The following is a 44,982-nucleotide window of genomic DNA, read 5'->3' on the forward strand; positions in this document are numbered from 1 at the left end:
TAGAACCGGTCATCCTTAGTCATGGCGACCCCTCCTGAGTGGTTTGAGCACCCATAGGATGGGGTCGTCCTACGTCCTGGCGCTACCTCCCAGGTGTCGCCTGATCTTGTGAGCCGTTCACTCTAGATCGGCGGGTCGACGGTGCTCCAGTAGCGCCCACCGTCAACTGTTCGGTAGAGGTGCACCTGGGATCCGTTCGGGTACGCGCCGGCGGGAGTGCGACCGGCGCACCAGGCTGTGCTGGCGGTCACCGGGGTCACGTCCAGGCAGGAAGCGCCGGGCGGCATGTTCCGCCGGTTCCAGGTGCGGCCCGAGTCGGCTGTTGTGTACATATCAGGGCCCACCGTCAGCCAGGCGTGGCGGGCGTCGCTGAAGCGCGGCGGGTACCAGTTCGCTGCGTCCGGGCTCTGGATCTCCGGCGTCTGCACCGATGGCTGCCACATCCCTCCGCCCCCGGTCGAGGCGGCAACCCAGATCTCGACGCCGTGAGGCACCTGCCCGCTGGGGGTGGCGCCTTCAAAGATCAGCGCCGCCCAGCCGCCCGGCGAGACAACGGCCTGGACGAGAACCACGCTGCCGCCGGCCGGAAGCTCCAGGCTGTCTACCTGCCAGGAGTCTCCGCCATCATGGCTGGCGTAGAGCTGGGCGCCGACCTGGACCCAGCCGTCCTGAGCGCTGGCGAAAACGGGCGGTCGGGAAGCTGGTCCCGGCAGGCCGTTCAACGCTGCATTCGGGAATCGCTGCCAGTGCTGGCCGAGGTCGGCTGTGCGATACAGCTCGAAGGTTGGAACACCGGCCGGGGAGGCCTGCGTCGCCCACTGAGTAAGCCAGGCATGCAGGGCGTCGCTGAACTCGACGCCCGCGTGCTCACCAAGCTGGGCAGAGGGACCGGCCGCCAGGAGCGGCCGCCATCTTCCGTCTGCAGGACGCGTACTCCCCCGGCTTCTCCGTAGATGGGGAGCACACCGCGGCGGCTGTCGAAGAACCTGAGCCCCGCGGCATGGCCATTGGAAACCAGGAAGTTTCTCTGCCAGTGCCGCCCGGCATCTTGCGTGTGGAAGAGAGTGCTCTGGTTCTGACCGTCGTTGTAGACAAGCCAACCTTCAGCGCCCGAGAGCCACTGCATGTCGGCCGGCAGGTTGAAGTGGCCGCCCGGGGTTGGCGCGGGCGTCTCCGCGGGCGCTCTGGCGAAGGGTCGTAAGTACACGATGCCGCCCACCAGCGCCAGCGCTAGACCGATGGCGATCAGGCCGAGTGCGCGGCGGGTGCGTCCCCGAGAGACGCCCTCGAAGTCGTCCACGGCGCCCAAGATGCTAACCCAGGGGCGCGCGACATGGCGCCGTTAGATTCCCGCGAACCCTCGGTGTGCGTCAGCCACTGGAAATGGCTGCCCGGGTGCCCTCGACCAGGCGGCGCCAGTCCAGAGCTTCAAGTGCCTCCATAGTCTTTCCGATCGCGTTGGGATCGATGAAGGTGGCGGTGCCGATCTGCACTGCCTGGCAGCCGGCGTAGAGAAATTCAAGCGCGTCCTCGGCGCCGCCTATGCCGCCGATGCCGATCACCGGAATCGCCACCGACTGCGCCGCTTGGTGGGCGAGGTGCACGGCGATCGGGCGGATGGCCGGGCCCGAGAGGCCGCCGGTGCCGAAGGCCAGGCGCGGCCGGCCGGTGCCGAGGTCGAAGGACATGCCCACCAAGGTGTTGATGGCGCAGAGCGCGTCCGCACCGGCGCTCTCGCAGGCGCGGGCCACCTCCGCGAGATCGGAGACGGCGGGAGTGAGCTTGACCCAGACCGGCAGCCGCGTCGAACGCCGAACAGCCGCGGTGACCGCGGCCGCTTGCGCCGGGTCCTTGCCGAAGAACATGCCTCCCTCGCGCACGTTGGGGCAGCTGATGTTGATCTCCAAGCCGCTCACTCCAGGCACTCCGTCCAGCCGCGCCGCCAGCTCGGCGTACTCGTCGACCGACTCACCGTTGATGTTGACCAGCACCGGGAAATCCCACTCCGCCCAGAGCGGGCAGTAATCGCGGATGAGCGCCTCCACGCCAGGTCCCTGCAGGCCTATCGCGTTCAGCATCCCGCTCGGCGTCTCCACGATCCGCGGCGGTGGGGTCCCCGGCCGCGGCTGCAGGAAGATCCCCTTCGACACCATGCCGCCCAGCCGGGGACGATCGCAGAGCGGAACCTCGGTGCCATAGCCGAACGTGCCGCTCGCCGCCAGCACCGGCGAGCGCAGCTCGACCCCGCCCACCCTGAGTCCGCTCACGCGCCCAAACCGTAGTGCAGGTGCTGCGGGAGCACGTCCCAACGGATGTCGTTCGCTTGGTACACCGGGCCTTCTTTACAGGCGCGATCGTAGACGCCGCTCGTCCGCGGGACGGCGCAGCCCAGGCAGACGCCCGTTCCGCAGCCCATGTAGGTCTCGATCGCAACCTGGGCGCGCGGAAAGCGTGCGGCCAGCGCCGCCAGCATGCGGTTGGGACCGCAGGCCACCACCTGCCCAATCCCTTCGGGTATTGCCGCCAGCACAGAGCCGTGGTAGCCAATGGAGCCGTCGTCTGTGGCCCAGTGCACCCGTCTGCCCTCCCATTCCGAGCAGAGCTCGGCTGCCGTGCGGGCGCCATGAACCCAGTGCACCTGCAGACCTAGGGCGGCCGCTGCCCGAGCGGCCAGCGGCATCGGCGCCACTCCCAGGCCGCCCGAGACAAGCGCCACCGAACCTGCTGCCTGGTCCAGCTGGAAGCCACTACCGAGCGGCCCCAGCAGGGAGACGCTCTCACCCAGGGCCAGGGCGGCCAGCCCGGCGGTCCCCGCCCCCACCGGCTTCAGCAGCACCTCCACCACCCCAGAGGTGGCGCGATAGACGGAGAACGGTCGGCGCAGCAGCGGGCCGGGCCGGAGCAGCAGGTTCACGAACTGGCCGGCACGAGCTGTTGCGGCCACCTCCGGCGCACTGAAGGAGAGCACCCACATACCGCTGGCGACCTCCCGCCGCGCGATCAGCGGCGCCTGCAGCTCGAACATCGCGCCTGAAACGGTCAGGCGGCGCCCGTTCGCCACTCGTCGATCGTCCGCACCTCCAGCTGGCCGGCGGCATGGAGCGAGGACTCCACCAGCGCCACCGCGGTGTCCAGCGAGGTCAGGCAGGGGATCCGGCGCTCGACCGCCGCCCGGCGGATCTCAAAGCCGTCGCGCAGCACCGGCAGGCCCGGCCGCTCCTGCTCGACGACGCCGGTCATGGTGTTGATCACCAGTTCGACTCCTGCCTGGATCGCCTCCACCACGTTCTGGCCGGGATCGCCGAGCTTGCTGACCACCCGGGCCGAAAAACCGGCCGCCTGCAGCGCCGCGGCGGTGCCCGGCGTGGCCAGGATCTCCATGCCGATCCGGGCCAGGCCAGCCGCGATCGCAAACATCTCAGGCTTGTCCTGATCCGCAATGGTCAGCAGCGCGCGGCCGCCCGACTTCAGTGACATGCCGGCGGCCAGGAACGCCTTGCGCAGAGCAGCCGAAAGCGTCCTGTCCACGCCCATCGCCTCACCCGTCGACTTCATCTCGGGGCCGAGGTAGGAGTCCACCGCCGCCAGCTTGGACATCGAGAACACAGGCGCTTTCACTGCCACCAGCGGGGTGGGTGGCACCAGGCCTGTCGTGCAGCCGAGATCGCTGAGCTTCTCACCCAGCATCACGCGCGTCGCCAGCTTCACCATCGGCACGCCAGTCACCTTGGAGAGCATCGGCACGGTCCGCGAGGCGCGCGGGTTGACCTCCAGCACGTAGACGCGGCCCCGGTGAACCACGTACTGGACGTTGACAAGACCGCGCAGGTTGAGCCGTCGCGCGATGCGCACCGTGTAGTCCACCACCTGCGCTCGCGCTTCGGTTTCCAGGCCGGGCGCCGGATAGACGGCGAAGGAGTCGCCAGAGTGGACGCCCGCCCGCTCGACGTGCTCCATCACGCCAGCGATGACCACCGTCTCGCCGTCCGAGATGGCGTCCACCTCGACTTCGCTGCCGATCAGGTATTTGTCCACGAGAACGGTTCCCCGCGGCAGGGCCTGGCGCGCCCACTCCATGTAGCGGCGCAGCTCGACAGGGTCGCGGACGATCTCCATCGCCCGGCCGCCGAGGACGTAGGAAGGCCTGACGAGGACCGGATAGCCGACCCCCTCGGCGATCTCCAGCGCCCGCTCGACATCAGTCGTCGTGTCGCCGATCGGCTGGGGGACTCCTATGGCCTCCAGCTCGGCCGCAAAACGCCGGCGATCCTCGGCCAGGTCGATGGCATCGACGGAGGAGCCGAGCACGCGGATACCTGCCGAGCTGAGCGGTTCTGCCAGGTTGATGGCGGTCTGACCGCCGAACTGGACCATCGCGCCCTCGATGCGCTCGGCCTCGGCGATCGCTCGAGTCGCCTCCAGATCGAGAGGCTCGAAGTAGAGGCGGTGCGAGGTGTCGAAGTCGGTCGACACGGTCTCCGGGTTGGAGTTCGCCATGATCGCTCGCACGCCCGCCTCGCGGAGCGCCCAGGCGGCGTGAACCGACGAGTAGTCGAACTCGATGCCCTGCCCGATCCGGATCGGTCCGGAGCCCAGCACCAGCGCGGCCCGGCCGTTCTCCGCCTCCGCCTCGTTCTCCTCCTCGTGGCAGGAGTAGTAGTAGGGCGTTGCCGCCTCGAACTCGGCAGCGCAGGTGTCGACCAGCTTGTAGGTGACCGGCCGGCCGGCGGGAGCTTCCAGGGCGACCTCGGCCATCCGTTCCACAAACCACAAGTCCATGCCGCTGCGCCGTGCCAGCTCGGCCGGTTCGGCGCCCTGGCGGAGAGCATGCAGGAGCGCGAACAGGCGGCGGTCGTTGGGCAGGTCGATCAGAGCCGGGTCGGCCAGCACTTCGTCAGAAGGCCAGCGCTGCTCCAAGGAGCGGAGCGCCTTGCGCAGTGCGCCGGCAAACGTGCGCTCGATCGCCATGCATTCTCCTGTCGAGGCCATCTGGGTGCCCAGCCGCCGGTCGGCCCCGGGGAACTTGTCGAAGGGCCAGCGCGGCACCTTGATCACAACGTAGTCAAGCGCGGGCTCGAAGGCGGCGTAGGTGCGCCCTGTCACCTGGTTCAGGATCTCGTCCAACCGCCCGCCGACAGCAATCTTGGCGGCGACTCGAGCGATGGGGTAGCCGGTCGCCTTGGAGGCCAGCGCAGAGGAGCGAGAAACGCGGGGGTTGACCTCGATCACGTAGTAGCGGCTGGAGTCCGGGTCCAGCGCGTACTGCACGTTGCAGCCACCCTCCAGGCCCAGCGCGCGAATGATGCGCAGGGAAGCCGAGCGGAGCATCTGGTGGTCGCGATCGGACAGTGTTTGGGCGGGAGCGACGACTATGGAGTCGCCGGTATGGACGCCCATCGGATCCAGGTTCTCCATGTTGCAGATGGTGATACAGGTCCCCGCCGAGTCCCGCATCACCTCGTACTCCAGCTCCTTCCAACCCCAGAGTGACCGCTCGACCAGCACCTGATGGATCGGCGACGCCGCCAATCCACCCTTCACCACCCGCTCGAACTCGCCGGCGGAGGTGACGAAGCCGCCGCCCGTGCCGCCCAGGGTGTAGGCGGGCCGGATCACCAGCGGCAGCCCGATCTCGTCTGCGAAGGCGCGCGCCTGCTCAAAGGTCTCGCAGACGCTTGAAGGAGGGACCGGCTCGCCCAGCTCCAGCAGCATCTGCTTGAACGCCTCCCGGTCCTCAGCGCGGCGGATGACGTCGGCGTCGGCGCCCAGGAAACGCACACCGTAACGGGCCAGTACGCCCGCCTGGTGCAGCTCCATGGCGAGGTTCAAGCCGGTCTGCCCGCCCAGCGTGGGCAGCACAGCGTCCGGCAGCTCCCTGGCGATCACGCGCTCCACCGATTCGACTGTGAGCGGCTCGATGTAGACGCGGTCCGCCACGCCTTCGTCGGTCATGATGGTGGCCGGGTTGGAGTTGACCAGGACTGTCTGGACGCCTTCCTCGCGCAGCGCCTTGCAGGCCTGCGTGCCTGCATAGTCGAACTCGGCCGCTTGGCCGATCACTATGGGACCTGAGCCGATGATGAGCACCTTGCGGGGCTTCGCGGACCGCTCGCGAGGGCCGGCGGCAACGGGTTCCGGTCCGCCCGCCTTGCACATCTGCACGAAGCGATCGAAAAGGTAGTGGTTGTCAGTCGGCCCTGGGCAGCCCTCCGGGTGATACTGCACACTCATCACGGGCAGCGTCGGGTGCGCCAGGCCCTCCACCGAGCCGTCGTTCAGGTTCACGTGGCTGATCCGAAACTTGCCTTCCGGGAGGCTGCCGGCATCCACCTGGAACTCGTGGTTCTGACTTGTGATGTGCACCTCGCCCGTGCGCGTGTCGCGGACCGGATGGTTGGCCCCGTGGTGGCCGAAGGGCAGCCGGGAGGTCGTGGCTCCGATCGCGCGGCCGAGGATCTGGTGGCCGAGGCAGATGCCGAACAGCGGCAGACGCGCCGCCAACGCGTCTCGGCAGAGCTTGACAGGCCCGTCCAGCACCGCTGGATCACCGGGACCGTTGGTCAGCAGCAGGCCGTCAGGCCTGAGCGCTTCGACCTCCTGCCAGGCCGCCGAGTGGGGCAGCACGACCACCCGGCAGCCCCGCTCGCGCAGGCTGCGCAGGATGCCTGACTTGACTCCGTAATCCACGACAGCGATGGTGAGCCCGCGACCGTCCGCGTAGCTCTGCCGGCGCAGCTCGGGCGGAAGCGGCTCGAACCACTCGATCTGAGCCGAGCGGGAGACCTCGGCGACCAGGTCTTGGTCGGCCAGGTGCGTCACCCGGCCGGCCAGCCGGCCGAGCTCCGCGAGGCGCTGGTCGGTGGGCTGCTCGGCCTCGTGGCTCAGGACCGCCCGCAGCGTGCCCTGCCGGCGGAGGTGCCGGGTGAGGGCGCGGGTGTCGATTCCGCAGATGCCGGGGATGCCCTGCGCCTTCAGATAGCTGTCGAGTGACGCGCCAGCCGAGTGGTGGCTGGGCCGGGGGCTCACCCAGCGAGCGATGAAGCCCCGAGCCCACGCTCGCTCTGACTCCTGATCGGCTGGGCGAGTGCCATAGTTGCCCTGCAGCGGGTAGGTCATGCAGAGCATCTGGCCCGCGTAGGAGGGATCGCTCAGAACCTCCTGATAACCGGTCATCGCGGTGTTGAAGACCACTTCGCCCTGGCCCAAGACGTCGGCGCCCAGAGCCCTGCCCGTGAAAGTTCGGCCGTCCTCCAGGACGAGTGCCGCGTATTCAAGTCTCGCCGGCGCCACCACCGGCTCCAGCTCAGCCCGCAAGTATCACCGCCGCATCGACACCCTGGCTCTCGAGCAGGCAGACCTGGACCCGCTCCGAATCCGCTGTGGGAACGTTCTTGCCTACATAGTCGGCGCGGATCGGCAGCTCGCGGTGACCGCGGTCCACCAGCACGGCCAGCTGGACTGCGCTCGGCCGCCCGAACTGGAGCAGTGCGTCCAGCGCCGCCCGCGCTGTGCGGCCGTGATAGAGCACGTCGTCGACGAGGACCACTATCCGGCCGTTCAGGTCGGGCACCTTACTCATTCCCCTTTCGCCGCGGGGCCGGAGATGCAGATCGTCCCGATGCTCGCTCACATCAAGCCGCCCCACCGGCACCCAGGTACCCTCCAGCTCGGCCAGCTTTAGGGCCAGGCGCTGGGCCAGGACGTCGCCCTGGGACAGGATGCCGACCAGCGTCACACCCGCCACCCCCCGGTTGCGCTCGATGATCTCATGGGCGATGCGGGAGAGGCTGCGCCGGATGGCGTCGGCGTCCATGACAGTAGCCTTCACGGCGCTGCGCTGAGTGATCGTCACGAGAGCACCATGTCCAGCAGCGCCATCCGGATGTGCATGCCGTTGCGCGCCTGCCGGAAGTAGGCAGCCCGCGGATCCGAGTCGACCTCCGGGTCCAGCTCGTCCACGCGCGGCAGGGGGTGCATGACCACAGCGTCGGGTCGCAGCCGGCGCATCGTCGCCAGGTCGATCACGTACCTGCCTTTCACAGCCCGATACGACTCCTCGTCGCTGAAGCGCTCCTTCTGGATGCGGGTCTGATAGACGACGTCGACCTGGGGCAGCACCGCGTCCAGGTCCGCCACCTCCCGCCACCGCACTCCGTGACGATCCAGGTGCGCCTTGATGTCGTCGCGCATCGCCACCTGGGGCGGGGCGACGAAGGTCAGCTCCACCTCCCGGTACTTGGCCAGCAGGTAGGCGAGGGAGCGGACCGTGCGGCCGTTGGCCAGGTCGCCCACCATGGCCACCTTCACGCCGTCGAGCCGGCCCACCTCGTCCTTGATCGTGTAGACGTCGAGCAGCGCCTGGGTGGGATGCTGGCCGCGGCCGTCGCCCGCGCTGATGATGGGCACGTCGCTCACCGCTGCCGCTCGCTCCGCGGCGCCTTCGGCGGGGTGCCGCAGGACTATCACGTCGGCGTAGCCGTTGACTATACGAATGGTGTCCTCCAGCGTCTCCCCCTTGGCAGCGCTGGAGAAGGCCAGAGCGTTGTCGGTGCCCATCGTTTGACCGCCCAGTCGCAGCATGGCCGCCTCGAAGGAGAGCCGGGTCCGGGTGGAGGGTTCGTAGAAGAGGGCGGCCATCACCCTGCCCTGCAGGCGACCCGCGGCGCGATGGGGGCTGGCCCGCATCTCATCGGCGCGCTGGAAGATCTCGTCCAGGAGCTGCCGGGAAAGCTGTTGGGACTGCACGAGGTGGCGCAGGCGCGCCCTGGTGCGCAGGCTCACGACCATGAAAAAACCTCCTTACAGGCCTCTCGGGACCAGACTTAAAGGAACTGCAGTCAGTCTAGCAGGAGCAGGTACCTTGGTCGACCAGGTTTGACTGGATAATTCGGAGCATGCACACCAGCGACTTGGTGGTGGAAACGGCTGCCCTTACCAAGCGCTATCGCGGCGGCAAGCTGGCCGTCGACTCACTGGATCTCAAAGTCCGCCGGGGCGAGATCTACGGCCTGGTCGGGCCCAACGGAGCTGGCAAGACCACCACGCTCCGCATGCTGGTGGGCCTGATCCGACCAACCTCCGGCAGTGCGCTTGTCGCCGGCCACAGGCCGGGCGCTCCGGCCGGCCTGCGCAAAATCGGAGCGGTGATCGAAAACCCTGCCTTTTACACTTATCTGTCAGGCCGCGACAACCTGAGGGTGGTCGCCCACTATGGCGACATCGCGGAGCGGGCTGTGGAGACGGCGTTGGAAGAGGTGGACCTGCTGCCCGCCGCCAAAGGTCGTTATGGCTCCTATTCGCTGGGCATGAAGCAGCGCCTCGGCGTGGCCGCCGCGCTGATCAAGGAACCTGAGCTCCTAATCCTGGACGAGCCCACCAACGGACTTGATCCGCAGGGCATGGTCGAGATGCGAGGACTGATCAAGTCGCTGGGCACGGCCGGTCACACGGTGCTCGTCTGCAGCCACCTCCTGAGCGAGATGCAGCTGATCTGCCACCGCTTCGGCGTGATCCAGAACGGCCGTCTCATCGCGGAGGACGACTTGGCGGACGCCCGGCAGGCGGGTCTGCTGATCCGAGGCAACCCCGCTGGAAGGGTGAGGGTGGCCTTGGAGCGAGTGGCAGGCGCCAAGGCGATAGCGGTGCGTGATGGTGCCTTCATGGTCAATGCCGATCACGTCCAAGCGGCCGAGATCCACCGTGCCCTGGTCCGGGCGGGCGTCGAGATCACCGAGCTGCGGCCGGCCGAGCGGTCGCTGGAGGAGGTCTTCCTGGAGATAACCGAGGGCCGCCAGTGATCGGACCGGTCAGGGGAGAGTGGCTGAAGGCGTGGCGCAGCCCCTATCTCTGGACGGTGGGGCTGCTGATGGTGCTGGTGCTGCTGGCCCGCGGTTACGGGCTTGACTGGTTCCTCATGTCGCAATCGCCGGCCACACTCTCCCCTGCGAACATCGCGAGCTACAAGCAGGCCCTGGCGCCTGCCGCCTTCGCGCAGCAGGCGCTGGGCAACCCCGGCGGGGTCATCTGGGCGCTCGAGTTCGTGGTTGGAGTCCTGATCTTTGGGAGCGAGTACGGCTGGCGGACGCTGGCCGCGATGTTGATGGTCGGTCCCAGCCGGGCAACTGTATTCGGGGCCAAGACTGTGGTGCTGGCGGGGATTGTCGTCCTGCTGGTGCTGCTCCGTTTCGTGACGGCCCTCGCCAGCAGCCTCATCTCGGCTGTCACGCTGGATCTTCCCTTCCGCCTTCCGTCAGCCGGGGACGTGGCTACCGCCTTTGCGGCGGCCTGCCTCATCGCCATCACCTACGCGTCCTTCGGAGCGCTCCTGTCACTCATCTTCAGGCGTGCTTCAATCGCCTACGCCGTGGGCCTCACCTACCTCTTCGTTTTCGAGGATCGCGCGTTCGGCGTGATCGCCAAATCGAGCGCGCAGTCGCTGCGCGATCTGCCCACGGGCTTTCCCGGTCCCAACTCGGTGGCGCTGGTCCACAACCTGGGCGGCGGCACCGGTTCGGCGGTGGCGGCCAGCACTGGCAGCGGCCAGGCGGCACTGGTGCTGGCGGTTTACTGCCTGGCGGCGCTCGGCGTCGGCTGCGCCATCCTGGTTAGGCGCGACGAGACCTGATGCCAAGGCGGCCGACGTCCGTCGAGGGCTGGAGGCAGGTTCTGGCTTAGCCGGTGACCGTCCTGTCCTGGTCGGAAAGCGGCGGGACTGACGACTGCGGAAGCGGTCGGTAGTCGCCGCAGATGGGTGCGTCGCTGGCGGTGTGGTAGTTCCAGCGCCGGCACCAGGTGAAGCCGTCGAACTGGCGGCAGGAGCCACAGGTCACCCGGGGATTGGAGCGCTCAAGCTTCCGCATGAGCTGATCCGGCCGCTCGCCCGGAAAGCTCTGGACCAGGTCGCGCCGGGCAGGTTGGCTCAGGGACGTGGATCGCCCGGCGCCACCGGGCCGCGCCCCCCCAGCCGCCCCTGCGCGTCCTGCAGGTCGCGACGAAGGCTCTCGTTCTCGGAACGAAGTTGGGCAAGGCTCGCCTCATGCTCGCTGATCTTGTGGGTGAGGCTGCGCCGGCGGATGCTGTGGCGTGCGTTCGCGTAGAGCATGTAGAGCAGCAGCAGGAGGGCCATGGCGCCTCCGGCGATTACGGGCGGCTGCCAGGCAGGCACGCTCGTGAGCTGGAACGTCAGAAAGCTCACGTTCTCCGTGTTGCCGTTCTGGGCGGCATAGACGACGAGCGCGGCAACCAGGAGCACCAGCAGGACGAGGAAAAGAATCAAGGTGGGCTAAGTCTAGACGCCAGGCGGCGACCTTGTCACTCTCATCCGCCTCTCGCCTCTGGCCGTCGTCGCCTCGTGCCGGCTCACGGCCGTTGTCCGCGTGCTGTCACCTGCATCGAGGCGCGCTAATGCCGGAAGTGGCGTTCCCCGGTGAAGACCATCGCCAGCCCGGCTGCGTCGGCCGCAGCTATCACCTCGCTGTCGCGCTTGGAGCCGCCCGGCTGGATCACGGCCGTCACGCCGGCTTCGATGCCGACCTGAAGGCCGTCGGCGAAGGGAAAGTACGCATCTGACGCAAGCACCGAGCCGCGCGCCCGTTCACCGGCGCGCTGAACGGCCAGCCGGGACGCTTCGACCCGGCTCATCTGACCGGCACCAACACCCACCGCCGCCCGGTCGCGCGCCAGAACTATGGCGTTGGACCTGACATGCTTGACCACCAGCCAGGCGAACTCAAGCTCGGCCCACTCGCCGGCGGTGGGTTGACGCTGCGTCGCCAGCTGACAGGCGTTGCGGTCGAAACCACGCCGATCCCAGTCCTGCACCAGCAATCCGCCGGGCACCGACCTGACCGCAAGGTCGGGCGACCGGCTTGGCTGCACCTCCAGGATGCGCAGGTTCTCCTTGGCCGAGAGCACCGCCAGTGCCTTCGTGTCAACCGAAGGCGCCACCACCACCTCCAGGAAGATGCCCGCCATCTCCCCTGCCGTGCTGCTGTCCAGCTCCCGGTTGACAGCCACCACGCCGCCGTAGGCGGAGGTGGTGTCGCAGTTATAGGCCGCCCGGTAAGCGTCGGCCAGCTGCTCGGCTGCGGCCACGCCGCAAGGATTCGTGTGCTTGATGATGGCGGCGGCCGGCTGCGAGAGGTCTCGGGCGAGCTCGAAGGCCGCCGCGGCGTCCTGAATGTTGTTGTAGCTGAGCTCCGCCCCGTGCAGCTGGCGGACAGAGCCGAGGCCGTCGGTACCTGCGCCCGAGCGATAGAACGCCGCTCTCTGATGCGGGTTCTCGCCGTAGCGCAGCGTCCGGACCAGACTGCCCGAAAAGCTGATCTGCGCAGGAAAGCCGCCCTCACCCTCCTCCAGCCAGGCGGCGATCTGAGCGTCGTAGGCAGCTGTGTGGGAGAACGCCTCCGCCGCCAGCCGGCGGCGCAGCTCGGGGCTCACGCCGTCGGGGCTGGCCAGCGCGCTCAGCACCTCGCTGTAGCGCTCGGGTCGCACAACCACCACCACAGCTGAGTGGTTCTTGGCCGCCGAGCGGATCATGGCCGGGCCGCCGATATCGATCTGTTCCAGAATCTCGTCGAACCCTGCCCCGGGGCGAGCGCGCGTCTCGGCAAACGGATAGAGGTTGACACAGAGCAGGTCGATCGTCTGAAGACCGTGTTGGTTCAGCGTCTCCAGGTGCTGGCTCACGTCACGGCGGGCCAGCAGACCGGCGTGAACAGCCGGGTGGAGGGTCTTCACCCTGCCATCCAGGATCTCGGGGAAATCGGTCAGCTTCGAGACCGATTGGGCGTCGATAGCGGCCTCCTCCAGCATCCGTTGGGTCCCGCCTGTGGAGTAGACGTCGTAGCCGAGCCGAACCAGTCCCCGGGCGAAGGCAGGCAGACCTGACTTGTCGGTGACCGAGAGAAGGGCTCGCTTAGACAACCGTCGTCTCCTTCACCGGCCGGGGTGATCCGCCGAGCCGGGCCCAGAGCAGGTCGATGGCCTGGGGCAGGATCCTGTGCTCCTCTGCCTGAATTCGCTGATGCAGGCGTTGAGCGTCATCGTCAGGCAGCACTGGCACTGCCGCCTGCAGCAGGATCGGCCCGGCGTCCACCGCGTCCGTGACCAGATGAACCGTGCAGCCGGTGACCTTGACGCCATGCTCCAGCGCGCGCTCCACGGCGTCCATGCCGCCACCGAAGCTGGGCAGCAGCGAGGGATGGATGTTGAGCATCCGGCCGGCGAAAGCCTTTGTCATCGGCTCGCCGAGAATGCGGTCGTAGCCGGCGTTGACGACAATGTCCACGCCGACCTCCAGCAGCCAGCCGCTCAGGGCCTCATCGCGGGCCAGCGACGAAGGAAAACGCCTCTGGGAGAACTCGCCGAGTTGAAGACCCTGCTGGCGGGCGAAGGCGGCGGCCCCGCAGCCGGGCCGGTTGGTGGCGACAGCGGTGATCCGATAGCCGCGCGAAAAGAGGTTGCGGAGGTTGGAGCCCTTGCCCGAGCTCAAGACGCCCAGCCTGGGTCCTGTCAAGCCAGGGTCCCCACCAATCTCAGACGCTGCTCGTCGGTCTGCTCGACCACCCGCCCGACCACGGGATAGCCCGGAATCGGGTCGGCGTTCACCAGCACCATGCCGAGACCGAGATTGAAAGTGGACAGCATCTCGGCGGGCGCTATCTGGCCCCGGCGCTGGATGGCTGCAAACAGCGGCGGCCTCTCCCAACTGCTGAGGTCCAGCTCCGCCGCCAGGCCGGCCGGCAGCGCGCGCGGCACATTGTCCAGCAGCCCGCCGCCAGTGATATGGGCAGCTGTCTTCCAGGGCAGCGTCCGCATCTCCTTCAGATAGGAGCGATGCGGCGCCAGCAGCTCCTCGCCCAGAGGCCTCGTGAAGCCGGGCAGAACCGTCTCCAGCGGCAGATCCTGGAAGATGCGGCGGACGAGCGAGAAGCCGTTGGTGTGCAGGCCGCTGGAGGGCAGGCCGACCAGGACGTCGCCCGCTTGGACCTGCTCTCGGGCGCTGCCTTCGCCGACGTGTCCGACTATGAAGCCGGCCAGGTCGTAGTCGCCCAGCGCATAGACGCCTGGCATCTCGGCGGTTTCGCCGCCCAGCAGGGCCAGATCGTTCTCCCGGCAGGCCTGGGTGACGCCGGTCAGCACCTGCTCGAAGACGTCGTCCTCCAGCCGGCCGCTGGCGAAATAGTCCAGGAAGAACAGGGGGGTGGCACCGACTGTGAGGATGTCGTTGACACAGTGGTTGACCAGGTCCTGACCTATGCCCGCGTGGCGGCCGTAGGCAATGGCCACCTTGATCTTGGTCCCTACCCCATCCGCTGAGGCCGCCAGACAGCCACCGCTGGGAAGCTTGTAAAGGCCGGCGAACTGACCCACCCCTGCCACGACGCCTTCGGTTTGGGTGGCGTCGATGAGCGGCTTCATCCGCGCCAGCAGTCGTCCGTAGGCGGCGATGTCCACCCCTGCTTCGGCGTAGGTGCGGGGGAGCGCCTCGAACTCTTGGAGCTCGGGCATCAGCGTCAGCTTGCCGGCTGGGCGGCGAGCGGCGCCTCGAAGGCCATCTTGTCCATCTCCAGCTGCTGTGGCACAGGCACCGGATAAGCGCCGTCGAAGCAGGCTCGGCAGAACTGGTCGAGCGTGCCGGCGCCTACCGCGCGCATGAGACCCGGAATGGAGATGTAGGCCAGGGAGTCGGCGCCGATGAAGCTCCGTATCTCTTCAACCGAGCGGCCGGAGGCGACCAGCTGCTTGGTGGAGCCGATGTCGACGCCCATGAAGCAGGGAAACCGCATGGGCGGGCTGGAGATGCGCAGGTGCACCTCCTTGGCGCCCGCTTTTTTCAGCACCTCGATGATCCGGCGGGAAGTGGTTCCCCGCACTATCGAGTCGTCCACTGCGATGATGCGCTTGCCCCGCAGCGAACGCTTGAGCGGATTGAGCTTCAGGATCACACCCGACTCCCGCAGGGATTGGTCGGGCTCGATGAAGGTGCGGTTGATGTAGCGCGACTTGACCAGCCCCTCCCGGTAGGGGATGCCTGAGGCCTCGGCGTAGCCGATCGCGGCAGGGGTGCCGGAGTCGGGCAGGCCGATGACTATGTCGGCCTCCACGGGTTGAGCCAGCGACAGCTCGCGACCCATGCGAATTCGCGCTTCCTCCAGCTCACAGTTTTTGAGCAGCGAATCGGGCCGGGCGAAGTAGATGAACTCAAACACGCACATCGCATGGCGGCCGGAGGTCTGGAACTGGACTGAGGAGAGGCCGTGGTCGTTCATGATCACCATCTCACCGGGCTGCACTTCGCGCACGAATTTGGCGTTGACAGTGTCGAGCGCGCAGCTCTCGGACGCCACGAGGTGCGCCGGCTGACCGGCGAGTGGAAGATAGCCGAGGCAGAGCGGACGGAAGCCATAGGGGTCGCGCAGCGCGATCACCGAGTCGGAGGTGACCACCGCGCAGGAATAGGCGCCCACGACCCGGCGGAAAGCCTGGCTCAGCACCTGCGCCCAGTCGCTGCCGTGAGTGTGCTCGATGAGCCGCGCCATCACCTCCGTGTCAAGGCCTGTGTCAAAGGTGACGCCCTCCTCCTCGAGCTCGCGCCGGATCGCCTGCGAGTTGATGAGGTTGCCGTTGTGGGCGATCGCACCGGGGCCGAGCGCCGGATGCAGGAAAGGCACAGGGTGCGCGTTTTCCAACCGGCTGGCGCCAGTCGTGGAATAGCGGGTGTGGCCGATGGCAACAGTGCCGCGCAGGCCTGACAGCGTCGCCGAATTGAAGACCTGGGCGACCAGGCCCATGTCCCTGTGCAGCTTCACGCCGTGACCGTCGCCGACAGCTATGCCTGCCGACTCCTGGCCCCTGTGCTGGAGCGAGAAGAGGCCGAAGTAGGTCAGGTTGGCGACATCCACCTGCCGAGAGTGGATGCCGAAGATGCCGCACACCTTGCTCTATTCTCGCGTGCTCTGGAGCGCCTTCTCGAGCCCGCCTGCCCAGGCCTTTCGCAGCTCGCTCAGTGAAACCCTGATCTGGCCCTCGAACTCCAGCTCGGAGCCGCCGGCCAGACCGAGCAGTGTGATCTCGACCCGGTGGCTGCGCGCCAGGGTCTGTAGATTCGGCATCGCCCGGGGCGGAGCGCTGATCAGAAATCGGCTCTGCGACTCGGAGAAGCAGGCCACGTCCAGGCGCAGGCCGCCGTCGCCCACCAGGGCCGGACAGCGCACCCCCAGGTCGCCGAGCAAGCAGCTCTCAGCCAGCGCCACCAGCATGCCGCCCTCGGCCACGTCGTGGGCCGAGTAGAGCAGCTCAGTCTCGTGTGCTTCGCGGATGAATCCCTGGACCGCCTGCTCCCGGGCCAGATCAAGCGCCGGGGGTGACCCGCTGACCTGGCCGAACATGACCTTCATGTACTCGGAACCACCGATGTCCGAGCGCGTCTGCCCGATCAGAAGCACGAAATCACCCGCCTGCCGCAGGCCTGCCGTGAGGCGCCTGCGGTAGTCGGAGATGACGCCCACCATGCCGATCACCGGTGTGGGCTGGATGGCGCCCCCCTGCTCACTCTCGTTGTAGAGGCTGACGTTGCCGCTCACAACCGGCAGCTCGAGGCTGGCGCAGGCCTCGGCGATACCGGCCACCGCCTGCTCCAGCTCCCAGTAGACCTCCGGTCGATCAGGGTTGGCGAAGTTGAGACAGTCGGTCACCCCGATTGGGACGGCGCCTGTGGCGACTATGTTGCGAGCCGCTTCACAGACCGCTATCTGAGCGCCTGTGAAGGGGTCGAGCTGACAGTAGCGGCCGTTGCCATCCAGAGTCAGCGCCAGACCTATCTGGGTGCCGTTGAGGCGCACCATCGCCGCGTCGCCGCCCGGCGGGATGATGGTGGCAGCGCCGTTCATGGTGTCGTAGCGGCGGTGAACCGGCAGCCGGCTGCAGAGGTTGGGACTGCCCAGCAGCTTGACCAGCACGCCGCCCAGATCCTCCGGTTCGCTGAGGAGGCGATCGAGGTTCAAGATCGTTGCCTGCTGGGCCCGCGGCTGCGAGCGGGGGTTGCGCTCGGGCGCTCCTTCAGTGAGGAGCTGCACAGGCAGCCGAGCCACCACCGAGTCGCCCTCGGTCACCGTGAGCTGGCCGTCGTCGGTAACCTCGCCGATCACCGCGGCCTCCAGGTCCCACTTCGCGAAGACCTTGGCCACTCGGGCTTCGCCCCCCGGCCTGACGACGATGAGCATCCTCTCCTGCGATTCGGAGAGCATCACCTCGTAGGGCGACATGCCGGTCTCCCGCCGGGGCACCCTTGTCACGTCGATGCGCGCGCCGGCCTTGGCCCGGCCGGCGCACTCGGCCACCGACGAGGTGAGGCCGGCGGCGCCCAGGTCCTGGACCGCCACCACCTCGCCCAGGCCGCGCAGCTCCTGGCAGGCCTCCAGCAGGCACTTCTCCAGGAAGGGGTTGCCGACCTGGACGGCCGGGCGGCGCTCGTCCGAGTCGCCGTCCAGTTCGAGCGAGGCGAAGGAGGCGCCATGGATGCCGTCCCGACCCGTTCGAGCGCCGACCAGCAGGAGCCGGGAGCCGGTGCCTTCCGCCCGCGCCAGCATCAGCTCCTTCGACCGCACCACGCCCACGCACATGGCGTTGACCAGCGGGTTGCCGGCGTAGCACTCATCGAAGTAGATCTCCCCACCCACCGTGGGGATGCCCATGCAGTTGCCGTAGCCGCCGATGCCTGCCACGACGCCTTCGAAGTGCGGCCGGCTCTCCGGCAGGGGCCCGAAACGGAGCGAATCGAGCAGCGCCAGGGGGCGGGCGCCCATGGCCATGACATCGCGAAGGATGCCGCCCACGCCGGTGGCAGCGCCCTGGTAGGGCTCGATCGCGCTGGGGTGGTTGTGCGACTCGACCTTGAAGACGCAGGCCCAGCCGCCGCCGACGTCGACAGCTCCCGCGTTCTCGCCAGGTCCCTGCAGCACCTGCCGGCCCCGGCCCGGCAGCCGCCGCAGCAGCGGCTTGGACGTCTTGTAGGAACAGTGCTCAGACCAGAGCACGCCCAGCATGCCCAGCTCAAGCTGGTTGGGCTCCTGAGCCAGCCGCTTCAGGATGAGCTCGTACTCGGCCCGGCTGAGCGCCACCTCGCGCAGCTCCCAACTGCTGATGAAGCCGGCTGTGCGGCTCATGCCACCCCTAGAGGCGCGGCCGAAGAGCCGGCCGCGCCTCTCGCACCGGCGGGGGTTCTCAAGATGGCCTCGAAGAGGCGGAGACCGTCCAGTCCGCCCAGGTCCGCGTCGGCGCAGCGCTCCGGGTGGGGCATCATCCCCAGCACATTGCCGCGCTCGTTCACTATGCCGGCGATGTTGTGCTGGCTGCCGTTGGGGTTGGCCTCCGCGTCGACCAGGCCGCCAGAGTCGCAGTAGCGAAAGACCACCTGACGGTTCTGCTCCAGCCGGGAGAGCGTGGCGGGATCGGCGACATAGTTGCCCTCGCCGTGGGAGATCGGCATTCGCAGCACTTGGCCGGTATGGATGCCATGCGTGAAGGGAGTGTCCCCGCGCTCGCAGACCATGTGCTGCCACTGGCAGCGGAACTCCAGATTGGCGTTCCTGACCAGCGCCCCCGGCAGCAGACCGGCTTCGCAGAGTACCTGGAACCCATTGCAGCTGCCCAGGACCAGGCCGCCTTGGGCGGCGAACTCGACGACGCTCTCCAACACAGGGCTGAAGCGAGCGATGGCGCCAGTCCGGAGGTAGTCGCCGTAGCTGAAGCCACCGGGGAGGATGACGCAGTCGGCGCCTTGCAGGTCCCGCTCCTTGTGCCAGAGGGGGATCGCCTCTGCGCCCTCCACCCCGCTCAGAGCCAGCCGCATGTCGCGGTCCGACCAGGTCCCGGGGAAGACGACGACTCCGAATCTCATCCCTCGCCACTCCCGCCCCTGGCACCCTTCGCAGCCTTGGGACCCTTGTCAGCGTTGGCGTCGCCGGCCGCGGCGGCGTCTGCGACGGCCTCACCGGCATCGTCTGCCTCCGCCGCCGGATCGACGTCGAAGCGAAAGTCCTCGATCACCCGGTTGGCGAGGAGCTTGCGGCACATCTGCTCGACCTCGCTGCGGGCTTCGGCGTCTGAGGACGCCTGCAGCTGGATCTCCAGGTACTTGCCGATGCGGACTTCCTCCACGCCGGCGAAGCCCAGGCTGTTCAGCGCCTGTTTGACAGTGGCCCCCTGGGGATCGTTGATGACCGGCTTGGGCGTGACCAGCACCCGGGCGGTTCTCACGAAATGGAGCTGAAGGAGCTGCCTGTCAGGCGCTGGTAGGCGGTCAGATAGCGCCCGCGCGTCTGCTCCACCACCTGCTCGGGCAGCCTGGGTGGCGGCGAGTTCCGATCCCAGCCGGTCTGGGAGGCCAGCCAGTCCCGGAGGAACTGCTTGTCGAAGGACTCGGGCGAAGTGCCCACCTGGTAGCTCTCGGCATCCCAGTACCGCGAGCTGTCGGGCGTCAGCACCTCATCGATCAGGGTCAACCTGCCGTCGATGAGACCGAACTCGAACTTCGTGTCGGCGAGGATCAGGCCCCGAGCCTCCGCGAGGCGCGCACCGGCCTCGTACAGGTTGAGGCTGGCATCTCGCAGTTGGGTGGCAAGGTCGTCACCCAGACTGGTCGCCAACCGGGAGAAGCTGATGTTCTCGTCGTGGCCCGTATCAACCTTGGTGGCGGGCGTGAAGATCGGCTCCGGCAGCCGCTCGCTCTGACGGAGACCGGTCGGCAACGGCTCGCCGACCATGGTGCCGAGCTGGCTGTACTCCGACCAGGCGCTGCCCGCCAGATAGCCTCGGACTACGCACTCGAAGTCGATCCGCTCAGCGCGCCTGACCACCATGCAGCGGCCGGCCAGCTCGGGCGGCAGGCCCTCCAGCTCGGTGCCGAGCAGGTGATTTGGCTGCAGGTCGTGTAAGCGCTCGAACCAGAAGACGGAGAGCTGGGTCAGCACCCGGCCCCGGTCCGGGATGCCGTCGGGCATCACCCAATCGAAGGCCGAGATTCGGTCTGTGGCCACCATGAGCAGCCGGCGAGCATCCAGCGTGTAGGTGTCGCGTACCTTCCCCTTGGCGAAGACGGGGTAGTCGAGGTTGGTGCTGGTGACGGCGCGCAGGACCTCGGCCATCAGCTCTTGCTCGCGGCGGTGGCCAGCAGCCCTGTCCGCTCGAAGGCGAGGTCGACGTGCTCCAGGAAGGCTGCGGGGTCGAAGATCGCGTCCAGGTCAGCTCCCAGGCGCTGCGCCACTTCAGTGTTCTCCGCCAGGTTCTCCCGAAAGCCGCCCTCACCATCGCTGGCGCGGAGAGCGGCGGACTGCACTATTCGATAGGCGGCATCGCGGCTGAGCCCGCTCTCGACCAGCGCCAGCAGCGCCCGCTGCGAATAGACGATGCCGCCATCGGCTGCCAGGTTTCTCGCCATCCGCTCCGGCCGCACTTCCAGCCCGCTCAGAACCTTGGTCAGGTCGATCGCCATGAAGTCGAGCAGGCAGCAGGCGTCAGGAAAGAGCACGCGCTCCGCCGAGCTGTGGCTGATGTCTCGCTCGTGCCAGAGCGCCACGTTCTCAAGCTCGCTGGCGGCGTAGCCGCGGAGGAGGCGCGCCAGCCCGGAGATTCTCTCGCTGACTATCGGGTTGCGCTTGTGCGGCATCGCGGAGCTGCCCTTCTGCTGGGAACTGAACGGCTCCAGCGCTTCGCCGACTTCGCTCCGCTGCAGATGTCGGATCTCCACAGCGATCCGCTCCAGAGAAGCTCCTGCCACTGCCAGGGCGGAGATGAAGGCGGCGTGGCGGTCTCGCGACACCACCTGCGTACTGACGGGATCAACGCGAAGGTCGAGCTGCTGGCAAACATACTGCTCGACCCGAGGATCGAGGCCGGCATGGCTGCCGACAGCCCCGCTCAGCTTGCCCACCGCCAGGTCGTCGGCCGCCCACTTGATGCGCTCCCGCGCGCGATCCAGTTCGGCTACCCAGCCGGCGACCTTGAAGCCGAACGTGATCGGTTCGGCGTGAATCCCGTGTGTGCGCCCGACCATCAGCGTCCTGCGATGGCGCAGCGCCAGCTCTGCCGCGGCCTGGCGCAGCTTCGCCAGGTCGTCCAGGATCACCTCCGCGCTGCGCCGGACCTGCACAGCCAGAGCGGTGTCGATGACGTCTGAGGAGGTGAGCCCGAAATGGATGTAGCGCGCCTCCGGCTGGCCGACCGACTCCCCGATCACTGTCAGGAAGGCGATCACGTCGTGACCCACTTGGGCCTCCACCTCGTTGATGCGCTCCACCTGGAAGGAGGCTGAGCGAATCTTGGCGAGCGCCTCGGCCGGGATCCGGCCCGCCTGCGCCCAGGCCTCACAGGCCAGGATCTCAATCTCCAGCCAGAGTTGAAAACGGCTTCGATCGGACCACAGCTCGCGCATGCGGGCAGGTGCGTAGCGTTCTATCAAGGAGAGGAAACCTCTTGGGCTGGCAAGGGGTGCAGTAAGTATAGAGAGAAACAGATTCGGCAAGATCTGGTATCGGCTACTTGGGGTAGCCACAAAATAGGGGCTGGCGCCCGCTGCAGCAACCTGCTCTGGCTAGGCTAAAGAGGCTCATGCAGCCTCCTTTTGCCCCGCGCCCGGCAACCGCCCGCAGATCGCGGCAGCCTGCCCCTGCCCGGCGCGATCCACTGGACCACCTTCCGGGCCTCGACACTCGTAGTCGTGGACGTAACCGCTTCCGCCGCCCAGTCGTTTGAGCAGGCGGAGAGAGAACGGTCTTTGAGCCTCCCTCCTCGGGATGACGAGAGGGAGCTCGTTGAGCGTGCGAAGTACGAGCCACCGGCCTTCGGTGAGCTCTATGACCGCTATTTTCTCCAGATCTACAAATTCGTGTATTCCAGAGTTCACGACCAAGCGATCGCCGAGGACGTCACGAGTGACGTCTTTCTGAAGGCCCTGCGTGGCATCGGCCGCTATCAGGACACGGGCCGGCCCTTCTCTGCCTGGCTGTATCAGATAGCTGTCAACGCAGTGGCCGATCGCTTCCGCGCCGCCAGGCCGCTGGAGGACATCGACGCCCAGCACGACGTATCGGTGGGTGGACCCGGACTGGAGGAGATGGCCGCGCGGCGGGATCGCATGAGCCGCATCTGGGCCCAGGTCGAGACGCTGCCCCGGCAGCAGCAGGTAGCGCTGGTCCTCAAGTTCCAGGAGGACATGAAGATCGAGGACATCGCTATCGCCATGGGCAAGACGGCTGGGGCCGTCAAGCTGCTCATCCACCGGGGGGTGAGCCGGCTTCGGCTCAACCTGGCGGGTGGCGAGCTGGAGGAGATCGAGGCATGAGCTGGCCGCGAGATCCCGAGCTGGACGAAATCTTCCCCACTCCGGAACACCGCAGCCGGCTCGAGCTGCTGAGCGAGAATCCGCCGCACAGGATCGAGCCGGACCTGATGTATCGGGCCACGCTGCGTCGACGCCTGATGCAGGAAGCCTGGGCCATGGCCGAACCTGGGCTGCCCTGGTGGCGCCGCCTGCTGGCTCCCCCCGGACTTGCCTGGGCTGGCGCCACGATCGGGGTTCTCCTGATCGCCTTCCTCGCCTATACGCTCACCGTGAGCCCGACCACCAGCGGCAAGACAGTTGCTTGGAACAGCCCGCTGCAGGACGCTCATGCCGTCGCGACTGTGCAGCCGATAGTCCTCACCTTCAAGGAGCCGGTCGATCACCATTCGGTCGAAGCGGCAGTCCGAATTGAGCCGGCCACCACTGTGACCTACGAGTGGCAAGGAAATGACCTCAAGGTCACGCCGGTCAACCGCCTGGCGCCCGGCACCCAGTACCAGGTGTCGCTGGCGCCGTCGGCGCGCACCGAGTCGGGACAGCCGGTCCCTGTCCGGCCGGCAGTTGTCTTCGTGACCCAGCCGGCGCCGCCGGCGACCCCTGTCCCCACTCCGACGCCCGCGGCCGGGGTTACGGCAGAGCAGGTGCTCGGCAGCGTCGGGGCCGCCCCCGCCGCCTGGTCTCGGGACGGCTCGACGCTGTACCTGATCACGCCCGACGGCGCGCTCGAGGCCTACACGGTCGCGACCGGCAAGACTGGGGTGGTGGCCAGCGGAGTCACCAGGGTGGCGGTCGGACCTGACGGCACGCCCGCCTACGCGAGCGGCGGCGAGGTGAGCTACGGGCAGCAGAAGCTGACGGCTGATCGGCCGCTGGCGCTTGGCTTCAGGAACGGGAGGCTGCTGGTGCTGGCCGGGCGCTCAGTCCTGACAGTCGCCGAGCAGCCGGCCGCCCAGCCCCCGGCGCCGGAGACCTCAGCCAGCCCGACGGCGACCTCCTCACCGGCCACGCCGTCCCCCAGCGCCAGCCCGTCAGCGACCACGCCGAGCCCAACTCCGGCAGCGCCGACGCAGCTCGCGAGCCTCGGCCAAGACCCCAGCGCCGGAGACTTCTCGCCCAACGGCGACCGCCTCGCTTACCTGACGTCGGGGGGGCTCCATGTGCTGGAGCTGAGCACTGGTAAGGATTCGGTCATCGGCAGCGCCACTGGACTGGGCGATTGGTCGCCGGACTCCTCCCGCTATGCCTACCTCGATGTGGACGGAGCGCACATCAGCGACGGCCACGCAGCTGTGCTGCTGACAGCAGCCACAGGGCTCAGCGGCCTCAGCTGGTCGGGCGGCGATGATCTCCTGCTGGCCGGCTCGTCGGGCATCTCGCTTGTTCACGCAGACGGCTCCGAGCTCCACCTGCTCTCCCCAGGCGCCTATGGCCAGCCAGACTGGGCGCCCGGAGCTGGCGTGTTCGCCTTTCACCGGGCGGGCCAGCTCTTCACAGCCAGGGTGCCGAGCGCCCGGCCTGCGCCTGCCTCGACCCAGGAGGACGTCCTCGACGCCTTCCTCCAAGCCCGCGGCGCGGGTAACGCGGAGGGTGCCAACAGCTATCTCGACGACGCCGGCAAGAAGGCGTTCGCCGGCCTGAAGCTGGTCTACAAGGGCAATGACGGACAGCTGGTGAGCTACAGCGTGCTGTTCTCACAGCCCGGCCGGGCTGTGGTCCGTTTGGTGATTGCGCAGGGACAGGACCGGCGAGTGGTGATGGAGACGCTGACCTTCGCCCGGCAGGGTTCGGCCAAGACCATGGTTCACGGCGTGACCGAGACGGGGGCGCCGCCGCTGGGAAGCGGCCCCAATGTGCTCTCGGTCACTGCGACAGGACATCAGCTCAGGGTCACCTTCGATGCGGATCTCGACCCCGCCACGATAGCTGGCGTGTCGCTGAGCGGCGTCAGGGGCCAGAACTCGTACGACGCTTCCAGTCGCACAGTGATGATCGATATTGGCTCGGCACTCGTCCCCGGCAACACCTACACGCTGGGCGTGACAGCAGACGTCAAGGACGTCAACCACGCTCCTGCCACGCCGTTCAAGCTGGACCTGCTCGGACCTCCGCTGACTTAGGCGCTTCGGCGCCGGGTCAGTACTTGTTCGTAGAGATCCACTGTCTGGTCGGCGATGGCCGGCCAGCTGAACTTTTCCAACACCCGCTGGCGCCCGGCAGCTCCGAACCTTGCGGCGCGGTCTGGATCTTGGAGCAGCTCCTGCAACCGAGCGGCCAGACCGCGCTCAAACTCCTCCGGCCGGCCCTTGTCGTACTCGACCAGGTGGCCGGTCTCGCCCTCCACCACCACCTCCGGGATCCCGCCCACGGCCGAGGCGACCACAGCAGTTTCGCAGGCCATCGCTTCCAAGTTGACCAGGCCGAACGGCTCGTAGATGGAGGGGCAGACGAAAACGGTCGCGCCGGTGAGGAGGGGCAGGATGAGGCTGAGCGGCAGAAACCCCTCCAGGTAAACCAGGTTGAAGTCCCGCTGCCGCAGCTGGTCGGCCAGGGCCTCAACCTCCGCGCCCAGCTCCGGGGTGTCTGCCGCCCCCGCGCAGACGACCAGCTGAGTGCGGGGATCGAGATGGCGGGCGGCGGCCAAGAGATGCTGCAGCCCCTTCTGGCGGGTCACCCGGCCGACGAAGATCGCGTAGGGCTTCACCGGATCGACGCCGTGCTGGCGGAGGGCGGCTGGGTCGGAGACGGGGTGGTAGACCTCGGGATCGATCCCGTTGTGGATGACCCGCACGCGGGCCGGGTCGACGCCGGGATAGCAGTCGAGCACATCCCGCCGCATCCCCTGGGATACGGCTATCACTGCATCGGCGCCCAGAATCCCGGTCTCTTCGCAAAAGCGTGAGAGCGCGTAACCGCCGCCCAGCTGCTCCGCCTTCCAGGGACGCAGCGGTTCCAGGCTGTGAGTGGTGACGATGTGCGGAACTGCCCACGTCAGCTTGGCGAAGTGGCCGGCCAGGTTGACGTACCAGGTGTGACTGTGGACGAGGTCCACCTCCTTCAAAGCGGCCACCATGGCGAGGTCGATCGAGATGGCCTGCAGCGCGCCGGCCTCCGGCTTGGGCTCCGCCAGGGCCGGCCAGGGCTGATAGGCCTTCACGCTCGCCTCCCCGCGCGGCTCCCCCCAGCAGTGCACGCTGAGCTCCAACCTCTGGCGCAGCTCCTTGGCCAGGTACTCGACGTGCACACCGGCGCCGCCGTAGATCTCGGGTGGGTACTCCCGGGTCAGCAACCCGACGCGGGGTCCCCCCCTCATGCCGGCAGGGCGCCCAGGGATTGGCCCTTGCCGATGGCGACGATGCCGCCCGGCGTGACGTGGAGCCGTTCGCGATCCGCCGCCAGGTCGTAGCCGATGGTGGCGCCGGGCGGGATGCGCACCCCTTTGTCGATCACCGCGTTGCGCAGCCTGGCGCCACCGCCGACGTCCACGCCGTCCATCAACACGCAGCCCTCCACCTCGGCGTGGGAGTGAACTACCACGCCCGGTGAGAGGATGGAGCGCCGCACCAGGCCGCCCGAGACGATCACACCCGATGAGACCAGTGAGTTGAGCGCCATGCCGCGACGGCCGTCTTCGTCATGGACGAACTTGGCCGGCGGGACCGGCGGCAGCCAGCTGTAGATGGGCCAGTCCTGGTTGTAGAGATTGAACGGAGGCTCAAGCGCGAGCAGGTCCATGCTTGCCTGGTAATAGGAGTCCAGATCCCCCACATCGCGCCAGTAGCCTGCCTCCTGGCCGCTAACTCCCGGTACCCGATTGGTGTTGAAGTCATAGACGCCCGCTTGGCCCTGATCGACGAGCATGGGCACTATGCTGCCCCCCAGGTCGTGCATCGAGCTGTCATCGGAGGAGTCGCGGCTGACAGCTTCCACCAGCGCCTTGGTGGTGAAGATGTAGATGCCCATTGAGGCATACGCACGGCTGGGGTCGTGCGGAAGCGGCTTGGGCGCGTCGGGCTTCTCCACGAAGCTGCGAACGTGGCCGTCCGCGTCGGCCTCGATGATGCCGAAGCCTGACGCTTCGCCAAGCGGGACCGGGATGCCGGCGAGTGTGATACCCGCCCCGCTCTGAAGGTGGTGGCGGAGCATCCCCATCGCATCCATTCGGTAGATGTGATCGGCGCCGAAAACGCAGATGTGCTCAGGCTTCTCATCGTTGATCAGGTTCAAGTTCTGGAATACGGCGTCAGCGGATCCCAGGAACCAGCGCGGGCCCAACCGCATCTGGGCGGGCACGTTGGCCACGTAGTTGCCAAGCATGGGAGAAAGACGCCACATCTGAGCGATGTGCCGATCCAGGCTGTGGCTCTTGTACTGGGTGAGGACGACTATCTTGCGGAGACCGCTGTTGACGAGGTTGGAGAGCACGAAGTCGATCAGTCGGTAGGTGCCCCCGAAGGGAACCGCCGGCTTGGCGCGATCATGGGTAAGCGGCAGGAGGCGAGTGCCCTGGCCGCCGGCAAGAACCATTGCCATCACATGCAGCTCATCTCTGCCCAAGCCGGCCAGTTGAGTCATCCCCTGTTCAGGTTAGTTGCCTTCATTGATCCAACGCTGGGGCTGAAGCGTAACTCCTGCATCTACCTGCTGAGATCGGAGGGAATGCGTCACATTCCTGTCCCGCGCTGGTGACGCCTCGCGAGCAGTCGATCTGGTTCAGGTGTCAATCACCGCTCTAGACAAAGGAGACTTTTCAAGTGGACTCGGAGTTGTTCGGAGGCCAGGCGGTCATCCACTTCAAGGATGAGACGACCCGCCGGAGCTTCCTCAGAACCGCGGCGCTCGTGGGCGTCGGGGCCACGCTGGCGGGGGGCGCGACTACCGCATTCGCAGCCGGCCCGGAAATGGCCTCACAGTTCGGCGATGGGGACGTCGGCGTCCTCAATTACGCCCTCACGCTGGAATATCTGGAAGCCGACTTCTACGCGCAGGGCACTGCCAAGGATTTCCTTGGTGACAACAAGAAGTACCTGGCACCGATCGCCCAGCACGAGGCGGCACACGTCCAGGCGATCCTCGGCACCCTGCAGAAGCTGGGCGCCACGCCGGCGGCCAAGCCGACCTTCAAGTATCCGGACGGCACGTTCACCGACGCGATGACGTTCCTCAAGACTGCCAACACGTTCGAGGAGACAGGTGTCAAGGCCTATCACGGCCAGGTGCCCCTGATCAAGGACGGCGCCATCCTGGGTGCCGCCGCCTCCATCGCAGGGGTGGAGTCACGCCATGCGTCGGTGCTGAACCTCATCCTGAAGCAGAAGTTCGCACCCGCTCCGGTCGAGGCGCACGCCTCGATGGACGAGGTAGTGGCTGCTGTCAAGCCGTTCCTGGGAGCCTAGATAATGACCAATTCATCAATCAACCGCCGCAGCTTTCTGAAGCGGGGCGCGCTCGGCGCCGGAGCCGTGGTCTCCGGCGAGGCGGCCATTCAGCTGCTCAGCACCGGACGGGCCTGGGCCGCGTTCGGCAGCGACGCCGACGTGCTCAACTATGCGCTGACTCTCGAATATCTGGAGTCGACGTTCTACGAGATGGGCAACGCCGCCAACGTGATCACCGACGCCACCGAGAAGGACGTTCTAGCCACCATCCAGCAGGACGAGGAAGCTCACGTTCAGGCGATCAGCGACACCATCAAGAAGATCGGCGGCACTCCGGTTGCCAAGCCGAGCGTGACGTTCCCGGACGGCACTTTCACCTCCCGCGACTCCTACCTCAAACTGGCCAAGACCTTCGAGGAGACGGGCGTGGGAGCCTACCTGGGCGCTGCCGGCAGCATCCAGAACAAGGACATCCTGCAGGCCGCGGCAGGCATCTTCGGGGTGGAGGCACGACACGCCGCCGCCATCGGCTACATCACAGGCGCCGCGCCTGAGGGTGGCATCTACATGGGGGCCACCGAGACCGCTAAGCAGCCAGCCGACGTGCTGGCGGCCGTGATGCCCTTCTTGGGCGGAATGCCGAGTGCCGGTTTCCCCCCCCGAAACGGAAACCCTGACTTCCTGGCCGCCGGGGCCGGGGCCGGCCTGCTGGCCGGGGCGGGGTTGCTCGTCGCCGGTCTGCGCCGCCGAGCGGCCGCAGCCGAGACTGAGTAAATCTTGGGCGTGATCGCACGCCTTCGTGGCTGGACCGGTTCCCGCCGGGCACTCGTGCTCGGCGGGGCGGTCCTGCTCAGCCTATCGACGGCCATCGGAGCCGTCGATCTGCACTCACAACAGGCAAGCCGGCATCAGGCGCTGGCGCCGCACAGGCCGGCGGCGACCATCCCGGTCGTACCGCCGGCACCTGACCAATACAACCCCGAGCCGGCGCGCGTGGCGGGCCAGACCCCGCAGCGACTGCGGATTGCGTCAATCGGAGTGGATGCGGGAGTGGAGTCAGTCGGCGTTACACCCGCACTGCTGCTGAAGACCCCCAATGACACAGCCAACGTCGGCTGGTACGAGCTGGGCAGCAGCCCCGGCCAGAACGGTGACACGGTTCTCACCGGCCACCTCGACACCCAGACTGGAGCTCCGGCCGTCTTCGCCCGACTGGGTGCGATCAACCCAGGCGACACGATCACCGTGGTGGCTGGCGACGGGCGAACCGTCAACTATCGGGCCGATTCCGTGGGCCTGGTGCCCAACGACCGGACGCCGGCCGATCTCTACGCCACCGACGGGCCGCCGCGGCTCACGCTCATCACCTGCGCCGGAACGTGGGACGCCAATCGTCAGCTGTACAGCGAGCGCCTATTGATCCGGGCAACGCAGAGCTGACGTATCTATCTCAGGAGACAAGCAGTGAAACTCACCAGATCAAGCATGAGACTCGGTCGAATCGGGCTCCTGGCGGCCGCTTTTCTGAGCCTGGCCGCCTGCGGAGCCGGTGGTGGCGGCTCATCCTCGCAAGCTACGGCTTCGCCGACCGACCACGCACACATGTCGATGTCCCCGACCGCGGCCCCGACGGCCGCCCCCAGCCCGAGCGCATCTCAGGCGCCTGCCCCCGCAGCGGCGATGGTGGAGGAAGTCAACGCGACCAACAAGGGCGGTGATTTCAAGCCTGCCAGCACGAACATCAAGGTCGGTGAGACGGTGGTGTGGATCAACCACAGCGGCAACATCCACAACGTCACCTTTGACGACAAATCGCTTGGCAACTCGTCCACCATGAGCGCGAACGAGAGCTTCAGCAAGAAGTTCGACAAGCCGGGGACTTACCACTACGTCTGCACTTTCCATCCTGGAATGGAAGGGACGATAGTAGTCACGTAAATGGGTGGCGAGCGGCTGCTCAGGGACCGAGGTCCCAGAGCAGCCGGTAGTACGCCGTGACGGGGTCCAGCTCCACCCCATATGCCTCCAGCAGGCGCGCTTCCCAGCCAGGGCCGTCGTTCCAGCCTGCCGACCAGATGGCGATGGCGAGGTCGGCCCAGCGGTCCCCCACCCCGAGTAAGCCCAGATCCACATGTCCAGTCACAGCCCCTTCGGCATCCAGCAGCGTGTTGGGGGCGCAGGCGTCACCGTGGCAGACCACCAGCTGGCGGACGGGCGGCGGGGCCGACACCAGCTGCAGGGCTTCGGCGATGCTCAGGTGGCGATGGCTGGAGTGCCAGAGTTCAACGTTCACCTGCCCCCCAGAGGCGCGCCGGCGAGCGTCGGCCACTCTGTCGCCCGCCGCCCAGGTGAACGGGCACTCCGCCACCGGCAGGGAATCGTGGAGCCGGCGAAGACCCTGTCCCAGGCTCCTGACGGCTGTGGCCGGGTCAGCCTGCCAGCGTGGGCTGACAGCGTTCTCCCCGGCAGCGCTGCAGTGACCAGCCAGGCGCCCGTCTGTTCGCCGCCCTGATCGAGCAGCCGAGGCACGCCAAATCCAACGGAGAATCCGCCGGCGCCCACTTCACAAACCGTCGTTGGGCGCCGCCGCCCACCTCGAAGGTGAGGCCGCCGGCCTCGTTCTGCCAGACCGCCAGCACAGGCTCCTCCCCAGCCAGCCGCAGCACGGCCGCCGGTATGGCTGTCCCTGCGTGGGGAACCTCAGACAGCCTCAGATCCTGCGCCTGAAAGTCGTCGCGGCGGACTTCGCTCATCAGACACGAACCTAGCTAGGCCCGCGTACGCCTTCGGCGAGAGCTTCGGCGGGAGCCGAGAATTCCGGTGCTCAGCTCGACGCGGCCGCGCGTTGCGCGAGTCCGTCAACGAACAGGTCGAGTAGCAACTCGAAGCGGGCGTCGGGGTCGGCGAACGCGAAGTGATCGGCGAGGTCGACGAGATTGGGGAACCGCTGAGGCGGGAGGGAGGTGAGGTAATCGCGCGCCATGTTCGCCGCATCTTGAGATGCGGGTTGCACGTCTTCGGACTGGACCTCGACGGTCTCGTCGAGAGTGAATCCGTTGACGACGGCCATCAGTAGGTGCTGGCCGAGCACGGCGAGCTGATCGGGGACTCCGCCGGCTCGGAGGATCGCGAGGAGTCGCTCGCTGTAGCGCAGCGCGTTGGGACCCATCGCATGCGCGCCACGATCCTCCGCCACCGGGACATCGTCCGGATCTCGCTCGGGCGAATCCCGTCACGCGGCCAGCGGGAATCGCCGTGTGCCTCCACGTCGGTCGGGGCGCGCACGACCTTCAGCTAGACCAGCAGCGCTTCGTGGCCGTCGGCAGCGAACTCCTGCTCGACACCCCCGGAGCCGCTGACGCGACCGGCCGCTATGAGATCGAGATCGCCGGCGGCGCCAACCACCTCACGATCCATGCCCCCCGATGACGTCGTGCTCCAAACAGGTCTTACCTCACAAGGTAATCGACTCCCAGAAGGACCGGCCTACCGTGAAATCGGCGGCCGCTCGTGATTTACGTCGACCGCCCTCTCGAGCCTGTGAAGGACTTCGTCGACACCATCGACGCGCACTGGGACGACGTGGTGCGCTGGTTCCAAAAGACGCGGACTCGCTGGTGGTCGGCTCGACGTTGCCGTCACCGATGAGGACAGACGGATCGCCTCCGTCTATGGGTTTCTCGACAAGGTTCCCAGCTGACCCGAGCAAAGTCGGTTGGATCAGCGTCAATTGGCGACATTCTTAGCCTTCAGCGTCTCGGTCAGCTGATATCGGCATTTACGCGATCACTTGGCCACAGCGGCCTCCACCAACAGACAAGGAGTTGGCGATGCAGATGAACATGGTGCAGCAAGACGCTCCAGCGAGGAGGATCTTCTCGTTCATGGTCGCGACCCTGGATGGGTATTACGAAGGTCCAAACCGGGATTTCGACTGGCCGGTTGTCGACGAGGAGTTCAACGAGTTCGCTCTCCAGCAGCTCAACGAGGTCGACACCATCCTGTTCGGGCGGGTCACCTACAGCCTGATGGCCCAGTGGTGGCCGACGGATGCAGCCAAGGAAGCCGACCCTGTCGTTGCTTCCAAGATGAACGGCCTGCCCAAGATCGTCGTCTCACGGACGCTCGAACAGGCCGATTGGGCCAACACGCGGCTCGTCAAGGACGACGTGGCCGACGAGCTGGCACGCCTGAAGCGGCAGCCTGGCAAGGACATGGTGATCATGGGCAGCTCGAACCTTACTGTGAGCCTGCTGGGCATGGGGATCGTCGACGAGCTCCGAGTCATGGTCAACCCGGTAATCCTCGGTGGCGGCCAGTCGCTGTTCAGAACCGCAACCGAAAGGATCGGCGTGAAGTTGCGGAAGGCCAGGTCCTTCCGCTCCGGCAACGTCCTTCTCCACTATCAGCCCATGAGAAAGGAGGCCTGACATGATCGGCAGCGATGGTAGACCCCGAGTCACCGAGGCCCATTCGCTCGACGGGGACGGCGCCCGCCTCTTCGAGGGCGCGGACCACGGTGGCGTCGCGCTCTCATTCTTCCTGACCGACACGCCGCCCGGCGGCGGACCTCGCCTCCACGTTCATCCCTACCCGGAGGTCTTCGTGGTGCAGCAGGGCACCGCCGCTTTTCGGGTCGGGGAGGCGACCATCGAGGCCAGCGAAGGCCAGATAGTGGTCGCCCCCCCTGGCCAGGCCCACACGTTCACGAATGCCGGCCACAGGCCGCTGCGTATGGTGACCCTCCACCCCAGTGACCGTGTGGTCACTGACTGGCTGACCGAGTAGCCAGATGATTGGAGGGGTGTAGGTGCGCAGACTTGAAGCTGGGGAGTTCGAGCCTTGGCGCCAGCTTCGGCTGACCGCTCGCCAGGAAGCGCCCCTGGCCTTTGGATGGACCTGTGCGCGCGAGCGGCAGCATCCGGTCTCAGTCGGAAGGGAGCGGACCGCAGCCTTTGCCACCGGCGATCAGCGGGTCATGTTCGTGGCCGTCGCGGCCACCGGCTGCTCGACGCCGGCGCCGGCGGCGCTCCCTGGCCTCGCTCTCGCCGCTGCTCATGGAGGGCTTCCGGCGGGCCGTCCTGAACTCGTCGGTCCCGGCCGGGGACATCCCGGGCGAGGCTTCCGGCCCAGTGGTGCTGACGAGCAGGGCAACGTCTGGACTGATCGCTGCGACAAGCCTGTTTATCGCGGGTGGATGGACGCTCCTAAGAGTACGGCCCGGCGCTCGCGGCTGACCCCGCGGAGCGGCTTCGGAATGAGCTGACGGCCCACAGAAATGGGTCGCCCATATTGGAGGAGAAGAAGATGAAGAGAGCTTCGAATCGTTGGATGGTCGCGGGCCTCCTGGCCCAGCTTGGTGGCGTTGCGTCTGAAGCCGCATGGGCCGTGCTCCCCCAGTCAACCCGTTCGGGCACCGGTACCAATTGGGGTTTCCTCGTGGATCATGTAGTGTCGAACGCAGGCGTTGTTGCGGTCCTGGTCGGAGCGGCGCTGACCCTCCGTGATCGTCGCTCCTTGTCTCGCGCTGTCGTCGGGAGCGCCACTCTCGGCGCAACCCTAGAAACGATTGGCGCAGCTGCCGACATGGCGAGACACGTGTCAGGGCAGCGCGGTGGGGAAGCCATCATCTACCCGACGCTTGCGGCCGGGGCAGCACTCGCGATCGGTTCTCTGGTGCTTGGAAGACCGGCATCCAGGGCGGTCCGGTCCTAACAGCCGGAGCAAACGATGTCCACCTGAGCATTTCCTAGCCGTCATCTCGGTGGCCGACCTCAGTGCCGCACACGGGTGGTACGAGCATCTCGCAGCCCAGCCGACAACCCTCGGATGGAAGGATCACCCACAGAATGGGCCCCCGCTTCTATATCCGGACCGTCCGGGAAGCGTCTACAGATCTCCGGAGCTGTTCAGACTATCCAGCAGTTGCCGGCTGCCGCCGGGATTGCCAGGCGGCCGCCAGTCGTCAGAGCAGCCCGACGTGGCGGCCGGCCCGGCACAGGGCGGCGACGCTGGTGGCGTGCTCGATTGTCCCGTCGAAGGCGGCCGCCAGGGCCTGCCGAAGCGGCAGCCTGCGGACGATCATGTCAGCCTCCGCCACCTCCGGACTTCGGCCGACTGAGGTCAGGTTCTGGGCCAGGTAGAGATATTGGACCCCTGTCAGTGCCGCTGAGCCCCGCGTGCGGCCGAGCGAAAGCCAGTCCTCGGCGGTGAGCCCGGCCTCCTCCGCCAGCTCCCGCTGCGCGGCCGGCAGGGGCTCCTCACCGGGCTCCAGCGTTCCCGCCGGCACCTCCCAAGAGCTGCGGTTCCAGGGGTGCCGCCACTGGCGCACCAGCACCGTGTCGCCCGATTCGAACACTGGCACCATCCAGACTGCGCTCGGCGTCTCGACGACGCGGTGATCTGACTCCCCGCCCTCGGGCCAGCGCACTGTGTCCAGCCGCAGACCGATGTCGCGGACACGTGCCACTTGGCGCGAGGCAACGACTTGGAACGGCCGTTCAGCAGCGGGCTCGAGGAGCCAGTCGGGTCCGCTCACGCGCCCTGGGCATCGGCTGTCAGCGCTGCCACCGCCGCAGCGGCGGCGGCGATGTGGCGAGGATCGGGGCCATAGTCGAAGGGGGAGACCTCGCCCAGGTGCTCCTTGGCACGATTGAGCAGGTCGGGATGGTCGTCGATGAACCGGGTGGAAAGCTTGCCAGCCAGGAAGTCCTGGCTCTCCAGGATCGCCTGGTGATAGGGGATGGTGGTGGCCGGACCGACCAGCACGAACTCGCGCAGCGCTCGCTTGCCGCGAGCGATGGCCTCGGCCCGGTCGGCGCCGTGAACAATCAATTTGGCGACGAGCGAGTCGTAGTTGGGCGGCACCTCTGAGCCAGGACCGAAACCCGAGTCCACCCGCACGCCGGGACCGGCCGGCTGGACCCAGCGGGTGATCCGCTTGGGGTTGGGCATGAACCTGCGCGCCGGATCCTCAGCATTGATGCGCATCTCGATCGCGTGGCCCGTCCAGGAGATGTCCGACTGCGTGAAGGAGAGCGGCTGCCCCGCCGCCACCCGCAGCTGCTCCTTGACCAGGTCGATTCCCGTCACCTCTTCGGTGATCGGGTGTTCCACCTGCAGGCGAGCGTTGACCTCCAGGAAGTAGAACTGGCCTTCACTGAAGATGAACTCGACAGTCCCGGCGTTGATGTAACCCGCTGCGCGCACCGCCCGGACGGCGGCCTCGCCCATCTCGGCCCGCTTCTCGGCAGTCAAGGCAGGCGAAGGCGTCTCCTCCATGATCTTCTGGTGCCGCCGCTGGATCGAGCACTCCCGCTCGCCCAGGTGGACCACATTGCCCTCGTCGTCAGCGATGATCTGGAACTCGATGTGGCGGGGGTTGTGGACGTACTTCTCAACGTAGACGGTGGGGTCCCCGAAGGCTGCGGCGGCAGCGTTCTTACAGCTCTCGATGGCAGCTATCAGGTCGGCATCCCTTTCCACCACCGTCATGCCGATGCCGCCCCCACCACCGGAAGGCTTGACGATCACCGGGAAGCCGATGTCGCGGGCGATCTGAGCCGCCAGCTTGACGTCCTCGATCGCCTCGCTGCCCGGCGTCACCGGGACACCGTTCTCTCCGGCCAGGCGCTTCGCCTCAAGCTTGGATCCCATCGCCCGCATCGCGCCCGCGGGCGGCCCGACATACGCGATGCCGGCGGCCGCGCAGGCTTCGGGGAACTCGGGCCGCTCGGAGAGAAAGCCGTAGCCGGGATGGATCGCCTCCGCACCCACGTCGGCGGCCAGCTTGACTATCCTCTCCAGCTGCAGGTAGGACTGCGTCGGCGGCGCGGCCCCGATGTGATGCGACTCGTCAGCGTAGCGGCGATGAATGGCGTTCGCGTCAGCGTCCGAAAAGATGGCAGCTGTCTCGATCCCCAGCTCGCGGCAGGCGCGCATGACGCGGACGGCGATCTCCCCCCGGTTGGCGACCAGGACCTTGTTGAACGGCTTCCTCTTCATCTCTATGCGATGGCTACAAGTGGTTGGTTGGGCGTCACCACTTCGCCCTCCTTGACGTAGACGTCAGTCACCCTGCCCGGCTTGCTGGCGACTATGTCGTTCTGCATCTTCATGGCCTCCAGCACAGCCACCACCTCGCCGATCTTCACCTCGTCGCCCTGCTTCACCGGCAGCTTGACGATCAGCCCCTGCATGGGCGCGGTGATGGCGTCCTTGGCTGGCGCCTTGGGCGTCGGCACAGGTGCGGTGGTCCCGCCGGGACCGGCGGCTGAGCCGCCCGCTGGCAGAACTGCCAGGCCGGCTCCCGTAACCCGAACCTTGAAAGTCTCGCCCTCCACCTCGACGTCGAACTCCGCGCTCTGGGCTTGCGCCGCTGCCTGGGCGGCGGGCGCTTCAGCGGCGGCCTCGTCCCCGTCCCCCTGAGCCGCAGCCTGCGCCTGGTCGCCTTCGGCGGCGACTGCCTCCGCTTCCTCGCCGCTCTCTCGACCATCGCCGGACTGCTTCTCCTTCGGCTTGGCCATAAGCTCCAGGGCCAGCTGAGGGAACAGCAGATAGGTCAGGACGTGATCGTCTCCGCCCGGCAGCTTGCGCTTCTTGAGCTGGCTGCGAGCTGCCTCAACCTGGGGTTCCAGAAGATCTGCCGGACGGACGGTGATGGGCTCCTCACGGCCCAGGACCAGACGCCTGATCTCCGCCTCCGCCGGCCTCGGCGGACGCCCGTAGAGACCCTGCAGGTAATCCTTCAGCTCCTGCGTGACAGTCGCGTAGCGCTCCCCGCCGAGAATGTTGTAGACGGCCTGGGCGGCGATCAGCTGCCGGATGGGCGCCACCAGAGGCGGATAACCGAGCTCCTTTCGAACCCGGGGCACCTCAGCCATCACCTCGCGCGTGCGGTCGACCGCCGAGTGCTCCTCCAGCTGGCGGCTGATGTCCTCCAGCATGAAGCCGGGCATCTGGTAGCGAAGGATGTCAGCGTCAACTCTGTCCACCCAGGGCGAGAAGTCACCGACGTGATCTCGCTTCGCCTGCTCCAGTTCCAGTTTGACCTCGATCAGCTTCTCCAGGTCGAGCCCCGTGTCGTAGTCCCCGCCGGCCAGGGCCGCCACCACGCTTTCCGTGGCGGGCTGGCTGGCGCCCCAGGCCAGCGGTGAGAGCGCTGTGTCCACCACGGCCGCACCCGCCTCGATGCCCGCCATGTAGGACATCGGCGCCATGCCGCTGGAGCAGTGGGAGTGGACGATCACAGGCAGACCTGTCATCTCCTTCAGCGCCGTGACGAGCTCCCAGGCGACCTGTGGGGTCAGCAGGCCCGAGGTGTCCTTGATCACCAGGTCCTGCACGTCGAACGCTGCCAGGCCCTTCGCCAGTGAGCACCAGAAGTCGTGATCGTGGACGGGGCTGATGGCATAGCTCAGGGCGCCCTGGACGCGAGCTCCCGCCTTCTTCGCCGAGCGGATCGCCACCTCCATGTTCCGCAGGTCGTTCAGCGGGTCGAAGACCCGGAAGACCTCAACTCCCAGGTTGGCCGCCGTCTTGACGAACAGCTCGACCGCGTCGTCGGCATAGTTGCGATGGCCAACGAGGTTCTGGCCCCTGATCAGAGCCTGGATGGGTGTGTTGGGCGTGACCTTCGCGAGCTCGCGGAGGTACTGCCAGGGATCGTCACCGAGCCTGAGAGACGTCTCGAAGGTGGCGCCCCCGAAAGCCTCCAGGGCGAAGAATCCGATGCCGTCGAGCTTCTTCGCCAGGGGCAGGATCTCCCGCGGCCGCAAGCGGCCCCCCAGGAGCGACTGGTTGGCGTCCCGAAAGGTAGTGTCGGTCAGCCGCAGCCGCGGCTTCGGTACCTGGCCAGGCATCTTAGCCGGCGAGCGCCTGCCGCTTCTCCAGGTGGCTGGCGGCCACCTGCTCGTCCCGCACGCCGAGAATCCGCGCGGCGAACCAGGCGGCGTTCTTGGCGCCGGCGCGGCCGATGGCCATCGTCGCGACAGGGATTCCGGCAGGCATCTGGACTATCGAGTAGAGCGAATCGATGCCGCCCAGGTGCTCGGTGGGCACGGGCACGCCGATCACCGGGAGGTCCGTCCAAGCCGCCACCACGCCCGGCAGGTGCGCGGCGCCGCCGGCGGCCGCGATCACCACCTCGAGCCCGCGCTCACGGGCGCTTGCCGCCCAGTCCTTGACCCCTGCCGGGTCGCGGTGGGCAGAGCAGATCTTGAGCTCAGCTTCGATTCCAAAGGCCTCCAACTGCTTCAGACAGTCCTCCATCAATGGAAGATCCGATTTCGAGCCGAGAATGACGCCTACGCGTGCGATTTTGCTGACCCCCTTCCGGTGAGATTCAGTGCCCTACCTCAGACACTAGGTTGCTTCGGCCGCTATATCGTGGCGGTAGAAAGCCTCCTGAAAGCGTACTCGGGCGGCCGCCCCGCCCGCCCTCTCGCGCGCGTCGCGCACTGTCCGGCCCCGGCCCACCACCGTCAGAACGCGACCCCCGGCTGTGATCAGCTTTTGGCCCGCCAGCTTCGTGCCGGCGTGGAAGACGAGGACTTCGCCTGGCAGCTCGTCCAGGCCCGAGATCTCATGGCCTGTCAGGTAGCTGTCTGGGTAACCGCCGGAGGCTATCACCACCCCCACCGCCGCATCCGGCGACCAGCGCAGGGCCGGCGCCGAACTCAAATCGCCTCTGGCGCAGGCCAGCATGACCTCGACCAGGTCGGATTCCAGCCGGGGCAGCAACACCTGCGCCTCGGGATCCCCGAACCGCGCATTGAATTCGATCACCTGGGCGCCACTGGGGGTCAGCATCAGACCCGCGTAGAGCACGCCCCGGTACTCGCTGCCCCGCTTCCGGAGGGCGTCGACGGCCGGCTGGAGGACCACCTTGTGAACCTGCTGGATGAGGCTTTCGCCCATCCCGGCGGGCGGCGAGTAGGCGCCCATCCCGCCGGTGTTCGGTCCGCGGTCGCCAGCCAGGGCGCGTTTGTAGTCGCGGGCAGGTTCCAGCGGCAGCACCCGGCGCCCGTCGCTGAAGCCGAACACCGAGAGTTCCTGCCCGGACAGCCTTTCCTCGATGACCACCGTGCTGCCGGCCGCACCGAGCGCGCTGCGTTCGAGCAGTGCCTCGATGGCTGCGTCGGACTCGGCGATCGAGCCGCAGACGAAGACGCCCTTGCCGAGCGCCAGCCCATCCGCCTTGACCGCCACCTGACCGCCGCGTTCGGCGGCGAAGGCGCGCGCCGGCTCGGCGTCGCTGAAGGCGCGGTGGGTGGCCGTAGGGATGCCGGCTTCCAGCATCAGCTCTTTGGCGAACGCCTTGCTGCTCTCGATCCGACCGGCCGCGCGGTCCGGCCCGAACACCGGCACTCCCCCAGCACGCAGCACATCGCCCACGCCGGCGTCGACGGCAGACTCCGGACCCAGCACAGCGAGATCAACTTTTTCCGCCCTTGCCAGCTCCAGCAGCGCAGTCGAGTCATCGGGCTTCACCGGGATGTTGCGCGCGAGAGCGGCGGTGCCGGCGTTGCCGGGCGCCACCAGGAGCTCGCCGCAGAGCGGCGACTGGCGGCACTTCCAGGCCAGCGCGTGCTCTCGCGCCCCAGCTCCAACGATGAGGAGCCTCACGGTCCCTCAGCCGTGGCCAGGCAGGCGCCGGGCGTTAGCGTGGAGACAGGGAGGGGTTGCGCCCTCCCTTCCCGCTACTCCCACTCGATGGTGCCGGGCGGCTTGCTCGTGATGTCGAAAACAACGCGGTTGACGCCCGGCACCTCGTTGACTATCCGGTTCGAGATCCGAGCCAGCACCTCGTGCGGGAGCCGTGCCCAATCGGCTGTCATGGCGTCCTCCGACGTGACCACGCGCACTGCCACGACGTTGGCGTACGTGCGATAGTCCCCCATCACGCCGACTGTCTGCAGCGGCGTCAGCACAGCAAACGACTGCCAGACCTTGCGGTAGAGGCCGTTGTGCTTGATCTCGTCCACCACCACCCAGTCAGCGTTGCGCAGGATTTGGAGGCGCTCGGCAGTGACCTCACCAAGGCAGCGTATGGCCAGGCCCGGCCCGGGGAACGGCTGCCTGTGCACCATGTCCTCGGGCAGTCCCAACTCCAACCCCACCCCGCGAACCTCATCCTTGAACAGGTAGCGGAGGGGCTCGATCAGGCGGAAGCGAAGACTGGGCGGCAGGCCGCCAACGTTGTGATGCGTCTTGATTTTCACCGCGCTCTGACCCGTGTCGGCAGCCGTCGACTCGATGACGTCGGGGTAGAGGGTGCCCTGGCTCAAGAAGTCGATCTCGCCCAAAGTCTTCGCCTCGGCCTCGAACACGTTGATGAACTCGCGTCCAACTATGCGACGCTTCTCCTCCGGCTCGACCACGCCGGCGAGAGCACCGAGGAAGCGGTCGGTGGCGTCAACGAAGCGGATGTTCATGTCCAGATGGCCGTGCAGGACGTCCAGCACTCGATCGGCTTCGCCATGGCGGAGCAGCCCGTTATTGACGAAGACACAGGTCAGCTGGTCTCCGATCGCCCGGTGCACCAGCGTGGCCGCCACAGCGCTGTCCACCCCGCCCGAGAGTGCGAGGATGACCCGTCCGCTACCGACGGTCTCCCGGATCGACTGGGTGGCGTCGGCGATGAAGGAGCCGGCAGTCCAGGTGCCAGTGCAGCCGCAGACGTTGTAGAGGAAGTTGCGGATGATCTCCTTTCCCTGCGGCGTGTGCTGCACCTCGGGATGAAACTGGATGCCCAGCGTGCCGGCGCCGTCGCTGAAGGCTGCCACCGGCGCGTTGCCGCTCGAGGCCACCGCGCGGAAGCCGGGCGGAAGCTCCAGCACATGATCGCCATGGCTCATCCAGACCGGCAGCTCCGCCGGCAGACCCGCAAAGAGCCGATCGGAGCGGCTGACACTGAGCAGAGCCGGTCCATACTCCCGCTTGCTGGCCGGTTCCACGGTGCCGCCGCGATGGTGGGCGATCAGCTGCATGCCGTAGCAGATGCCCAGCACCGGGACCCCCGATTGAAGAGCTGCCGGATCGATCTGAGGCGCGTTCTCCGCGTAGACGCTGGCGGGGCCGCCGCTCAGGATCAGGCCCACCGGATTGCGGGCCGCCAGCTCCGACCAAGGGGTCGTACCGGGGAGCAGCTCGCAGTACACGTTGGCCTCGCGAACCCGGCGCGTGATCAGCTGCGAGTACTGCGAACCGAAGTCGAGGACGATGATCAGCTCGCGCTGAGAATCCGCCGCGGCGGCCCGGGCCGGGGCGGCGGCCGGAGCCGCAGGCGTCAGCGCCGGCTCCCCATGCCGACCCCCTGAGCCGCCTGGTGCAGCTTCCCCTCGCTCCCAATCGCTGGCGCGATCACCATGTCGACCTTCTGGAATTCCCGGATGTCGGGCGCGCCGCAGACGCCCAGACAGGACCGCAGGGCACCTGCGAAGTTCTGGGTGCCGTCGTCCACAGCTGCCGGTCCTGTCAGGATCGCCTGGAGGCTGGCTTTGACGCCCACCTCGATGCGAGTGCCGCGCGGCAGGTTGGGATCGGGGGTCGCCATGCCCCAATTGAAGCCACGGGAAGCCGACTCGACAGCCCCGGCCAGCGGTGAACCGATCATGACCGCGTCAGCACCGGCGGCAAACGCCTTGCAAACATCGGCGCCTATCCGCATGCCGCCGTCAGTGATGACAGCCACCCGGCGGCCCCATCTAGCCTGGAACTCCTCTCGCGCCGCCGCCACGTCGGCGGTGGCGGTGACCTGCGGAACGCCCACACCCAGCACGCCGCGGGTCGTGCAGGCGGCGCCCGGACCCACTCCGACCAGGATGCCGGCGACGCCTGTCTCCATCAGCTCCAGGGCGGTGTCGTACTGGACGCAGTTGCCGGCCAGCACCGGAATGGAGATGGACTGGCACAGCTCTTGGAAGGAGAGCTGGTGGTAGCTGCGGCTGCGGTGGCGGGCGGTCAGCACAGTTCCCTGGACCACCAGCACGTCAGCCCCGGCCGCCTCGATCGGCCCAGCCCGCTCCTCGGCGCGGGCCGGAATGGTCGAGACCGCACAGGGGACCCCCGCATCCTTGATCTGGCGGATCCGCCTCTCGATCAAGTCGCGCCTGACTGGTGCTCGATAGGCGTCCTTCAGGACCTGGTTGACCTCGGCCTTGGCAGCGGCTGCGATCCTCTCGATCACAGGGCCCGGATCCTCGTAGCGAGTGTGCACTCCGTCCAGGTTCAAAACAGCCAGGCCGCCCAGCTTTCCCATCGCGATGGCGAATGCCACATCGACGACTCCGTCCATGGCGGAGCCCCAGAATGGGATGGAAAGCGTGACCCCAGGCAGCGCGAAACTGATGTCCACCTCGTCGGGATTGAGGGTGACCTGGCCTGGGACCAGCGCCACCTCATCGAAGCCGTAGGCGCGGCGCGCCCGCCGACCTATACCAATTTCAAGCGAGCTCTCCGCGGGCCTTGCGATCGTTTCGATGGGTATGCGTACTCCTTTGAAGGGGCGGGTGCCCTTGATTATAGCCCCCAGCTGGTGGCCACTATCCTTATGGCGGGATGGCCATGAAGACGTTGGAATACCTGCCTGGCATCTCCCCCGACGACTGCCGCAGGCTGCGAACGCGGGGCTACCAGCACTCCAACCAGCTCCTCCATGCGGTGACGCTCCAGATCGATCGCGAACGGCTTTCACGGAAAGTGGGCATCTCGCCCGACCGCTTGCTCGAGTTCGGTCGTCAGTGCGCCCTGCTCGAGATCTCGGGCATGGATCGCTACCTGCCCATTGTTCGCCGGCTGGGCATCGGCGGTCTCAAGGACCTGAAGGTCGCCCAGCCGGAGGCCTTGCATGCCCAGGTGATGGACGCGCTGGGCATGACCGGCGCGCCCAGCCTGCAGATGGTCCAGTACTGGATCAGTCAGGCGCGCACCTGCGACACCTTGGAAGAGCCTCACCACCTGCCGGCCCAGGTCGAGAGCCCCAACCTCCTCTAACAGGCGGCGCTCGCCATCCCTCAGCTGCCCGGCGCCGGCCGCCGCTCCCGCTTCACCGCGCTGGGGCTGACCGCCGCCCTGGGGCTGCTGGCAGCGCTGGCATACAACTACTCTCGGCCGCCCTCCTCACTCCTGCCGGCGCAGACAGTTCAGGGACCGCCCCCAAGCCCAGCCCAGCCCCTGCCCTGGCGGGGAAGCGCGCAGTCAGCGCTCGGTCTGGAGGGGGCCGGCCTGCTGGCTGCCACGCCCAACGCCCACCCGCAGCCGATTGCCAGCGTGGCCAAGGTGATGACCGCCCTGGTGGTCCTGCAGCTGAAGCCGCTGGCGGCCGGCGAAGTAGGTCCGCTGCTGCAGATCGGCGACCAGGAGGTGCGCGAATACGCCGCAGCGAAAGCCAACGGCGAGTCGGTGGTGGCCGTCAAGCAGGGCGAGCAGCTGACCGAGAGGCAGGCCTTGGAGGGGCTGCTGCTGCCATCCGGGAACAACCTGGCGGTTCTCCTGGCACGTTGGGTTGCCGGCTCGCCCGAAGCGTTCCAGGCGAACATGAACTCGACAGCGGCCGCTCTGGGCCTTCGCGAATCCAAGTTTGCCGATGTGAGCGGACTCGACCCCGGCACCGTCAGCACGCCGAGTGATCTGGTCAAGCTCGGGCTGGCAGCTATGAAGAACCCTGCGTTCGCCGACGTGGTAGCCCAGCCGCAGGCTGATCTGCCGGTCGCGGGCACTGTCTACAACGTGAACTACGCCATCGGCCAGGACGGTATCACCGGCATCAAGACGGGCACCACACCCCAGGCCGGCGCCGTTTACCTGTTCTCAGGCACGACTGAGCTGGAGGGGCACAACTTGGTGGTGGTGGGCGTGGTGCAGGGCCAATCGGCGCTGCCTGACGCTCTCACCGCAGGCCGCAATGTGTTGAAAGCGGCCAAGGCCGCCATCACAATCCAAACCGTCGTCAGTCAGGACCAGGTGATCGGGCATTACCACGTCCCCTGGCAGGGAGACGTCGATGTGGTCGCCAAGCAGGAGATGCGGCTGCCGCTGCTGAGTGGTTCCCCAGTGCGCTACCGCTTGAAGGGCAGCCGGCTGACCGGTGCGGCGCCGGCCGGCAGCGATGCCGGCAGCCTCGAGGTGACGGTGGCCGATGCGCCCGGCCTGGTGGCCGTGCGGCAGCAGGTCCCGCTGGCCACCGCTGGGGACGTCACTGAGCCGTCACCCTATTGGCGTCTGACGCGAACGAGCTGACCGTGGGGGCGGCGACAGCCGCTGCCTGGGAATGGCTCAGTTGGTCTCAGTCACCTTTCGGAGCCCGCGGGGATGATCCGGATCAAGGCCCAGCGAAAGGGCTCGATGAAGCGCCAGCAGCTGCCCGGCCACCGCGTAGGGCAGCGGCGTGAGACTCTCCGGCAGGCCGGTCTTGATCACCAGCGGCCTGCCACTTCGGCCGGGGTGATCGGTGAAAGCCAGGACGTGGGCGCCCTTACGGCGCAGAGCGGCGCCCAGTTCCCGCATCTGCCGCAGGGTGGGGCCTTCCGCCTCCAGCAGCAGGACCGGGAAGCCCTGCTCGACCATGGCCACAGGGCCGTGCATGAAGTCGGCGACTGACTGCCCGTCCGCTACCGAATAGCTGGTCTCGGTGATCTTGAGCGCCAGCTCTTCGGCGGTGGCCAGGTGATAGCCGCGCCCGATGACTGCCAAACGCTTGCCGCCCAGCTGTTCGGCCGCCTGCTGGAGCGGATGGGTGAGCGCGATGGTCTGCCTCAGCGCTTCGGGCACGCGTTCCAGCGCCTGAGCGAAGTCCGCCTCCGGCCGCATGGCCTGTGACAGCATGGCAAAGGCGAGGAGGCTTGTCGTGTAGGTCTTGGAGGCCGGCACGCTGCGCTCCTTGCCCGCGTGCATCTCCAGCACCAGCTCGGCCGCTGACCCCAGGCGAGATTTCGGCTCGTTGGTGAGCGCGATGGTCAGGCTGCCCTGCTCGCGGGCGGCCTCGATGACGCTGCACACGTCAGGGGAGGCGCCGGATTGGGAGACGGCCAGGACGCAAAAGCCGGCCAGGTTGGGCCTGCCCTGGTAAAGCCCGAAGACCGACGGGGCGGCGAGAGCGACTGGCAGTGAGTTTCGAATCTCGAGGAGGTACTTGGCGTAGGTGGCAGCCTAATGCGTTTGTCAAGAGGCCAGGGGCAGTTACGGCTTCTGGAAAGGCTCCCGGTCCCTGAGCATGGCCCAGAGCACGTCGACGCGTCGCCGCGCCAGCGCGATGACGGCTTGGTG

General features: G+C 67.4%; 43 protein-coding genes and 2 pseudogenes. 14 read left to right on the top strand and 31 right to left on the bottom strand.

Features of this window, described 5'->3' with window-relative positions; all coding sequences use genetic code 11:
- Positions 1-122: 122 nt before the first annotated feature.
- The 8 genes and pseudogenes from ACR2MZ_RS04895 to pyrB form a co-directional block, all read right to left on the bottom strand.
- Complete coding sequence (locus ACR2MZ_RS04895) at positions 123-722, bottom strand: WD40/YVTN/BNR-like repeat-containing protein (RefSeq protein ID WP_434003951.1); 600 nt, start codon at positions 720-722, stop codon at positions 123-125.
- A complete protein-coding gene (locus tag ACR2MZ_RS04900; protein WP_434003952.1) occupies positions 719-1,300 on the bottom strand; it encodes a WD40/YVTN/BNR-like repeat-containing protein in 582 nt (193 codons plus the stop codon). Before ACR2MZ_RS04900 ends, ACR2MZ_RS04895 begins: the two co-directional genes overlap by 4 nt.
- A gap of 70 nt (positions 1,301-1,370) precedes the next feature.
- A complete protein-coding gene (locus ACR2MZ_RS04905) occupies positions 1,371-2,267 on the bottom strand; it encodes a dihydroorotate dehydrogenase (protein WP_434003953.1) in 897 nt (298 codons plus the stop codon).
- Positions 2,264-3,061 carry an iron-sulfur cluster-binding protein gene (locus ACR2MZ_RS04910; RefSeq protein ID WP_434003954.1) on the bottom strand — a complete coding sequence of 266 codons (798 nt, stop codon included), beginning with the start codon at positions 3,059-3,061 and terminating at the stop codon, positions 2,264-2,266. The genes ACR2MZ_RS04905 and ACR2MZ_RS04910 overlap by 4 nt, the downstream gene beginning before the upstream one ends.
- Complete coding sequence (gene carB / locus ACR2MZ_RS04915) at positions 3,040-6,156, bottom strand: carbamoyl-phosphate synthase large subunit (protein ID WP_434003987.1); 3,117 nt, start codon at positions 6,154-6,156, stop codon at positions 3,040-3,042. Before carB ends, ACR2MZ_RS04910 begins: the two co-directional genes overlap by 22 nt.
- 3 nt (positions 6,157-6,159) lie before the next feature.
- Positions 6,160-7,293: pseudogene (gene carA, locus ACR2MZ_RS04920) on the bottom strand (glutamine-hydrolyzing carbamoyl-phosphate synthase small subunit); the annotation flags it as partial.
- Between the two features lie 10 nt (positions 7,294-7,303).
- Positions 7,304-7,846 (bottom strand): bifunctional pyr operon transcriptional regulator/uracil phosphoribosyltransferase PyrR, encoded by a 543-nt coding sequence (gene pyrR / locus ACR2MZ_RS04925; RefSeq protein ID WP_434003988.1) that lies wholly within the window; start codon positions 7,844-7,846, stop codon positions 7,304-7,306.
- A 2-nt stretch (positions 7,847-7,848) separates the two neighbouring features.
- Positions 7,849-8,787: an aspartate carbamoyltransferase gene (gene pyrB, locus ACR2MZ_RS04930; protein ID WP_434003955.1), complete on the bottom strand. Its 939-nt coding sequence runs from the start codon at positions 8,785-8,787 to the stop codon at positions 7,849-7,851.
- A gap of 107 nt (positions 8,788-8,894) precedes the next feature.
- Here pyrB and ACR2MZ_RS04935 point away from each other — a divergent pair, with 107 nt between their 5' ends.
- Positions 8,895-9,797, top strand: coding sequence for an ABC transporter ATP-binding protein (locus ACR2MZ_RS04935; protein WP_434003956.1), 903 nt, complete (start codon positions 8,895-8,897; stop codon positions 9,795-9,797).
- On the top strand, positions 9,794-10,624 hold the full coding sequence (locus tag ACR2MZ_RS04940) for a hypothetical protein (protein ID WP_434003957.1): 831 nt from the start codon (positions 9,794-9,796) through the stop codon (positions 10,622-10,624). Before ACR2MZ_RS04935 ends, ACR2MZ_RS04940 begins: the two co-directional genes overlap by 4 nt.
- 46 nt (positions 10,625-10,670) lie before the next feature.
- On the opposite strand, the gene ACR2MZ_RS04945 is transcribed toward ACR2MZ_RS04940, so the two are convergent.
- The 11 genes from ACR2MZ_RS04945 to purB form a co-directional block, all read right to left on the bottom strand.
- The gene (locus ACR2MZ_RS04945) at positions 10,671-10,859 is read right to left on the bottom strand and encodes a hypothetical protein (protein ID WP_434003958.1); all 189 of its coding nucleotides are present in this window, start codon (positions 10,857-10,859) and stop codon (positions 10,671-10,673) included.
- A gap of 59 nt (positions 10,860-10,918) precedes the next feature.
- Entirely contained in the window at positions 10,919-11,275 is a 357-nt protein-coding gene (locus ACR2MZ_RS04950) for a hypothetical protein (RefSeq protein ID WP_434003959.1), read from the bottom strand.
- 125 nt (positions 11,276-11,400) lie between these two features.
- Positions 11,401-12,924: a bifunctional phosphoribosylaminoimidazolecarboxamide formyltransferase/IMP cyclohydrolase gene (gene purH / locus ACR2MZ_RS04955; protein ID WP_434003960.1), complete on the bottom strand. Its 1,524-nt coding sequence runs from the start codon at positions 12,922-12,924 to the stop codon at positions 11,401-11,403.
- Positions 12,917-13,492 carry a phosphoribosylglycinamide formyltransferase gene (gene purN, locus ACR2MZ_RS04960; RefSeq protein WP_434003961.1) on the bottom strand — a complete coding sequence of 192 codons (576 nt, stop codon included), beginning with the start codon at positions 13,490-13,492 and terminating at the stop codon, positions 12,917-12,919. The genes purH and purN overlap by 8 nt, the downstream gene beginning before the upstream one ends.
- A gap of 20 nt (positions 13,493-13,512) precedes the next feature.
- Positions 13,513-14,511, bottom strand: coding sequence for a phosphoribosylformylglycinamidine cyclo-ligase (purM, locus tag ACR2MZ_RS04965; protein ID WP_434003962.1), 999 nt, complete (start codon positions 14,509-14,511; stop codon positions 13,513-13,515).
- 5 nt (positions 14,512-14,516) lie between these two features.
- Positions 14,517-15,938 carry an amidophosphoribosyltransferase gene (gene purF, locus ACR2MZ_RS04970; protein WP_434003963.1) on the bottom strand — a complete coding sequence of 474 codons (1,422 nt, stop codon included), beginning with the start codon at positions 15,936-15,938 and terminating at the stop codon, positions 14,517-14,519.
- A gap of 6 nt (positions 15,939-15,944) precedes the next feature.
- On the bottom strand, positions 15,945-18,167 hold the full coding sequence (gene purL, locus ACR2MZ_RS04975) for a phosphoribosylformylglycinamidine synthase subunit PurL (RefSeq protein ID WP_434003964.1): 2,223 nt from the start codon (positions 18,165-18,167) through the stop codon (positions 15,945-15,947).
- Positions 18,164-18,901, bottom strand: coding sequence for a phosphoribosylformylglycinamidine synthase subunit PurQ (gene purQ, locus ACR2MZ_RS04980; RefSeq protein WP_434003965.1), 738 nt, complete (start codon positions 18,899-18,901; stop codon positions 18,164-18,166). Before purQ ends, purL begins: the two co-directional genes overlap by 4 nt.
- The gene (gene purS / locus ACR2MZ_RS04985) at positions 18,898-19,260 is read right to left on the bottom strand and encodes a phosphoribosylformylglycinamidine synthase subunit PurS (RefSeq protein WP_434003966.1); all 363 of its coding nucleotides are present in this window, start codon (positions 19,258-19,260) and stop codon (positions 18,898-18,900) included. The genes purQ and purS overlap by 4 nt, the downstream gene beginning before the upstream one ends.
- Positions 19,257-20,147: a phosphoribosylaminoimidazolesuccinocarboxamide synthase gene (locus tag ACR2MZ_RS04990; protein WP_434003967.1), complete on the bottom strand. Its 891-nt coding sequence runs from the start codon at positions 20,145-20,147 to the stop codon at positions 19,257-19,259. The genes purS and ACR2MZ_RS04990 overlap by 4 nt, the downstream gene beginning before the upstream one ends.
- Positions 20,147-21,460: an adenylosuccinate lyase gene (gene purB, locus ACR2MZ_RS04995; protein ID WP_434003968.1), complete on the bottom strand. Its 1,314-nt coding sequence runs from the start codon at positions 21,458-21,460 to the stop codon at positions 20,147-20,149. The genes ACR2MZ_RS04990 and purB overlap by 1 nt, the downstream gene beginning before the upstream one ends.
- Positions 21,461-21,622: 162 nt before the next feature.
- Between purB and ACR2MZ_RS05000 the strand changes: the two genes are divergently transcribed.
- A complete protein-coding gene (locus tag ACR2MZ_RS05000) occupies positions 21,623-22,342 on the top strand; it encodes an RNA polymerase sigma factor (RefSeq protein ID WP_434003969.1) in 720 nt (239 codons plus the stop codon).
- Positions 22,339-24,459: an Ig-like domain-containing domain gene (locus ACR2MZ_RS05005; RefSeq protein WP_434003970.1), complete on the top strand. Its 2,121-nt coding sequence runs from the start codon at positions 22,339-22,341 to the stop codon at positions 24,457-24,459. The genes ACR2MZ_RS05000 and ACR2MZ_RS05005 overlap by 4 nt, the downstream gene beginning before the upstream one ends.
- On the opposite strand, the gene glgA is transcribed toward ACR2MZ_RS05005, so the two are convergent.
- Positions 24,456-25,652 (bottom strand): glycogen synthase, encoded by a 1,197-nt coding sequence (gene glgA / locus ACR2MZ_RS05010; protein WP_434003971.1) that lies wholly within the window; start codon positions 25,650-25,652, stop codon positions 24,456-24,458. The genes ACR2MZ_RS05005 and glgA overlap by 4 nt on opposite strands.
- Entirely contained in the window at positions 25,649-26,914 is a 1,266-nt protein-coding gene (glgC, locus tag ACR2MZ_RS05015) for a glucose-1-phosphate adenylyltransferase (protein WP_434003972.1), read from the bottom strand. Before glgC ends, glgA begins: the two co-directional genes overlap by 4 nt.
- Positions 26,915-27,093: 179 nt before the next feature.
- Between glgC and ACR2MZ_RS05020 the strand changes: the two genes are divergently transcribed.
- From ACR2MZ_RS05020 to ACR2MZ_RS05035, 4 genes are read left to right on the top strand one after another with little or no spacing between them, the layout of a single operon-like run.
- Positions 27,094-27,735, top strand: coding sequence for a ferritin-like domain-containing protein (locus ACR2MZ_RS05020; RefSeq protein ID WP_434003973.1), 642 nt, complete (start codon positions 27,094-27,096; stop codon positions 27,733-27,735).
- 3 nt (positions 27,736-27,738) lie between these two features.
- A complete protein-coding gene (locus tag ACR2MZ_RS05025) occupies positions 27,739-28,491 on the top strand; it encodes a ferritin-like domain-containing protein (RefSeq protein ID WP_434003974.1) in 753 nt (250 codons plus the stop codon).
- 9 nt (positions 28,492-28,500) lie between these two features.
- Positions 28,501-29,157, top strand: coding sequence for a class F sortase (locus ACR2MZ_RS05030; protein WP_434003975.1), 657 nt, complete (start codon positions 28,501-28,503; stop codon positions 29,155-29,157).
- Between the two features lie 45 nt (positions 29,158-29,202).
- Positions 29,203-29,655: a cupredoxin domain-containing protein gene (locus ACR2MZ_RS05035; protein WP_434003976.1), complete on the top strand. Its 453-nt coding sequence runs from the start codon at positions 29,203-29,205 to the stop codon at positions 29,653-29,655.
- A gap of 19 nt (positions 29,656-29,674) precedes the next feature.
- On the opposite strand, the pseudogene ACR2MZ_RS05040 reads toward ACR2MZ_RS05035, so the two are convergent.
- Positions 29,675-30,470, bottom strand: a pseudogene (locus ACR2MZ_RS05040) (phosphotransferase).
- 71 nt (positions 30,471-30,541) lie between these two features.
- Positions 30,542-30,913: a TetR/AcrR family transcriptional regulator C-terminal domain-containing protein gene (locus ACR2MZ_RS05045; RefSeq protein ID WP_434003977.1), complete on the bottom strand. Its 372-nt coding sequence runs from the start codon at positions 30,911-30,913 to the stop codon at positions 30,542-30,544.
- 59 nt (positions 30,914-30,972) lie between these two features.
- On the opposite strand from ACR2MZ_RS05045, the gene ACR2MZ_RS05050 reads away from it, so the two are divergent.
- From ACR2MZ_RS05050 to ACR2MZ_RS05065, 4 genes are all read left to right on the top strand, one after another.
- Positions 30,973-31,146, top strand: a complete 174-nt coding sequence (locus tag ACR2MZ_RS05050; protein ID WP_434003978.1) for a hypothetical protein — start codon at positions 30,973-30,975, stop codon at positions 31,144-31,146.
- An 81-nt stretch (positions 31,147-31,227) separates the two neighbouring features.
- Positions 31,228-31,365: a hypothetical protein gene (locus tag ACR2MZ_RS05055; RefSeq protein WP_434003979.1), complete on the top strand. Its 138-nt coding sequence runs from the start codon at positions 31,228-31,230 to the stop codon at positions 31,363-31,365.
- 182 nt (positions 31,366-31,547) lie between these two features.
- Entirely contained in the window at positions 31,548-32,147 is a 600-nt protein-coding gene (locus tag ACR2MZ_RS05060; RefSeq protein WP_434003980.1) for a dihydrofolate reductase family protein, read from the top strand.
- Position 32,148: 1 nt separating this feature from the next.
- Positions 32,149-32,505, top strand: coding sequence for a cupin domain-containing protein (locus ACR2MZ_RS05065; protein ID WP_434003981.1), 357 nt, complete (start codon positions 32,149-32,151; stop codon positions 32,503-32,505).
- A 1,177-nt stretch (positions 32,506-33,682) separates the two neighbouring features.
- Here the strand turns inward: ACR2MZ_RS05065 and ACR2MZ_RS05070 are convergent.
- From ACR2MZ_RS05070 to ACR2MZ_RS05100, 7 genes are all read right to left on the bottom strand, one after another.
- Positions 33,683-34,186 carry an NUDIX domain-containing protein gene (locus ACR2MZ_RS05070; RefSeq protein ID WP_434003982.1) on the bottom strand — a complete coding sequence of 168 codons (504 nt, stop codon included), beginning with the start codon at positions 34,184-34,186 and terminating at the stop codon, positions 33,683-33,685.
- Positions 34,187-34,251: 65 nt separating this feature from the next.
- Complete coding sequence (locus tag ACR2MZ_RS05075) at positions 34,252-35,721, bottom strand: acetyl-CoA carboxylase biotin carboxylase subunit (RefSeq protein WP_434003983.1); 1,470 nt, start codon at positions 35,719-35,721, stop codon at positions 34,252-34,254.
- Between the two features lie 2 nt (positions 35,722-35,723).
- A complete protein-coding gene (locus tag ACR2MZ_RS05080; RefSeq protein WP_434003984.1) occupies positions 35,724-37,577 on the bottom strand; it encodes a pyruvate carboxylase subunit B in 1,854 nt (617 codons plus the stop codon).
- Between the two features lies 1 nt (position 37,578).
- Positions 37,579-38,034: a 5-(carboxyamino)imidazole ribonucleotide mutase gene (gene purE, locus ACR2MZ_RS05085; RefSeq protein ID WP_434003989.1), complete on the bottom strand. Its 456-nt coding sequence runs from the start codon at positions 38,032-38,034 to the stop codon at positions 37,579-37,581.
- A 45-nt stretch (positions 38,035-38,079) separates the two neighbouring features.
- On the bottom strand, positions 38,080-39,342 hold the full coding sequence (purD, locus tag ACR2MZ_RS05090; protein WP_434003985.1) for a phosphoribosylamine--glycine ligase: 1,263 nt from the start codon (positions 39,340-39,342) through the stop codon (positions 38,080-38,082).
- Positions 39,343-39,416: 74 nt separating this feature from the next.
- A complete protein-coding gene (guaA, locus tag ACR2MZ_RS05095; protein ID WP_434003990.1) occupies positions 39,417-41,009 on the bottom strand; it encodes a glutamine-hydrolyzing GMP synthase in 1,593 nt (530 codons plus the stop codon).
- Positions 41,006-42,190 carry a GuaB3 family IMP dehydrogenase-related protein gene (locus tag ACR2MZ_RS05100; protein ID WP_434003991.1) on the bottom strand — a complete coding sequence of 395 codons (1,185 nt, stop codon included), beginning with the start codon at positions 42,188-42,190 and terminating at the stop codon, positions 41,006-41,008. The genes guaA and ACR2MZ_RS05100 overlap by 4 nt, the downstream gene beginning before the upstream one ends.
- Before the next feature lie 86 nt (positions 42,191-42,276).
- On the opposite strand from ACR2MZ_RS05100, the gene ACR2MZ_RS05105 reads away from it, so the two are divergent.
- Positions 42,277-42,711 carry a DUF4332 domain-containing protein gene (locus ACR2MZ_RS05105; protein WP_434003986.1) on the top strand — a complete coding sequence of 145 codons (435 nt, stop codon included), beginning with the start codon at positions 42,277-42,279 and terminating at the stop codon, positions 42,709-42,711.
- A gap of 234 nt (positions 42,712-42,945) precedes the next feature.
- A complete protein-coding gene (locus tag ACR2MZ_RS05110; RefSeq protein ID WP_434003992.1) occupies positions 42,946-43,956 on the top strand; it encodes a D-alanyl-D-alanine carboxypeptidase family protein in 1,011 nt (336 codons plus the stop codon).
- 36 nt (positions 43,957-43,992) lie between these two features.
- On the opposite strand, the gene ACR2MZ_RS05115 is transcribed toward ACR2MZ_RS05110, so the two are convergent.
- Positions 43,993-44,835 (bottom strand): SIS domain-containing protein, encoded by an 843-nt coding sequence (locus ACR2MZ_RS05115; RefSeq protein WP_434003993.1) that lies wholly within the window; start codon positions 44,833-44,835, stop codon positions 43,993-43,995.
- Positions 44,836-44,982: the final 147 nt, after the last annotated feature.

Source organism: Candidatus Dormiibacter sp. (assembly GCF_050999135.1).
GTDB lineage: Bacteria > Chloroflexota > Dormibacteria > Dormibacterales > Dormibacteraceae > Dormiibacter > Dormiibacter spiritus.

What these genes read in the sequence shown, in the direction of transcription:
- ACR2MZ_RS05060 (WP_434003980.1), top strand. Translation starts at nt 31,548, where the DNA reads ATGCAGATGAACATGGTGCAGCAAGACGCTCCAGCGAGGAGGATCTTC.
- ACR2MZ_RS05035 (WP_434003976.1), top strand. Translation starts at nt 29,203, where the DNA reads ATGAGACTCGGTCGAATCGGGCTCCTGGCGGCCGCTTTTCTGAGCCTG.
- glgA (WP_434003971.1), bottom strand. Translation starts at nt 25,652, where the DNA reads ATGAGGGGGGGACCCCGCGTCGGGTTGCTGACCCGGGAGTACCCACCC.
- ACR2MZ_RS05005 (WP_434003970.1), top strand. Translation starts at nt 22,339, where the DNA reads ATGAGCTGGCCGCGAGATCCCGAGCTGGACGAAATCTTCCCCACTCCG.
- carB (WP_434003987.1), bottom strand. Translation starts at nt 6,156, where the DNA reads ATGTGCAAGGCGGGCGGACCGGAACCCGTTGCCGCCGGCCCTCGCGAG.
- purL (WP_434003964.1), bottom strand. Translation starts at nt 18,167, where the DNA reads ATGAGCCGCACAGCCGGCTTCATCAGCAGTTGGGAGCTGCGCGAGGTG.
- purQ (WP_434003965.1), bottom strand. Translation starts at nt 18,901, where the DNA reads ATGAGATTCGGAGTCGTCGTCTTCCCCGGGACCTGGTCGGACCGCGAC.
- ACR2MZ_RS05075 (WP_434003983.1), bottom strand. Translation starts at nt 35,721, where the DNA reads ATGAAGAGGAAGCCGTTCAACAAGGTCCTGGTCGCCAACCGGGGGGAG.
- ACR2MZ_RS04945 (WP_434003958.1), bottom strand. Translation starts at nt 10,859, where the DNA reads ATGCGGAAGCTTGAGCGCTCCAATCCCCGGGTGACCTGTGGCTCCTGC.
- purM (WP_434003962.1), bottom strand. Translation starts at nt 14,511, where the DNA reads ATGCCCGAGCTCCAAGAGTTCGAGGCGCTCCCCCGCACCTACGCCGAA.
- ACR2MZ_RS05065 (WP_434003981.1), top strand. Translation starts at nt 32,149, where the DNA reads ATGATCGGCAGCGATGGTAGACCCCGAGTCACCGAGGCCCATTCGCTC.
- ACR2MZ_RS04990 (WP_434003967.1), bottom strand. Translation starts at nt 20,147, where the DNA reads ATGGCCGAGGTCCTGCGCGCCGTCACCAGCACCAACCTCGACTACCCC.
- ACR2MZ_RS05105 (WP_434003986.1), top strand. Translation starts at nt 42,277, where the DNA reads ATGGCCATGAAGACGTTGGAATACCTGCCTGGCATCTCCCCCGACGAC.
- ACR2MZ_RS05025 (WP_434003974.1), top strand. Translation starts at nt 27,739, where the DNA reads ATGACCAATTCATCAATCAACCGCCGCAGCTTTCTGAAGCGGGGCGCG.
- glgC (WP_434003972.1), bottom strand. Translation starts at nt 26,914, where the DNA reads ATGACTCAACTGGCCGGCTTGGGCAGAGATGAGCTGCATGTGATGGCA.
- ACR2MZ_RS05080 (WP_434003984.1), bottom strand. Translation starts at nt 37,577, where the DNA reads ATGCCTGGCCAGGTACCGAAGCCGCGGCTGCGGCTGACCGACACTACC.
- ACR2MZ_RS04935 (WP_434003956.1), top strand. Translation starts at nt 8,895, where the DNA reads ATGCACACCAGCGACTTGGTGGTGGAAACGGCTGCCCTTACCAAGCGC.
- pyrB (WP_434003955.1), bottom strand. Translation starts at nt 8,787, where the DNA reads ATGGTCGTGAGCCTGCGCACCAGGGCGCGCCTGCGCCACCTCGTGCAG.